45 protein-coding genes (2 of these 45 only partly in view) are annotated in these 57671 nt (G+C 32.0%); 24 read left to right on the forward strand and 21 right to left on the reverse strand.

The genetic code is table 11. From position 1 onward, the window contains the following. From BC748_RS05425 to lepA, 15 genes are all read left to right on the forward strand, one after another. Positions 1-249, forward strand: the 3' end of a protein-coding gene (locus BC748_RS05425) for a DUF5694 domain-containing protein (RefSeq protein WP_133532451.1). 600 nt of this gene lie to the left of the window's left edge; the window shows 249 of its 849 coding nt (coding positions 601-849); its start codon lies beyond the left edge, outside the window; the stop codon is at positions 247-249. Positions 250-251: 2 nt separating this feature from the next. Beyond that, the gene (locus BC748_RS05430; RefSeq protein WP_133532452.1) at positions 252-1406 is read left to right on the forward strand and encodes a hypothetical protein; all 1155 of its coding nucleotides are present in this window, start codon (positions 252-254) and stop codon (positions 1404-1406) included. A 2-nt stretch (positions 1407-1408) separates the two neighbouring features. After that, entirely contained in the window at positions 1409-2785 is a 1377-nt protein-coding gene (locus tag BC748_RS05435; protein ID WP_133532453.1) for a gluzincin family metallopeptidase, read from the forward strand. Positions 2786-2985: 200 nt separating this feature from the next. Continuing rightward, positions 2986-3693, forward strand: coding sequence for a DUF2306 domain-containing protein (locus BC748_RS05440; RefSeq protein WP_133532454.1), 708 nt, complete (start codon positions 2986-2988; stop codon positions 3691-3693). Positions 3694-3751: 58 nt separating this feature from the next. After that, the gene (locus BC748_RS05445; RefSeq protein WP_133532455.1) at positions 3752-4333 is read left to right on the forward strand and encodes a Crp/Fnr family transcriptional regulator; all 582 of its coding nucleotides are present in this window, start codon (positions 3752-3754) and stop codon (positions 4331-4333) included. Positions 4334-4415: 82 nt separating this feature from the next. Then, positions 4416-4763, forward strand: a complete 348-nt coding sequence (locus BC748_RS05450; protein WP_211338547.1) for a YciI family protein — start codon at positions 4416-4418, stop codon at positions 4761-4763. Positions 4764-4782: 19 nt separating this feature from the next. Beyond that, the gene (locus BC748_RS05455; RefSeq protein WP_246014005.1) at positions 4783-5322 is read left to right on the forward strand and encodes an SRPBCC family protein; all 540 of its coding nucleotides are present in this window, start codon (positions 4783-4785) and stop codon (positions 5320-5322) included. Positions 5323-5328: 6 nt separating this feature from the next. Next, positions 5329-5880: a DUF5655 domain-containing protein gene (locus BC748_RS05460; protein ID WP_133532456.1), complete on the forward strand. Its 552-nt coding sequence runs from the start codon at positions 5329-5331 to the stop codon at positions 5878-5880. Positions 5881-6000: 120 nt separating this feature from the next. Further along, positions 6001-7137, forward strand: coding sequence for a dienelactone hydrolase family protein (locus BC748_RS05465; protein WP_133532457.1), 1137 nt, complete (start codon positions 6001-6003; stop codon positions 7135-7137). Between the two features lie 399 nt (positions 7138-7536). Then, on the forward strand, positions 7537-8022 hold the full coding sequence (locus BC748_RS05470) for a hypothetical protein (protein WP_133532458.1): 486 nt from the start codon (positions 7537-7539) through the stop codon (positions 8020-8022). Positions 8023-8167: 145 nt separating this feature from the next. Continuing rightward, on the forward strand, positions 8168-8524 hold the full coding sequence (locus BC748_RS05475; RefSeq protein ID WP_133532459.1) for a hypothetical protein: 357 nt from the start codon (positions 8168-8170) through the stop codon (positions 8522-8524). A 57-nt stretch (positions 8525-8581) separates the two neighbouring features. Next, positions 8582-9256, forward strand: a complete 675-nt coding sequence (locus tag BC748_RS05480) for a GIN domain-containing protein (RefSeq protein WP_133532460.1) — start codon at positions 8582-8584, stop codon at positions 9254-9256. Beyond that, a complete protein-coding gene (locus tag BC748_RS05485) occupies positions 9253-9732 on the forward strand; it encodes a DoxX family protein (protein WP_133532461.1) in 480 nt (159 codons plus the stop codon). The genes BC748_RS05480 and BC748_RS05485 overlap by 4 nt, the downstream gene beginning before the upstream one ends. Before the next feature lie 4 nt (positions 9733-9736). Beyond that, entirely contained in the window at positions 9737-10096 is a 360-nt protein-coding gene (locus BC748_RS05490) for a hypothetical protein (protein WP_133532462.1), read from the forward strand. 125 nt (positions 10097-10221) lie between these two features. Beyond that, positions 10222-12018 (forward strand): translation elongation factor 4, encoded by a 1797-nt coding sequence (lepA, locus tag BC748_RS05495; protein ID WP_133532463.1) that lies wholly within the window; start codon positions 10222-10224, stop codon positions 12016-12018. Positions 12019-12152: 134 nt separating this feature from the next. On the opposite strand, the gene BC748_RS05500 is transcribed toward lepA, so the two are convergent. Further along, positions 12153-15800 carry an ABC transporter permease/M1 family aminopeptidase gene (locus tag BC748_RS05500; protein ID WP_133532464.1) on the reverse strand — a complete coding sequence of 1216 codons (3648 nt, stop codon included), beginning with the start codon at positions 15798-15800 and terminating at the stop codon, positions 12153-12155. 1 nt (position 15801) lies between these two features. Next, positions 15802-16677, reverse strand: a complete 876-nt coding sequence (locus tag BC748_RS05505; RefSeq protein ID WP_133532465.1) for an ABC transporter ATP-binding protein — start codon at positions 16675-16677, stop codon at positions 15802-15804. A 160-nt stretch (positions 16678-16837) separates the two neighbouring features. On the opposite strand from BC748_RS05505, the gene thiL reads away from it, so the two are divergent. Further along, positions 16838-17884, forward strand: a complete 1047-nt coding sequence (thiL, locus tag BC748_RS05510; protein ID WP_133532466.1) for a thiamine-phosphate kinase — start codon at positions 16838-16840, stop codon at positions 17882-17884. Positions 17885-17925: 41 nt separating this feature from the next. Here thiL and BC748_RS05515 read toward each other — a convergent pair whose 3' ends face one another. The 5 genes from BC748_RS05515 to BC748_RS05535 form a co-directional block, all read right to left on the reverse strand. Then, positions 17926-18591, reverse strand: a complete 666-nt coding sequence (locus tag BC748_RS05515) for a response regulator (RefSeq protein WP_133532467.1) — start codon at positions 18589-18591, stop codon at positions 17926-17928. After that, the gene (locus BC748_RS05520; protein WP_133532468.1) at positions 18591-20636 is read right to left on the reverse strand and encodes a tetratricopeptide repeat-containing sensor histidine kinase; all 2046 of its coding nucleotides are present in this window, start codon (positions 20634-20636) and stop codon (positions 18591-18593) included. The genes BC748_RS05515 and BC748_RS05520 overlap by 1 nt, the downstream gene beginning before the upstream one ends. A 93-nt stretch (positions 20637-20729) precedes the next feature. Next, positions 20730-20981: a hypothetical protein gene (locus BC748_RS05525; RefSeq protein WP_133532469.1), complete on the reverse strand. Its 252-nt coding sequence runs from the start codon at positions 20979-20981 to the stop codon at positions 20730-20732. Positions 20982-21377: 396 nt separating this feature from the next. After that, a complete protein-coding gene (locus BC748_RS14295; protein WP_246014006.1) occupies positions 21378-22481 on the reverse strand; it encodes a LytR/AlgR family response regulator transcription factor in 1104 nt (367 codons plus the stop codon). 245 nt (positions 22482-22726) lie between these two features. Then, the gene (locus BC748_RS05535; protein ID WP_133532470.1) at positions 22727-24271 is read right to left on the reverse strand and encodes a glycine--tRNA ligase; all 1545 of its coding nucleotides are present in this window, start codon (positions 24269-24271) and stop codon (positions 22727-22729) included. A gap of 97 nt (positions 24272-24368) precedes the next feature. On the opposite strand from BC748_RS05535, the gene BC748_RS05540 reads away from it, so the two are divergent. Then, positions 24369-25052: a ComF family protein gene (locus tag BC748_RS05540; protein ID WP_133532471.1), complete on the forward strand. Its 684-nt coding sequence runs from the start codon at positions 24369-24371 to the stop codon at positions 25050-25052. A gap of 341 nt (positions 25053-25393) precedes the next feature. After that, a complete protein-coding gene (locus BC748_RS05545; RefSeq protein ID WP_342772703.1) occupies positions 25394-26998 on the forward strand; it encodes an Ig-like domain-containing domain in 1605 nt (534 codons plus the stop codon). A gap of 10 nt (positions 26999-27008) precedes the next feature. On the opposite strand, the gene BC748_RS05550 is transcribed toward BC748_RS05545, so the two are convergent. From BC748_RS05550 to BC748_RS05565, 4 genes are all read right to left on the reverse strand, one after another. Next, positions 27009-27776 (reverse strand): nitrilase family protein, encoded by a 768-nt coding sequence (locus tag BC748_RS05550; RefSeq protein WP_133532472.1) that lies wholly within the window; start codon positions 27774-27776, stop codon positions 27009-27011. Positions 27777-27828: 52 nt separating this feature from the next. After that, positions 27829-30657, reverse strand: coding sequence for a GH92 family glycosyl hydrolase (locus tag BC748_RS05555; protein ID WP_133532473.1), 2829 nt, complete (start codon positions 30655-30657; stop codon positions 27829-27831). 36 nt (positions 30658-30693) lie between these two features. After that, the gene (locus BC748_RS05560; RefSeq protein WP_133532474.1) at positions 30694-32757 is read right to left on the reverse strand and encodes a tail fiber domain-containing protein; all 2064 of its coding nucleotides are present in this window, start codon (positions 32755-32757) and stop codon (positions 30694-30696) included. 210 nt (positions 32758-32967) lie between these two features. Continuing rightward, a complete protein-coding gene (locus BC748_RS05565; RefSeq protein WP_133532475.1) occupies positions 32968-33813 on the reverse strand; it encodes an endonuclease/exonuclease/phosphatase family protein in 846 nt (281 codons plus the stop codon). Positions 33814-33890: 77 nt separating this feature from the next. Between BC748_RS05565 and BC748_RS05570 the strand changes: the two genes are divergently transcribed. Then, on the forward strand, positions 33891-35102 hold the full coding sequence (locus BC748_RS05570; protein ID WP_162846415.1) for an outer membrane beta-barrel protein: 1212 nt from the start codon (positions 33891-33893) through the stop codon (positions 35100-35102). A gap of 61 nt (positions 35103-35163) precedes the next feature. Here the strand turns inward: BC748_RS05570 and BC748_RS05575 are convergent, their stop codons facing one another. Genes BC748_RS05575 through BC748_RS05585 form a run of 3 tightly spaced genes read right to left on the reverse strand, consistent with a single transcriptional unit; the run spans position 35164 to position 38847 of the window. Then, positions 35164-35925 carry a succinate dehydrogenase/fumarate reductase iron-sulfur subunit gene (locus tag BC748_RS05575; RefSeq protein WP_133532477.1) on the reverse strand — a complete coding sequence of 254 codons (762 nt, stop codon included), beginning with the start codon at positions 35923-35925 and terminating at the stop codon, positions 35164-35166. 8 nt (positions 35926-35933) lie between these two features. After that, positions 35934-37943: a fumarate reductase/succinate dehydrogenase flavoprotein subunit gene (locus BC748_RS05580; protein ID WP_133532478.1), complete on the reverse strand. Its 2010-nt coding sequence runs from the start codon at positions 37941-37943 to the stop codon at positions 35934-35936. A 19-nt stretch (positions 37944-37962) separates the two neighbouring features. Further along, positions 37963-38847: a succinate dehydrogenase cytochrome b subunit gene (locus BC748_RS05585; protein WP_133532479.1), complete on the reverse strand. Its 885-nt coding sequence runs from the start codon at positions 38845-38847 to the stop codon at positions 37963-37965. Between the two features lie 194 nt (positions 38848-39041). Between BC748_RS05585 and BC748_RS05590 the strand changes: the two genes are divergently transcribed. Both BC748_RS05590 and BC748_RS05595 read left to right on the forward strand, forming a co-directional pair. Next, a complete protein-coding gene (locus BC748_RS05590; protein WP_133532480.1) occupies positions 39042-39629 on the forward strand; it encodes a Crp/Fnr family transcriptional regulator in 588 nt (195 codons plus the stop codon). Between the two features lie 169 nt (positions 39630-39798). Continuing rightward, the gene (locus BC748_RS05595; RefSeq protein ID WP_133532481.1) at positions 39799-41091 is read left to right on the forward strand and encodes an aminopeptidase P family protein; all 1293 of its coding nucleotides are present in this window, start codon (positions 39799-39801) and stop codon (positions 41089-41091) included. Between the two features lie 145 nt (positions 41092-41236). On the opposite strand, the gene BC748_RS05600 is transcribed toward BC748_RS05595, so the two are convergent. After that, on the reverse strand, positions 41237-42493 hold the full coding sequence (locus BC748_RS05600) for an AbiH family protein (RefSeq protein WP_133532482.1): 1257 nt from the start codon (positions 42491-42493) through the stop codon (positions 41237-41239). 138 nt (positions 42494-42631) lie between these two features. Here BC748_RS05600 and BC748_RS05605 point away from each other — a divergent pair, with 138 nt between their 5' ends. After that, positions 42632-43414, forward strand: coding sequence for an alpha/beta fold hydrolase (locus BC748_RS05605; protein ID WP_133532483.1), 783 nt, complete (start codon positions 42632-42634; stop codon positions 43412-43414). Positions 43415-43497: 83 nt separating this feature from the next. Here BC748_RS05605 and BC748_RS05610 read toward each other — a convergent pair whose 3' ends face one another. From BC748_RS05610 to BC748_RS05630, 5 genes are all read right to left on the reverse strand, one after another. Continuing rightward, positions 43498-46263 carry a PD-(D/E)XK nuclease family protein gene (locus BC748_RS05610; protein WP_133532484.1) on the reverse strand — a complete coding sequence of 922 codons (2766 nt, stop codon included), beginning with the start codon at positions 46261-46263 and terminating at the stop codon, positions 43498-43500. A gap of 64 nt (positions 46264-46327) precedes the next feature. Further along, positions 46328-47728 (reverse strand): OmpA family protein, encoded by a 1401-nt coding sequence (locus tag BC748_RS05615; RefSeq protein WP_133532485.1) that lies wholly within the window; start codon positions 47726-47728, stop codon positions 46328-46330. A 91-nt stretch (positions 47729-47819) separates the two neighbouring features. Continuing rightward, a complete protein-coding gene (gene kbl, locus BC748_RS05620; RefSeq protein WP_133532486.1) occupies positions 47820-49010 on the reverse strand; it encodes a glycine C-acetyltransferase in 1191 nt (396 codons plus the stop codon). A 114-nt stretch (positions 49011-49124) separates the two neighbouring features. Next, positions 49125-52286 (reverse strand): UvrD-helicase domain-containing protein, encoded by a 3162-nt coding sequence (locus BC748_RS05625; protein WP_133532487.1) that lies wholly within the window; start codon positions 52284-52286, stop codon positions 49125-49127. Positions 52287-52294: 8 nt separating this feature from the next. Further along, entirely contained in the window at positions 52295-52816 is a 522-nt protein-coding gene (locus BC748_RS05630; RefSeq protein ID WP_133532488.1) for a GNAT family N-acetyltransferase, read from the reverse strand. 104 nt (positions 52817-52920) lie between these two features. Here BC748_RS05630 and BC748_RS05635 point away from each other — a divergent pair, with 104 nt between their 5' ends. Further along, positions 52921-54126, forward strand: a complete 1206-nt coding sequence (locus tag BC748_RS05635; RefSeq protein WP_162846416.1) for an MFS transporter — start codon at positions 52921-52923, stop codon at positions 54124-54126. A gap of 4 nt (positions 54127-54130) precedes the next feature. Here the strand turns inward: BC748_RS05635 and BC748_RS05640 are convergent, their stop codons facing one another. Further along, positions 54131-56182, reverse strand: a complete 2052-nt coding sequence (locus tag BC748_RS05640) for a T9SS type B sorting domain-containing protein (protein ID WP_425459548.1) — start codon at positions 56180-56182, stop codon at positions 54131-54133. 940 nt (positions 56183-57122) lie between these two features. On the opposite strand from BC748_RS05640, the gene BC748_RS05645 reads away from it, so the two are divergent. After that, on the forward strand, positions 57123-57671 hold the 5' portion of the coding sequence (locus BC748_RS05645) for a tail fiber domain-containing protein (protein ID WP_133532491.1). The gene runs 990 nt beyond the window's last position; the window shows 549 of its 1539 coding nt (coding positions 1-549); it begins with the start codon at positions 57123-57125; its stop codon lies off the right edge, out of view.

Consider the following 57671-nt stretch of genomic DNA (forward strand, 5'->3'; position numbering starts at 1 on the left):
CCTTGGTACGTTGCGAAAATTAACGACTCAGATAAATTAGGTACATATATTGGTGCCTATTTAGCTTCCGAATGGTACAGAAGAAATTTGTACATGTTAGCTAATATACAAAAACAAACCGAAAGTTCAGACAATAGAATTATGGTTTTGGCTGGAGCAAGTCATATTGCAATGTTTTTAGATTTATTAAAACACGATTCTAATTATAAAATTGTGGAATTGAAAGAAGTTATGGAAAAATATAAATAACTATGAAAAAAATCATCTTTCTCTTACTATGTTTTACATCAATAGTAAACGCTCAAGAAATCAATAAAATTGATATTCAAAAATCGGCAAAAACATTCAAATTAGATACATTAAAGCTAAAATTTTCTGGAGAAGGGTTCAGTTTTTTAAAATCAGAAATAAATGCCAATCATTTTTTTTTATTGGGCGAATATCACAATTCTAATTTAGTTTCAAAGTTTACACAAAGTCTTTTTCCTGAACTGAAACAGTCAGGTTTCAAAGTTTGGGTAACTGAAATTAGCCCTACATCTGTAAACAAACTTAATTCGTTTTTAAACTCAAAAAATTATTTAAAAGAAATTACAGCTTTCAATACAAAATACGGAAAAAATAACAATCCAATTCCTTTTTTTAGTTCTAAAGCCGATTTTGAGATGTTGCAAGAATCAAAAAATCAAGATTTTCAACTGTGGGGAATCGATCAACATTTTTTTGGTGGATTTCAATTTGTTATGGATGATATTTTTAACGGATATGATGCCAAAACCAAAGAGGAAAACAAAACGATAATTGCTGATGCCAATAAACCAAATGGTGATGCGGCTTTCAATAAAATATTTGACCTTTCTAAAAACAAATTAGCACCAACAATAAAACAAGAAATGCTAGCTTCTATTGCTATTTATACAGATTATTCTAAAGGAAATTATTTTTTAAATAACACAGTTCGTTCAAAATTAATGAAAACAAATTTTTATAAATATCACTCAGATTTTTTAAAAATTAATAAAACCGATCCTAAAGTATTTGTGAAATTGGGTAGTAATCATGTTGCAAAAGGATTATCTCCACTTGGTATTGCCGACTTCGGGAATGCAATACAACAACAAGCTGAACTCAAAAACAAAAAATCATTACATATACAGTTGTGTTACCGATATGAATATGACAATAAAAACAACTTAATTGATGGGCTAGAAGCTGGCGATTACCCAATTGAATTATTAGAATTGTATAATGAAAACGAATGGATAATTATAGATCTGCGACCATTTCAATCGAAACTATATGATTTACAATTAAAAAAAGATGCCAAAATAAACCTTTCCAAAAAAATGATAGATTGTATTAACCAATTCGATGTTTTGATTTTATCACCAGAAAAATATAAATAACTATGAAAAAAATAATCATTTTATTGCTAATATTTCAATTTACATTTGCTCAAATTCCGCATTTATCAGGCGAAATTTCTATTTCTATTAAAAACGGAACTATCGAAAGTAATCTAGAATATTCAAACGTTCCTAAAATTAAAAATTATAGTCTTTGGTTGAATTCAGGGCTAAATTTAAGATATTTAAGAGACGCTGAAGACAAATTTAATTATCCAAATATTAAGTATTATGATGATGAAAAATCAGCAGAAGCTTTTCAATATTATATACCTGACGGCGATATAAAAATTCGATTATTACCCGAAAAATTTAAAATAAACTATGTCGGCAAATTTCCTGTAATAAGTGATACACTAAAAGCAAATAACCGAGGCGACTGGAAAGGTAATATTGCGTTTAACGGAAAATCCATTCGTGCAACCGAACAATCTGCATGGTATCCAATAATTTATGATATTGATAATGATGTTGTAGCAAGTAAAGTTACTTACGATTTAACAGTAAACTGTACGGATTGCAGTACCATATATTTGAATGGTTCTGCACCAAAAAAAGGCGATTCAGTTAATTTTAAATCCAATCAACCCATTTCATTATTGCTCTTTGCAGGAATATTTGACTTCACTAAAAATAAAAATACTTTTTTTATCAATACTAATTTAAAACCCGAACAAGAAACAGTTTTATCAAATTGGACAGATAAAATAATTAAATTTTATGAAAATAACTTAAGAATACCCTACGGTAATCATGTAACTTACTTATATACAACACCAATTTCTAAAAAAAATGCTTGGATGTTTGTTACCTATCCAACAGTTGCCATAATTGGTCCAGAAAAATATAATGTGAAAAGTTATTTTTCTGACAAAACGAACGAATTAAACGACGCAGCCAATATTGAATATTTTGCACATGAACTCGGGCATTATTATTTTGGAACAGTTATAGAACCTAATTCTGAATTAAGGTGGATTTTTCTAGAAGGAATTACAGAATATTTAGCATTGCAAACAATTAAAGAAGTTTTGGGAGAAAATAATTATAAAAGAAAAATAGCCGAATATTTGGTTGAAGTAAAAGAATTAAATCCAAAACCATTATCGATAATAAAAAACAATGAAATTAGTGAAAGCTATCGTTATTATTATGTACCACTTTTATTAACGGCTTTAGAAAAAGAAATAGGCAAAGAAAAAGTTTGGAATTGGTTACAAACCATTTTAAAATCTGATAAAACTACAAAAACTGATTATGCTTTTTTTAAAAGTTCGATCATTAAAAGTGGTATTTCTGAAAATGATTTTTTAAAATTTGAAACCAAATATATCTTGACTGAAAATGCTAAAGAAAATGTAATTAAAGTTGTAAAATAAGTTAAAATGAAAAAACTAGATTTAACAAAATTAACCACACAAGAACTATTTGAAGAAGAGAAAAAAAAGAAATAATCAAGAAATATGCAATAAATAAATTAATTGTATAAAATAAAAAAACTAGGCTTCATAAAATTATCCAATGAAAGAATTACAACTTGAATTAAATAAACGAATATTAATCCAATAAACCATTAAATATGAATATTTTAGAAAATTTGAAGTATGTGCACATCTTAGCAGGAAGTCTAACATTAATTTGTGGAACAATTGCTATGTTTTCAAAAAAAGGACAAAAAAACCACCGCCTAGCGGGTAAAATATTTTTTTGGGCAATGGCAGTTACAACTGCTTTGGGACTCAATGCAGGAATTTTTAAACCAGGATATGAAATCTTTATTCCAATTGCAATAATAAGTTTTTATCAAGTGGCTTCCGGCTACAGAATTTTGTATATAAAAACATTGCATAAAGGTCAAAAAGCGCAAATAGTAGATTGGATTTTGGCTATCGGAATGTTCGTTACCTCAAATGTTTTTATTTATATGGGCATTGTAAATATAAGTATTGATATTTTTTATTCGATTGTGCTTTTTTCATTTGCTACAATAGGACTTTACTGTTCCATAGTTGATATTTATCACTTTACAAAAAAACCAACAAATAAATCGTATTGGCTTTTTATTCATATTTTTAGAATGTCGCATGCGTTTATTGCAGCGCTAACAGCTTTTCTGGTTAATAATTCTAAGTTATTTCCGTTTTTACCTCAAGTATTACTATTAATAATTCCGATTGCTATTGGGCAACCAATTATAACTTATACTATTTGGAGTTATCGCAAAAAAATGGCAAAAGTTGCTTTGATTAATAAAACTGTAAAACTTGATCAATCATTTACAGATTAATAATTTACCAAAAATAATTTTATCAAATTAGATAAAAGCTATATTTAAACCAATTATAATGAAAGAACCACATTTCCTAAACAAAGTTTTCGCTTCAAGCGGAATAACGCAAGAAGAACTAAAAATCATTCTTCCAAAGTATAAGAAAGTTATTATTTCAAAAAATGATTATCTGCTTAATCAAGGAACCATCGAAAAAAAATATTGGTTTGTTGAAAGTGGTTTTATTCGCTCTTATATAATTGATACTGAAGGAAACGACATCACTTTTAACTTATATGCCTCTGGTGATGTAGTTATTGATTATCCTTCGTTTTTCTTTCTTTTTCCAACAAGAGAAAACATTCAAGCATTAACTGATTGTGTTTGTTGGGAAATTGATTTTGCCTCCTTTCAAGAATTATTCAACTCCATATCAAATTATAGAGAACAACAACGAGGATTACTTGTTGGAAGTTACTTTGCCCTTAAAGAACATAGCATTTCACTAATTGCAGACCAAGCAAAAGAACGTTATTTAAAACTTTTAAAATCAAAACCACACATTGTTCAAAATGTATCATTAAAACATATTGCCACATTTTTAGGTATTACTGACACATCATTAAGTAGAATTAGAAAAGAAATTGCAACTGAATAGCACTTCTTGTCATATGGCAAGATTTAATCAATTACATAAGTAGAAATTTGCATCAGTATTAATCAATTAAATAAATCAAAAAATGGAAAATTTACAAGAATTTATGTTGCTTTTTAGAATGGAACCAAGCAACGAAGAACCAACTGCAGAGCAACTTCAAGAAATGGGTCAACAGTGGGGAACTTTTATTGGCACCATTGCTATGCAAGGAAAATTAGTAAGTACACATCAATTAGGTTTTGAAGGAGTTCAAGTTAATCACGACCATCAAACTCATGATGGATTTGTAATGGCCAATCAACAAATGATTGCAGGAAATATGGTTTTGAAAGCAGAATCTATTGAAGTTGCAACCGAATGGGCAAAAAAATGTCCTATTCTTTTTATGGGCGGAACTGTAGAGGTTCGCAATGTAATACCAATGAACTAACAAATTAATAATTTAAAAAATGAAAAAAATGATAACTTATATACTTATTGCTCTTGTAATATTTATTGGATTTGGATTATATAAAGCTAGCGGTTTACAATCTATAGAAATAGTTACATCAACTACAATAAAAGGATCTAAACAAGATGTTTTTAATATGGTGAAAAACTTAAATGATTTTCCAAAATGGTCACCTTTTTTAGTGCAAGATCCATCTCAAAAATATGAAATCAAAGGAACAAATGGAACTGTCGGTTCGCAATTTCATTGGGTTGGCAATGGCGGAAAAGATGTAGGTTACCAAGAAATAACCAAAATTGAAGAAGGCACGTTTATTGGAAAAAAGTGCGATATTAAAAAACCTTTTGTGGCTAAACCAACCTTTGAATATAATTTTACTGAAACTCCTCAAGGCATAACCGTAAAAGAAACTTTTAAGTTGCAATCAGGATTAATAGACGCATTGTTTTTATGGATTTTTGGTGCCAAAGCCGAAATGATTAAAACCAATCAACAAGGATTGGATTTGTTGAAAAAAGCGGTAGAAACTAAAAACTAAATAGACATGGACAAAACAGTACAAAAAATGATTGAAAACCTGAAAGAAAAAACAGGTCATTCGCTTGACGAATGGAAAAATATAATTGCAAAACAAAATATTGTAAAACATGGCGAAATTGTGAAATTTTTAAAAGAAAGTCATAATGTAACACATGGATATGCTAGTGAAATTGCCTTAAAAGTATTAGGTTCAGATGCCGATTCTTCGAACGATGCAACAGCTTTTATCGAAGCTCAATACAAAGGAAAAGAACATTTAAAACCTTTTTACGACAAGATACTAGCAGAAATTGAGCAATTTGAAGGCGATTTCAAAATTGACCCAAAGAAAACTTATGTAAGTTTGAAAAGAAAAAAACAATTTATTATTTTAAATCCAGCCTCAAAAACGCGTTTCGAAATTGGTTTTAACTTAAAAGGAGTTGACCAAAAAGGCAAACTAGAAGCCGAAAAACCGAACGGAATTTGCTCACATAAAGTTAATTTGAGTGATTTGTCTGAAATTGACCAAGAGGTAATTAACTGGATAAAAATGGCTTTTGAAAATGCTGGATAAAACTGAAATACTAATCCAACTTAAGAAAAATAGGTTGGATTAGTTTTACCATAATCAATTGTAAAGTAACAATCTGACTTTTAAATCGTCAGTATAAATACATCACTTAATCAAAAAAACATGAAAACTATTTTAAATTTATTTGGGTTGTTTCTAGCAATTTCTTCTTATTCCCAAACGTATGAAGAGCAACTAAATAAAGCTGGAGAGGCTTTAGGAAAAAAAGAGTATTGTACTGCATTACCTTTTTTTAAAGATGCTTTCAAAGACGAAACAAAAATTGGAACTTATGATTATGCCTATGGTTCGGTTGCAGCAGCCAATTGTAATGAAGAACAACTTGCTTTAGTTTGGTTAAAAAAAGCATCCGAAAAAGGTTTTGGACAAAATAATGGCGAAATTGATTTTATTGCATCAGATCCAAGTTTTGAAAAGTTACATAATTATAAAGAATGGAATGAAATAATTTCTTCCATTAGAAGTGCTTTGGCGGAAAAAAATGCGATTCAAAAAAAGAAAGATGACAATTGGCTTGCTGAAATAAATAACAATAAAATTAATTTCAAAACAAAAAAAGCCAAAGCAGGTTTTGCTTTATACTTTACAAAAGTAGATACTATAAATGTTCCGTTTTTGGTATATGTTCCTAAAAATTATAATCCTAAAATTGCTACAAAAGCTATTGTTTATCTGCATGGTGGTGTTGTAAATACTGATAATTTTAATTATCAAAACTCTGATTTAGCAACAGGCGAACCCATTTTTGCAGTTGGCGAAAAATTTAATGCTATCATCATTTATCCATTCGGAAAGAAAACTTTTGGTTGGGTAAACCAATTGAAAGCCTTTGAGAATGTTAATTCAATCGTAAAACAAGTTCAAAAAACTTATAACATTGATGCTAAAAAAATCTATTTAGGCGGAATGTCAAATGGTGGTTCAGCTACTTTTTGGTTTGCCTCACAAAAAAACAATATATACAAAGCATTTTACACATTTTCAGCGTTACCAAAATTAGAAATCGATGAAATCAATTTTTCAAATATCACAAAACCTATTTTTTCAGTACATGCCAATGATGACGATTTGTATAAAACAGATGAGATAAAAAAACTATATGAAACTCAAAAATTAAATGCTAAAAACTGGAATTTTGAAACAATAGAAAATGGTGGGCATGGATTTATTTACCAACCAAATAGTAAAGAAATTATAGAAACTACTTTTAACAAGATGCTTGAAAAAAGAAAAAATTAAGATTCTTATTTATATAAGATCTTTAATTAAAAATGAACAATATTAGCAATAAACTTAAACTAAGCATCACTCTTTTCATCATCAGATTGTTGGTTGTTTTGTTAATGCCAAATATAACACTTCGTTTAAACAAAGTATCAAAAGAATTTATATAAACTATTTCGACTTCAATACTTAAATTAACTACCTTAATAAATTTAACTCTTTTTATGTTTATTAGTATTCATAGTGTTTTATTATAGCTCAATTGTTTGGCTTAACGGAATAGCTGCAGGTATGCAAGTTTTTTAGAAATAACAACTAGAACACAATCATGGAAAAACAATTAATTACAATTTTATTATTTTCAAGTTATTTAAATTTATAAAATCAAAGTTTCAATCATCAATCATCAATCAAATGAAATTCATTTTCAAAATACTTTTACTCATTTTGTTCTCCAATAAAATGCAATCTCAATCAAAGGTTTTTTCTATTGAAGAAGCTCAAAAAAAAGGAATTAGTATCGAAAAATTAGATTTAGAATACAAATCGGCTGTTCACTCTGACAGCACAAAAGCTGTTTTCAAAACTGAAGCACAACAACAAAAATTACAAGAATCTTACACTAAATTACTTCAAGATCTCGGATCATTTTTGAACAAAAACAACTTCAAATGGGAAAGTAAAACCAAATGTTTTCAAAGAATTTATTTTGCTCCAAATGGTAAAATCGATTATTTTATTTATAATTTCAAATTAAAAAATGTACTTCCAGAAAATCTAATTTCTGAAGAAAAGCAAAAAGAATTTCAAAGATTATTAGAGCTTTTTGTTAAAGAATATACTTTTTCATCAACTGCTTCTGAGCCATTTGCTCAATGTAGCCCAACTTCCTATCAGTAAAAGTATCAAATCATAATCTTTTGTTTTTCAAACAGTATCAAATTACTTTATTTTAAAAACTTAAGTCTCAAATCATAATTTGAAGCGATTGACAATGATTAATGGCGCAATTTTGCCTTATTATTAATCATTAAAAATTCAAATTATGAAAACAGCTATTACATTATTCGCTACTTTATTACTTACTACTTCTTGTGGAGTTTTTGGCTCTTTAAACTCAAATACTTCTATTAAACCAAAAGAAAGTTTTGTTCTCGGAAACAACGAACACGGTTCTTTTAAAACGCATTTAAAAAACGAAGGTGTTACTTTACTAAAAGTGTATCAAGCACCAATTTCTGGCGGAATGCATTCACCAATTTTAATTAAACCGCAAGAAACTGCATTTGTAAAAACAGAAAAAAACACCGCTTTGGTTATTCAAAATACAGGTAATGAATACGCATCGGTTACCTTAAAAGTAAAAGGTGATTTAAATTTAGGTATGACTTACAATAATTAAAAGAGTTTCAATCATCATTCAACTTCAATCACAAAAATCAACTTAAAAAACAATAAAATGACAAAATTAATCATCGCATTAGTGTTGGCTTTAACGTCAACTTTCGCAAACGCACAATTAAAAGGTTCGGGAAAAACTATAACCAAACAGTTCGAGTATAAAAACTTTGACAAATTATCTTTTGAAGGTTTCAATGATAACATTCAAATTGAAATTGGAACTTCTTTTAAAGTAGAAATTACAATGAAAGAAACCAATGAGAAATACATTCAATTTTTTTATGACGAAAAAGAAATGGAATTATCCATGAAAGTAGAGGCAAAAACAGGAAAAGAATTATATGATGAAAGAGAAACATATCAAATTAAAATCACGCTACCTGAAATTTCAGTTATCAAAAATTTCAGTAACAGTGATATCTCTGTAAAAGGTATTGTTGGAAGGTATTTTAGAGTAGAAACAAATGGCAACGGAAGCGTTATTTGCCAAGGATTAATCGACCAACTTGATATTGAAAAAGTGGGAAATGGCGATATTAATGCTAAAAAATTAGTAGCTAAAAATGCTATAATCCAAAACACTGGAAATGGAAATGTGATAGTAAATGTATCTGAAAATTTGCAAGGAAATCTCTCTGGCAACGGTGATATTCAAAACATTGGAAAAGCTAATTTTAATACAAAGTCAACTAAAAAAGGAAACGGAAATTTAATCGTTAATCAAAAATCATGAAACTACTAACTAAAATCACAAAACCCATTTTGTTGCCTCATTGGTCGCAAGATTTATTTTTAATTATTCCACGAATTGTATGTGGTTATTTGCTTGCCTTTAATTTTGGTGCAGCTAAATTTGGAATGCCTTGGTCACCAGCTGATAATAATTTAGGATTTTTTGAAGTTGCATTTTGGTTTCCAAACGATGTGGCAGAATATGGTGGGATTTTTGCCCTTGCTCCGGCATTTTTTGCTTGGATGGGTGCTTTTGCAGAAGCCGTTGGTGGATTGCTATTGTTATTTGGTTTTCAAACACGCATTGCTTCTTTTCTTGTTATGGCAACGATGCTTGTAGCCATGTTTATGCAACAATACAAAGAAGGTTTGTGGATGATGTTGCCAGCCATGGGATTTCTTTGGGCATCAATGATTACTTTAATTCTAGGTTCAGGACGATTTGGAATTGATTATTTACTAACCAAAAACAAATAATAAAATGAATAATACTGTAAAATTAATCGTTGTTGTTTTACTATTTGCATGTACAAGTTGTGTGCAAAAAACCTATAAAAAAACAGTCGTTTTTACTTTAGATGTATCTGAAATTAAAAACGTGAAAAAAGTTGGAATTCGAGGAAACGACAAACCGTTGTCTTGGGATTATGATACCGAAATGAAAGAAATTAAAAAAGATACTTTGTATCAAGTCACTATTACTGGCGAAACGGGTTTTAAATTTACCGAAGTGAAATTTGTTGTAAACGATACTTTCGAATTGCAAAATGAAGACAACAGACGAGTGATTTTTTCTAAAAAAGACACTACTTTTTTCAAAGCAAAATTCAATAAAAGATAAATTTTTTATTCTTCGTTCACATTAATTATTGTTCAATCTACAATCAAAAACTTTTAGTCTATATTTGCAGTACAATTGCTATTGCCCCGAAGTTTCGGGATTGAACTTGATATTGAAATTGAAGCATGAAACACATTAGAAATTTTTGCATTATTGCACATATTGACCACGGAAAAAGTACGCTTGCCGATCGACTTCTTGGTGCAACACAAACCGTTACCGCTCGTGAAGAAAAAGCGCAATTACTTGACAACATGGACTTGGAGCGCGAACGTGGTATTACTATAAAAAGTCACGCCATTCAAATGGAATATAAATACAAAGGTGAAGATTATATCCTAAACCTTATTGATACTCCTGGACACGTTGACTTTTCGTATGAAGTTTCTCGTTCTATTGCAGCTTGCGAAGGTGCGTTACTAATTGTTGATGCAGCACAAAGTATTCAAGCACAAACGATTTCCAATTTGTATTTGGCTCTCGAAAACGACTTGGAAATTATTCCAGTTTTGAATAAAGTAGATTTGCCAAGTGCTAATCCAGAAGAAGTTAGTGACGATATTATTGACTTATTAGGTTGTAAGTTAGAAGATATTATTCACGCTTCTGGAAAAACTGGTTTTGGGGTTGAAAATATTTTAGCTGCCATTATTGAAAAAATTCCAGCTCCAAAAGGCAATAAAGACGAACCATTACAGGCATTGATTTTCGACTCACATTACAATCCATTTCGTGGAATTGAAGTTATCTTCAGAGTTGTAAATGGCGAAATTAAAAAAGGTCAGAAAATTAAATTCATGGCTACAGGCAATGAATATTTTGCTGATGAAGTAGGAACATTGAAACTAAATCAAGTTCCGAAAAACGTCATTTCTACTGGCGATGTAGGGTATTTAATATCTGGAATTAAAGAAGCAAAAGAAGTAAAAGTAGGTGATACGCTAACGGATGCCAAAACACCTACAACCAATATGATTACAGGATTTGAAGATGTAAAACCAATGGTTTTCGCTGGAATTTATCCTGTTGATACCGAAGATTACGAAGATTTGCGCGCTTCGATGGAGAAATTACAACTGAACGATGCTTCGTTGGTATTTACCCCAGAAAGTTCGGCTGCTTTAGGATTTGGTTTCCGATGCGGATTCTTAGGAATGCTACACTTGGAAATTATTCAAGAGCGATTGGAACGTGAATACGATATGACAGTAATCACTACAGTTCCTAACGTTTCGTATTTGGCTTATACCAAAAAAGATCCTGATGCTGCTTTTGTTGTAAACAATCCATCAGATTTACCAGAACCTTCTCGTTTGGACAGAGTAGAAGAACCTTATATAAAAGCTACAATCATTACCAAAGCTGATTATGTTGGAAACGTAATGAGTTTGTGTATCGAAAAACGTGGTGTTATTACCAATCAAACGTATTTGACTACCGAACGTGTAGAATTGAATTTTGATATGCCATTGGCAGAAATTGTATTCGATTTTTACGATCGATTGAAAACGGTTTCTAAAGGTTATGCCTCATTTGATTATTCTCCAATTGGAATGCGTACGTCTAAATTAGTAAAATTAGACGTTTTATTAAACGGACAGAATGTTGACGCACTTTCAGCTCTAATTCACGAAGATAACGCTTATAATATTGGTAAAAAAATGACCGAAAAGCTACGTGAGTTAATACCAAGACAACAATTTGATATTCCAATTCAAGCGGCAATTGGTGCAAAAATCATTGCTCGTGAAACCATAAAAGCCTTACGTAAAGACGTTACCGCAAAATGTTATGGTGGAGATATTTCTCGTAAACGTAAATTACTTGAAAAACAGAAAAAAGGTAAAAAACGTATGCGTCAAGTAGGAAATGTAGAAATTCCTCAAGAAGCATTTATGGCGGTTTTGAAGTTGAATGATTAATTTTTTAGATAAAAAGATAATAGACGAATAGATAATAGACAAAACCCAATGACGAAAGTTGTTGGGTTTTATTACATAAAAAAACAGCTGAGAATTTATTCTCAGCTGTTTATAAATATATATTAATTGAAAATCTATATTTTTCGTCTATTATCATCTGATTGTGTGTCAATCAGTTTGTTGTAAGGATCAACGCCAACTTCAATTGGGTTTTCGTTTACGATGATGGTAACAGAATTGTCTATTTTATTGACTTTTACTTTTTTCAAATACAATTCTTTTTCTGTTTTTTTGTCTTTGATGGTTTGTTCGCCAAATATTCCAATTTCTACATAATCATTCAAAGGATACGACTCAATAGCATACTTTTCACCTTTTTTCTTGTAAGTTAATGTTTTGCCATTTTTGTCTTTAAAAACGCGTTTTCCATCGTCATTTGCTTTGTATTTCGCTACTTCAAAATTGATTTTCACTTCATATTTTCCGTTTGGTAATTTCTTTGAAGTTACATCTTCAATTCTGTTATCATATAGTGTAATTGTTTCAAACATATCGTTGATTACATACTGCAAACTATCTGGAGTTGCAGCTCTTAACTCGTTTACTAATTCAATAGAATTGGTATATGGTGCTTCTTGGTAAGCTACTTTACTAATGTAATTTTTCAAGGCATCATTCATTTTTTTCTCACCAATAAAATCGCTCAATGCATACAATACTAATGAACCTTTATTGTAATGAATATACTGTTGGTTTTCATTATACATCAAGGGTTGTTCTTTTTTCTCTTCAAAAGTTCTTCCTTGTAAATAACTGTCCAAAGCGTCTTTTAAAAATTTACGCATCTGAGATTTGCCATAGGTATGTTCCAAAACTTTCAACGAACTGTATTCAGATAAACTTTCAGAAAGCAATGTTGCACCCTGAACATTAGCTCCAATCACTTGATGTGCCCACCATTGATGCGCTACTTCATGCGAAGTTACTGAGAAAGGAAAATCCACGGCGTCTTTATCTTCATCATCTACAGCAGCAATAAATCCGATGGCTTCAGAGAACGGAATTGTATTAGCAAAGGATTGCGCAAACCCACCGCCAGTTCTAGGAAATTCAATAATACGAACTTGCTTGTGTTGGTATGGACTGAAATTTTTGGTGTAGTAATCTAATGATTTTTTCACACCAGAAATCATTCTGTCCACATTATAATCATGTCCTTTGTGGTAATAAATTTCAATGTTTACATCGTTCCATTTGTCTTTTTTCACTTCGTATTTACCCGAGTTAAAGGCGTAGAAATTAAGCATTGGTCTATCCATTTTATAATGAAAATAATTTCTGCCGTCTTTGGTCCATTTTTTAGTTAAATAACCAGGAGCGATTGCTGTTTGATCGCCAGCTGTGCTAACTGTGGTTTCAAAAGTAACCCAATCCGAATCGTTGCTGATATAGGTGTTTTTTCTAGCAATAGAATCGGTTGGTGATGGCATTCTGTCTTTTGGTTTTAAACCATATTTTTTTCTAACATCATCATCGGTTAATTCGCCTTGATCAGAATAGCCAATACTTGGAAACATCGAGTTGTTTATAAATGTTCCGTTGTAAATTACAGGTGAATTATCAGTAAAAAGTGTGTTTGGTTTGTTCTTTTTTATAAATTTCATTTCAATAGAATCGCCAGGTAGTAATGGTTTTTCTAATTTATAAATGTCGAAATTATAAATAGTATCTTTAGAAATTACTTTGTTTTTTACATTAAAACTAACTTCTGTTTCGCCACTATGATTAATATATAGATTAGTAATGGCAACTTTAGTTTTATTTTTTAAGGTGTACGTTCCTTTGGCAACAAAATTTCGCTCTTCAGGAAATAAATCCATATCTACTTTTATATCAGTAATTCTTGGTTGAGGTAGGTTTTGGTACTTTTTATATTTTTTTTCCCATTCTACCATTTCTTTTTCAACTTCATTTCCTGATTTATTTTCGTTGACAATATTGTCTTGATAATAAATTGTACTGCCAATTGCTAAAAACCCAATTAAAGCGAATAAAGCCGGAATGGCAATTTTAGAAGTTAATCTTCTTTTGGCATCATTAAATCTTGCTTTGGCCGATTGACCAATTCCGCGTGTCCAGAATAGAAGTGTCAAACAGAATAAAACAATTCCTAAGAGCAACCAATAGGTTTTATATAAAAGGTAGTTATTCAAACCATGACCATAACCATTCATGTCGGAATATTCAAAACCTGAATCACTGTTATAGATGAAGATGTCTTGTTCTATTCCAATGGCAGGAAGGAATGATAATCCGATAGAAAGTAGTAATAAAACAAAGAAACCTAACAGATAATTTTTGAAAAGCGTTTGAATAAAAACCGCTAAAAGTGCCCAAATCACATAATGAATTAGTTTAAGTCCGAATAATTCTTTGAGATAATGACCAATTTCAAAATCGTAAAAACCAGAATACATTTGGAATAAAATTCCTGCTATCATGATTACTAAAAGTAATACGATTTGCATTTTGATAATGGCAATAAATTTTGAACCTAGTAAAACCCAGTTTGGAATTGGTGTAGCGTCAATCAAATGGCTCATTCTAGCGGTTGCGCCACGATGAATTAACATTCCTGCAAAAAGGAACGTAACTAAATTTATAAATAATCCAAAAGTTCCACCAGGAATTAAGAGCATTTGCCAAGTTACAGGATAGGTTTCTGTTCCAAAAATAGCTCCAGCTGTTGTTGCTGCAATAAGGATAAACATTAATCCAACGACTAGAATACTGATGAAAACCCAGTTTTTTACAATGAATTTAAAGTCTAAGTTGGATAAACTCCAAGTAGTTTTTAGATTTTGCAAAAACGAATAGTCAAAGTCAACTTTTGGCAAGTTTATTTTTGTAATTCCTCCAAAATTATTTTTTACAATTCGTTCTTCATTTTTACTTTTCCCGATGGTTAAAGCACTTTGTGTAAAAGAAAAATAACGATACATCAATCCTAAAATCAAAAGCGAAACACCAAACCAAAGTAAACGGTTGTAAAGAACAACACCTTCAAAAGGTAGAAGATTGTTGTTTTTTTCATACATCGTCCAATATTGTGTGTAATAATTTAATGCATCAGAGCCAAAAGGTTCAAAAAGTGCAACCATATAGCGATTTTCAGCATCATTTGTAAAACTACCTACAATACTTTGAACAAAAAGAAGTAAAATTACAGTGATGAATCCAACCGAAATGTTTCGAGTAATCGTAACTACTGAAAAAATGATTACACCATAGAAAAACAAATTTGGAATAATGAATATTAAATAACTCTGAACATAAGCTATAAAACGATGTGGACCAAGTAAATCTTCATTTACATAGGGCAAAAAAGACGCTAAAAAAGCTGCTAAACCTACAAAAAGAGTAATAATAACAACTACTAAAAACGAACTAAAGAATTTCCCAAGAAGATAATCTCGTTTTGTAAACGGATAGGAAAATAATATAGAATGCATGTTGTATTTAAAATCTCTATAGACAGATGCTCCAATAATGGATGGCAACAAGAAATAAATAAATACAGTTAATCCATTCAGAATTCCATTTAATGCAATGGGTGAATTGGATATTGCTCTAGAGGATGTTGTAGTTTTAAAACTATCAAAAACACCCAAACTACTTGCCATAATAAGTAATGTTAGCAAGAAGAAAATTCCAGAATATATATAAAAAGCAGGGTTTTTAAACCATCTTTTTAATTCGAAAGTAAATATAGTTCCAAACATATTATTGGTCGTTTTTAAGTGCTACAAAATATACATCTTCTAGTTGAGGTGTGCTTTTTGAGAAACTATCATTTGGTTTTTCGGTGCTGTGAACTCGAATGTTTAATGTATTGTCTTGGTTGTAGTTTGACGAAATCACATTAACTTCTTTTTCATATTTTTCTAATTCTTCACGTTCGATTATTTTGGTCCAAATTTGACCTTCTAATGCTTCAGTTGCAGCTTTTGGGGTGTTTTGAGTTAGTATTTTTCCTCCGTTAAGAATAGCAACTTCTGTACATAATTCTTTTACATCATCTACAATATGAGTAGAAAAAATAACGGTATGATTGGTTCCAATTTCTCTTAAAACATTTAGAAAACGATGTCTTTCCGCTGGATCTAATCCTGCTGTTGGTTCGTCAACAATGATAAGTTTTGGATTATTTAAAAGCAATTGTGCAATTCCAAAACGCTGTTTCATTCCACCAGAATAACCACTTACGTTTTTCATTCGAACATCCCAAAGATTAGTTACTTCTAGTACTTCTTTTACAATTGCTTTTCTATCGCTAGCTGAAGCAATTCCTTTTAATCTGGCAAAATAATCCAATAAATTTTCGGCAGACATGCTAGGATAAACGCCAAATTCTTGAGGCAAATAACCTAGAACTTTTCGCAATGCAATTTGATCATCAAGAACATTGATTCCATCAAAAGTTATACTTCCAGAGTCTGGTTTTTGTAGCGTAGCAATAGTTCGCATTAAGGATGATTTTCCTGCGCCATTTGGACCAAGAAGGCCAAACATTCCTGTACCAATTTCAAGGTTAAGATTATCAAGCGCTTTTACGCCATTAGAATAGGTCTTACTTAAATTATTTATTTGAAGTTTCATAAAATGGATTTTTGTTTTCTAATTGGTGTCAATTTAAGCTTATTGTTACACTTCTTCAAATTAATTTTAACATTTTAGTAAAAAATAAAAAGGAATAAGGTCGTTTTTACTCAAAAACCTATACAACTTTGTAACTTTGCCAACTTGAAAACACAAAATTATGCTAGAAGATAAAACGCCACAACGAACTTCACTTTCTCAATTGGGTGAGTTTGGTTTGATTGAACATTTAACGAAAAATTTCGATGTAAAAAACAACTCAACACTAAAAAGCATTGGTGATGATGCTGCTGTTTTAGATTTTGCAGACAAAAAAGTAGTTGTTTCCACTGATTTGTTGATTGAAGGTGTTCATTTTGATTTATCATACATGCCGTTGCGTCATTTGGGTTATAAAGCGGTTGTAGTGAATGTTTCTGATATTTGCGCAATGAATGCTAGAGCTACACAAATTACTGTTTCAGTGGCAGTTTCTAATCGTTTTCCACTAGAAGCTTTGGAAGAGTTGTTTGATGGCATTGCATTAGCTGCAAAATTCTATAATGTCGATGTTATCGGTGGTGATACAACGTCATCTCAAAAAGGATTAATTATTTCAATTACAGCAATTGGCGAAGCAAATGAAGACGAAATTGTGTATCGAAATGGTGCAAAAGAAGGAGATTTATTAGTGGTTTCTGGCGATTTAGGTTCGGCATATATGGGATTGCAGGTTTTAGAACGCGAAAAGCAAGTGTTTCAAGTAAATCCTAACAATCAGCCCGATTTAGATGCTTATACATATTTGATAGAAAGACAATTACGTCCAGAAGCGCGACATGATATTAAAGAATTATTGTCAAAATTGGAAGTAAAACCAACGTCAATGATTGATATTTCGGATGGATTATCGTCTGAAATCATTCATATTTGTAAACAAAGTAAAGTCGGCTGCAATTTATACGAAGAAAAAATCCCTGTTGATCCTCAGTTTATTAATGTATGTGAGGAATTCAATATCGATTCAACAACTGTTGCTATAAATGGAGGTGAAGATTATGAATTGTTATTCACCATTGCTATGGATGATTTTGATAAGATTAAAGCCAACCCAAATTTTACAGTTATTGGGCACATGGTTGGAGAAAGTGAAGGAATACACCTAATCACTAGAGCAAACACTAAAATTCCGCTAAAAGCTCGTGGATGGAATGCGATGGAAGAATAAAAAAAGCGTCTTATTTTAAAAATGAGACGCTTTTTTTGGTTTTATATAATTCCTTTTTCTTTGGCGGCTTCAACAAGTTCTTCATCAGAGCAATATTCTACGCCGAGAGTAATTTTAATCTTTGCTTTTCTGTTTTCGATACTGTTTGGCGAAAGCGGAATGTATTTGATTAATTCGTTTCCTGGAACACCTTTTGATAATTGGTAAATAATTTGCGTATCAATAGTATCTAAATTATGATCGAAATTTTGTTTGTGACCAATTAGTTTTATAACGGTTTGACTGTAATAGTTTTCGTCGTGCAAGATTCTATCCATCGCAAAGATCAATTCATCAAAAGTAATATCGTTTTTAATGATTAATCCGCTTGGGTTTATGTTTCTTACGATATTGTTTACTTTCTCTGTTTCTGAGTGCATCGTTAGCAAGATAACCTTGCATTCTGGCATTGTTTCGTGCATTAACATGGCTAAATCTTCACCAGATCGTATGCCTTTTTCAGCATATTCTGGCATACTGATGTCAAACATCGCCATTTGAAAATCATTTTTTGGATCGGTAATAGCTTCATATCCAGCTTTGCAATCACCAGCTTGAGTAACGGTGAATTCATAACCTTGTTCGCTATACTTATTTAGTGCATTTCTATATGCTTGAATGATGAAAGGATGATCATCTACAATTAAAACGTTGATTGGGCTTTTCATTAAGTTTCAATTATTTCTTTTTTAGTTTCTATTGGTATTGTTATTATTATGGATGTTCCAGTTCCTTTTATTGAACTAATATCTATTATTCCGTTGCATTCGTGTGTTCTTGAAATCATGTTTTGAACACCTATTCCTTTATTTTTTTTGTTTACATCAAAACCTTCACCGTTGTCTAGTATTGTTAAAACTAAATTTTCCTCTATTTTTTTAAATTCAACGTTAATTTGAGTTGCTTTTGCATACTTATTTATGTTTTGCAAACTTTCTTGAAGCATGCGATACATGTTGATTTTTGTGGTGTTATTTATTTTATCCCATTGTATAGTGTTGTCGATATAATGAACTAATTCTGCTTCGTGTGATGCATTTTGTTCTTCTAGCAAATTTGAAACGATGGAGACAAAGTTATTAATTAAAACTTGTTTTTCTCTATTAAGGTCGTGTGAAATTTCACGAATGTCTTGTTCGATGTTTTTCAACTCTTCTAGATAACCTAATCTTTTCTTTATAGATTCTTCGTCAGTCTTACCATTTAAGCTGTCTAAGTTAAGGCGAGCGCCAAACATTCTACCTAAAACACCATCGTGAAGGTCTCGAGCTATTTTCTTCTTTTCTTCAGTTCTACTTTCGTCGATAATGTTTTGTTGAGAAATTAATAGGTTATAAATATCTTCATTGGCTTTTTGTTGTGCTTGTTTATAAACCAATTCGCGCGTTCTTGCTCGTTGTGCTCTAACAATAAATAACAAGGATACAACAACCATAACACCTAAAAAAACATAAAGTAAGGTTCTGTTTTTTTCTTCTAGTTTACCTTTTTCTTCGATTATTTCATCTGTTTCGAGTTGGATACGAGCGAATTTTTCTTGGGATAAGATTTCTATATTTCTAATGCTATCACTCAATCGGATGTATTCTTTTGAATATGAGGAAGCATTTTTTGTATCAATTAAAGATGCTTGCTTAAGCGCAGGAAGATAATCCCTGAGTGTTTTTTCTTTTTTTGCCAAAGATAAAGCTTCTGTAATAAATCTTTTAGAAGAAGATGTATCTTTTATTTGTCGATAATATTCTGATAAATGAACTTTACTTAAAACAATTAAATTGGGATAGTTTAACTCTTCTCTTATTTTTAATGCTTCTAAAATAAGTTTGTATGCCTTGTCTAAATCACCAACTTTAAGGTAAGAAAAGCCTAAATTATCTAGTAATAAACTGTAAAGTTCAGGATCATCATTTTTTATTGATTTATTTTTTAAACCTGATGAAAAATATTCAATAGATTTAGAATAATTTCCTTTTCTTTGATAAGACAGTCCAATATTGTTCAAACAAGTTTCTCTGTTGAATTGTCCTAAAAGACTATTAGTCTTGCTGATAATGTTTAAACCGTTGTTGAAGTATTGTATTGCTTTATCATAATCTTTGGTTTCTAATGAAGTTAAACCCATCATAACAGAAGTAGCATAAAGATTGTCAATCTCGTTGTTTTTTTTGGAAATTAAATATGCATTATTCAACGTTCTGTCTGCGCCAGTGTAATCACCAGCATCAAATTGAATTATACTTTTATTAATTAAAATAAATGAAAGGCCTTCTTTGTTTTTGAGTTTTTTTAAAATTTTCTCAGATTCTGTATAGTAAATGAAGGCACTATCTGGATTTATTAAATTTTTATAGTAATTTCCCTTAATTCTGTATGCTTGTGCTAAATGAAAACTGTCTTTTGATTTTAAAGAAAGTTTAGCTAATAAATTAGCGGAATTTAAAAAATCATTTTCAAAGTTATTTTTGTATAAATCTTTTGTTAATTCAAACAATTTACCTCGGGTAATTGAATCGTTTTGTTGATTTTTTAAAACATTAAGTGATTTTTTAAAATATTTTAGTTTTTCAGATGACTTTGCACCTTTTCTTTGAGCTTTGATTAAATAGAGTGAAGAACTATCGTTTATGGTTTTTTCAATAGCTTTATTTCCATTAGTGTCATTACATCCAAATGGTAAAAACAACAACAATAAAAAAGAGAAATAATTTTTCAAGACAAAAAATATTTCTCAAATGTACTAAAGACTATTTAAAAAAAAAAACCATCCTCAATTTAGGATGGTTTTTGTTGTATCTATTAAAGTAAATTATTCACCTACTACTGGTTTTTTTCCTCCAGAAGTAAATTCACCTACTACTGGTTTTTTTCCTCCAGAAGTAAATTCACCTACTACTGGTTTTTTTCCTCCAGAAGTGTATTCACCTACTACTGGTTTTTTTCCTCCAGAAGTATATTCACCTACTACTGGTTTCTTACCACCACTTTCAGTTGGAGTTGTAAAAGATGTTATCAACAGCATAAGTGTTAATAATCCGAATGTTTGAGCTAATTTTTTCATAATTTGAGACTTTATATTATTAGTATTTGACTTTGTTGTTTCGGTGTGCGCCTTTTACGATTTGAGGCATTAAGACACTTTCACGATGTAAAACTAGAAAGGATATGCTTTTCAATCGCAATGAAATCAATGGTTTATGGTAGAATGCATCCGTTTGATAGTGAATGACACTCAAATCGTGGTGGATGATTTTTGAATATTTTGCTATTTAGTTCAAAATTTGACTCCTACAGCTATTTAGTTTCGATCTAGCGAGTCTTTTTTTTGGTTTTGTGAACGTTGATTCAAAAAAATAAAGTGGTCTTAAATCGATTCTAAATCGTTTTGTTTTTAGAAATAAAAAAAAGCAACTGGAGTTTTCAGTTGCTTTTGAGTATAAAATATTTTATGGAATTTTTATATTTCTAAATAATTTCCACCAGCAATTCGAGTGATAATTAAATCAACATTTTCTTTATACGATTTTGAAAAAGGAAGTTTGACATTAGAATTTTTTATAAAACACAACGCATTTCCTGTGTGAATTCTTGATACTTGATTCACATTAATAATGTAACTATTGTGAATTCGTAAAAAGTCTTTTGGAGGTAAAACGCTTTCAAAATGTTTTAAAGTTTTGAATGCCGTAATCATTTCTCCGTTGTTTAAATGAATGTCGGTTGAATTATTATCAGCTTCAAAATATAAAATATCTGTTGAATCAATATAGCGATAATCACCATATGATTTAACACAAATAATTAAAGGTTGTTCTTTTTGAACGGTTATGATTTCTTCTGCTTTTGGAGAAGGATTTACAACTTCAACTTCAGTTTCTGTATTTTCTTCTACAATTTCTTCTGTAGTTTCAACCTCTTCATCTGCTGTTTCTAGTAATTTTGCTTCTTCTTCAGCAATACTTTCTTGTGAAGTGATAATTTTTTCTTCGGCTAGTTCTTCTTCGATGATTTCTTCTTCAGGATAAAGAGTTTCTTCTTCTTCTAAAATTTCATTAATAGGTTCTTCTATTTCTTCTTCTTCTGAGAAATCATCTGAAACAGCAACTAATTGGTTTACAACTATATTTTCAACTGCTTTTGGCTGCATAGATACAGTCGTTGGTTGAACTACTGAATAATTAACTTCTATATCGCGAACTAATTTGAAGATTGCTTTTCTAAACTCATTAATGTGTAACGGTTTTAGCATATAATCAATGACTTCATATTTTAGTGCGTCAAAAGCGTATTCTTTTGTGTTTGTTGTAATAATAATCTTTGGCACCACTTTTAGATAACGATACAATTCGCTGATTAAAGAGAAGGAAAGATTACTTTCTTTGTTTGAAGGATTTATTTCTAGGAAAACCAATTTTGGTTGATGCTCAAGAATTAAGTTAATTCCATCATCAAAAGTAGAAGCAACAGCCAAACAAGTTAAATTTTGAAAACTTTCAGCTAACGCTTTTGTCTTCAAAACACTGTTTTGATCATCGTCAATAATGATGTAAGTATAATTCATCTAAGCTTTTCCTGTTTGGTTTAATAGGGAAAGCACAGTAGTTTTTGGTTTGAAAGTAGTTTTGGGGACTATTCTTGGGCGAAGTTTGTCATTATATTTTAACATAAAAAAAAAATTCGATTAAACGCTTGTATTTTCGTTAAACGAATGACCTGAATTCTTTTAAGAACGTATTAAATTACGAAACCCAAATTCGCAGTTGAATTTGGGTTTTGTTTTGTGTTTCGTAAATTATATTTTTACTTCTAAACGGTTTTCATTAACCAATTTCTCATCGAAACTTCTTCGTTGATTATTGCTCTTAGTTCTGCAATAGCCACTCTGTCTTGTTTCATTGAATCTCTATGACGAATGGTTACTGTTTTATCTTCCAAAGTTTGGTGATCTACTGTAATACAAAATGGAGTTCCAAGCGCATCTTGACGACGGTAACGTCTTCCAACAGCGTCTTTTTCGTCATAAGCTACATTGAAATCCCATTTTAAATCGTCAATGATGCTTTGAGCCACTTCTGGCAAACCGTCTTTTTTAACTAATGGTAAAACGGCTGCTTTGGTTGGTGCTAAAACCGATGGCAAAGCCAGAACTGTTCTTGTTGAACCATCTTCTAATGTTTCTTCTTTTAATGAAGTTGCAAAGACCGCTAAAAACATTCTGTCTAATCCAACCGATGTTTCAACTACGTAAGGAACGTAATTTGAATTGGTTTCGTTGTCGAAATATTGTAGTTTTTTGCCTGAATATTGTTCGTGTGCTTTCAAATCGAAATCGGTTCTAGAATGAATTCCTTCTAATTCTTTGAAACCAAAAGGGAAATTGAATTCGATATCGGCTGCAGCGTTAGCATAGTGGGCTAATTTTTCGTGGTCGTGGAAACGGTAGTTTTGTTTGCCTAAACCTAATGATAGGTGCCAGTTTAAACGGGTTGTTTTCCAGTATTCGTACCATTTCATTTCTTCGCCTGGTTTTACAAAAAATTGCATTTCCATTTGTTCGAATTCACGCATGCGGAAGATGAATTGTCTTGCAACAATCTCGTTTCGGAATGCTTTACCTGTTTGTGCAATTCCAAACGGGATTTTCATTCTACCTGTTTTTTGAACGTTTAAGAAGTTTACGAAAATTCCTTGTGCGGTTTCTGGACGAAGGTATAAATCCATTGCATTTTCGGCAGAAGCTCCGAGTTTTGTACCAAACATTAGGTTGAATTGCTTTACGTCTGTCCAATTTCTTGAACCGCTTTCTGGACAAGCAATTTCTAGTTCTTCGATTAGTGCTTTTACATCATCTAAATCGCCGTTGCCTAATGATTTACCCATTCGTTCAAGAATTTCTCTTTCTTTTGAAAGGTATTCCATCACACGTGGATTGGTAGTTTTATATTGTTCTTCGTCGAACGATTCGCCAAAACGTTCGCGCGCTTTTTCGATTTCTTTTTTGGCTTTTAGGTTTAATTTTTCGGCATAATCCTCAATTAAAACGTCGGCTCTGTATCTTTTTTTGCTGTCTTTGTTGTCTATTAACGGATCGTTGAACGCATCAACGTGACCAGATGCTTTCCAAGTAGTTGGATGCATAAGGATTGCGGCATCTAGCCCAACAATGTTTTCGTGCATTTGCACCATTGCTTTCCACCAGTATTCGCGGATGTTTTTCTTTAGTTCGACACCGTTTTGTGCGTAGTCGTAAACTGCGCTTAAACCATCGTAAATTTCGCTTGACGGAAATATGAATCCGTATTCTTTTGCGTGCGAAACTACATTCTTAAATAAATCTTCTTGTTTTGCCATAATGGTGCAAAAATATAAAAAGTAGGGTTAAAAAACTGATGTAAAATGTATTTCATTAAAATTATTTTATATTTTTATGTAAGAAAAAATCTTTTTTATGCTAAATCATATCCTAAATCTATTTTTCCCAAAGTCTTGTGCGGGTTGTTCTTCGTTTTTGTTGGCTGATGAATTAGTGATTTGTACGCAATGTCGGTTTGATATTCCGTTGACAAATCATCATAAAATTGAGGAAAATGAAGTGATGAAAAAGTTTTATGGTCGTGTTCCGCTGGAGTTTGCTGGTGCGTTGTTTTATTTTCACAAAAAAGGAATTGTTCAGGAAATGATTCACAAGTTAAAATATAAAGGTCAGGAAGAAATTGGCGAAGCGATTGGTTATTGGTATGCTGAGGATTTGAAAAAAAATGATATTATCCAATCGGCGGATTATATTATTCCAGTTCCGTTGCATAAAAAACGGAGGAAAGAACGTGGTTATAATCAAGTGGATCGTTTTGGGAAAGCGTTATCGGAAAGTCTTGAAATTCCGTTTGATGAAACGATTCTTAGACGCAATGTGTATGCTAAAACGCAAACGAAGAAGAATTTATTAGATAGAACAGAAGTGAAAGATGCGACTTTTGAAGCTGTTTTTGATGAAAATCATCATGGAAAACATTTTATTTTGATTGATGATGTGATTACAACGGGTTCAACTTTAGAAATTTGTAGCCGAGCTTTGCTTAAAATTCCGAATGTGAAGATTAGTATTGTTTGTATGGCGATGTCTCATAGTTGATTTTTTTAACCATATAAGGAATTTAAGGTCATTTAAGTGTTTCTAAATAATGGATAATCAACTTTGACAAAGTTCTCAAATGCTAAGTGTTTAGAAAAGTTTACAAGGATTCAAATGGTTTACTTTTTAGCCCTGATCTTGTCATTGTTGAAGCTCTTGTCTCTTCGATAGAAAGAGACAAAGCGACTGACAAGAGCAGGAAAATGGTCTATTGATATTTCCCGAAAGATTCGCTCCAAATGGATTTTAATTTTTGTTGGGTGAATTTGGTGTTAAGTTTACTTAAAAACATTTCGTTACCACTAAATATAATTGTTATTTTGTGTTTTGAAATAAAACGCATGATGTTAAAAAATAGTCTTCGATTTCTTTTGTTTTTTTCTTTACTGCTAACGGTTGGTTGTGCAAAACGCGGCAATATTACTGGTGGCGATAAAGATACCATTGCGCCAGTTTTGACGGCTAGTTTTCCTAAAAATCTTTCTACAAATTTTACGGCTAAAGAGATTGTGTTGAATTTTGACGAATATGTGAAACTGAAAAACATCAATAAGCAGTTGATTGTTTCGCCACCGTTGAAGTATCAGCCAGAGATTTTGCCAACGAATGCTTCTAAAAAAATCACAATAAAAATTAAAGATACACTGCAACCCAATACTACTTATAGTTTGAACTTTGGGCAAAGTATAGAAGACAATAATGAAGGAAATCCGTATTCGCAGTTTAAGTATGTTTTTTCGACCGGAAGTCATATCGATTCGCTTAAATTGAATGTTAAAGTGAAAGATGCTTTGGAGAAAAAAACGGATAACTTTGTTTCGGTAATGCTTTATGAAATCAATGAAAAATATAACGATTCGACCATTTATAAAGAAACGCCACGATACATAACCAACACTTTGGATAGTTTACAAATTGTGACGATAGATAATATCAAAGCTGGAAAATATCTTTTAGTGGCTTTGAAAGACAATGGAAATAACAAATACAATCCGAAATCGGACAAAATTGGTTTTCAAAAACAGTACATCACGATTCCGAATGATACTATTTTTGAGGTAGAAATGTTCAAGGAAGTTTTGCCTTTTAAGGCATTGAAACCTTCGCAAGCCTCGGGAAATAGAATTCTTGTAGGTTATGAAGGAAAACCAAAAGGAGCAAAGGTTTCGGTAAAAAATGGAGAAACTGAAATTCCGTCGATAGTAACACAATTTCCAAAAAAAGACTCTATACAAGTCTGGTTCAAACCGATGAAGGCTGACTCATTATTGGTTTCGGTAGAAAAAGAGAATTTTAAAAAGGAATTTTGGACTAAAATTAAAAATCAAAAGAACGACTCATTAAAGATTTCCGCTGTTTTTAAAGCAGGAATGCCATTGCGAGAACGCTATGTTTTAGATAGTTCAACGCCATTAGTAAGCTTTGATAAAACTAAAATTTCCATAATCAATAAAGACTCGGTTGCAGTAAATTTCACAACAGAATATGACGAATTTGAACAAAAATTATTTTTAGATTTTAAGTTGGAACCTTCAGAAAAGTACATAATTAATGCACTTCCTGGTGCGATGACTGATTTTTTTGATAATGTCAATGATACGTTGAGTTATAAATTGTCTACTAGAAATGTTACTGATTATGGAAATTTGAGAGTTACATTGAAAAATGTCAATCGATATCCAGTTATCCTTCAATTAACCGATAAAGACGGAAAGATAAAAGCTACTGCCATAACCGAAAACAATCCGATTGTCGAGTTTTTTGCATTGGAACCTAGCAAGTTTACTCTTAGAGCTATTTATGATGATAATAAAAATAGTGTTTGGGATACAGGTAACTTCTTGGAAAAACGACAATCAGAAGAGGTAATCTATTTACAAGAAGAGTTTCCAATTAACGCCAACTGGGATTGGGAGCAGGATTTTGATTTAGGAATTAAAAATTAGCCCTTCAATTTTATTTTAACAATTTGAAATCATCTTTATCATCAAGGAAGGCTAACTTTTCTCTAGTTTGAAGCAGTTTTTCTTTATCCAAATCGATGATGAATACCGAATCCGTTTCTTGTGGTTCGAGTATGTAATTTCCAAGAAAATCAACTACTTGTGAATGACCAATATAATCATGGTTGTTGTTATCGGTTCCAATTCGGTTTACACCAATAGTATAACACATGTTTTCTACAGCACGTGCTTTGATCAAAATATCCCAAGCGTTGGTTCGGATTTTTGGCCAATTAGCAACATAAAGCAACACATCGTAGTTTTCTACATTTCGAGAAAAAACTGGAAAGCGCAAATCATAACAAATCAACGGACAAATTTTGAAACCTTTGTATTCTACAATTAGTTTATTTTTTCCTGCAGTATACACTTTGTCTTCGCCAGCTAAAGTGAATAAATGGCGTTTGTCATAGTGTTGTATATCACCGTTGGGAAAAACAAAAGCCAATCGGTTGTAAAACTTTCCTTTTTCTTCAATGACTAAACTGCCGGTAATAGCGCAATTTTTAGCTTTCGCCAAATGTTGAAGCCAAGCAACGGTTTCGCTATTCATGGTTTCGGCAACGGCTTTTGGGTTCATCGTAAAACCAGACGAAAACATTTCGGGCAAGACAATCAAATCGACGTCTTCCATAAAACCGGTGATTTTTTGTGCCAAATGACTACGGTTTTCGGTTGGGTTTTCCCAAATTAGGGAAGTTTGGATTAGAGCTGTTTTCATGGTTTTTGTATCACAGAGTTTCACAAAGTATTTCACGAAGTTTCACAAAGATTTATTTAATAGTGATTTCGTCAATAAAGATGAAAGCATCGCCATCAAAAGGAAAACCTAAATGCCATTCTGGAAGTTTTCCAAGATTATACGCTTTCACTTTTATATATCTTGTATTTATGGGTTTTGAAGAAGTGAAATTGAAATCTTTAATAGTGTTTTCATCTTTTTTCGGATCAATATCATTGGCGATTGATGTGATTAAAGTAAAATTGACATTGTCAGACGAACTGTAATATTCCACTTTTGTTGGCATTAAAATCCATGAACGTTGGTCTTGAAGAAAGGTTGCGCTAAAATTGGATAGTTCTTTTGCGTTTTGTAAATCAACAACAGCCTCAAAATCCTGACTTTGATAACCTTGCCAATCGCCTTTTCTCCAGTTGGTTGTTCCGTTAATTCCGTCTAATAAACCGTCATTTCCACCAGCATGATATTGCGGATTGTATTTTGATTTTATGTCGATAGTGTAATTGTTTGGTTTTTTGAAGAAGGTTGCTGAGATTACGTTGCTTTGATTTTCTTTATTTTTAGAAAAAGCTATTATTTCCGAAGTCTTAGAAATTTCGATAGGTTGTTTATATATAAGAGAAACTTCAACCATTTTTGATTTATTTTCCTCTGTATATATAGCATAAAAGATTTCATCATTAGAGTTTCTAGATTTTATTTCAACCATCATTTTATCTTTAAAAGATTTACTTTCAGCTTGAATTACTGGAACTGGGATAATCTTTTTTATATCCGATTCTAACATTCCAACTATTGCAACTACTTCATCGTCTGAATCTTCATCAAAATAAACCAAATCTATTTCTTCTGAATTTTTTGTGATGATTTTGGTTTGTTTACTTTCAAAATTCACTTTTATTTTATCATAAAATGGAATTGATGTACTCCAAGAAACTTCTCCAGGCGTAACTGCATAAATTCCCATCGAACTCAACACATACCAAGCGCTCATTTGTCCGCAGTCTTCGTTTCCAATTAATCCGTCGGGAGAATTTTTGTAAAAATTGTTAAGAATGTAATGTACTTTTTCGGTAGTTTTTTCAGGTTTTCCAATGTAGTTGTACAAATACGCCATGTGATGACTTGGTTCGTTTCCGTGTGCATATTGACCGATTAATCCTGTTACGTCAACTTGTTCGCGTCCTGTAGTTTTACTTTCTGAATTGAACATTTCGTCGAGTTTGGCTTCAAATTTATCGTTTCCTCCGTATGCTTCAATCATTCCGGGAATATCTTGTGGTACAAAAAACGAATATTGCCATGAATTTCCTTCGGTATAATTATTATTAATTTCTCTTGGGTCGAACGGTTTATCCCAACCGCCGTTTTTCTTTGGTCGCATAAAACCCGTATTCCAATCGAAGATGTTTTTCCAGTTTTGAGAACGTTTCATGAAATACTCAAAATCTTCTTTTTTGTTCAAAAGCAACGCCATTTGTGCGATACACCAATCGTCATAAGCATATTCCAAAGTTTTCGAAACGCTTTCATGCTCATCATCCATCGAAATAAAACCTTGCTTTTTATAGGCATCCAATCCTAAATGATCTAACATCGCCGAATGTTTAGCTGCTGCAAATGCTTTTTCGTAGTCAAAACCGGTAATTCCTTTTGCCATAGCATCAGCCATAACCGAAACCGAATGATAACCAATCATGCAATCGGTTTCATTAGAAGCCAATTCCCAAACGGGCAATCTTCCGCCTTGTTCGTATTGTTTTAGAAACGTATTAATGAAATCGGCAGTGCGTTTTTTGTCAATTAAAGTATACAAAGGATGTGCTGCTCGAAATGTATCCCAAAGTGAGAAAACGGAATAGTAATCAAAACCTTCGGCAACATGAATTTTGTTGTCACGACCACGGTATTTTCCGTCGATGTCTTGAGCAATATTGGGTTGTACCATCGTATGATATAACGCGGTGTAGAAAATAGCTAACTTGTTTTTATCAGACTCTGTTACTTCAATTTTTGATAATTGTTTGTTCCAAAGTTGTTCGGCCTCTTTTTTGACTTTTTCAAAATCCCAATGTTTGATTTCTGAACTGTTATTTTCTGCACCTTCAAATCCCGTTGGTGATAAGGTTACTTTAATATTTATTTTTTCGCCTTTTTTAACTTGTTTTGAAAAACTAATAGCTAATTCTGTTCCAGTAAATCGTCTTCCTTTTTCACCATTTGATTTAACTTTTGAAATTTCTAATGGTTTGTCAAATTCAATTAATGCAAAAACATATTGGTCTTTCGCCCAAGCTTCACTTCGTCTTTTTACCCAAATTCTTTTTTGATCAATTATTCTAACTTCGCCTTCTAATAATTTATCACGATGATTTAAGTCTAAAATAATATTGGCTGAGCCGTTTTGATTAAAAGTATATTCATGAAATCCAACTCGAGTTGATGTAGTCAAACGAACGTCAATATTGTGTTTGTCCAGTTTTACGCTATAAAATCCAACGGAAGCTTTTTCATTTTGATGCGAAAATGTTGAAGAATAAATTTTATTATCAAATAATGGTTCGCCCATTGTCGGCATTAACATAATATCGCCATAATCAGAAACTCCAGTTCCGTTCAAATGCGTATGTGAAAATCCGTAAATCGTTTTATCGGAATAATGATAACCCGAACATCCATCCCAACTTCCATCAATTCGAGTATCTGGAGAAAGTTGCACCATTCCAAACGGAACAGTTGCGCCAGGATAAGTATGTCCATGACCATCAGTTCCAATGAACGGATTGACGTGTTTATGGAGGTTTTGACTTTGAATTAAATTTAAAAAGAATAAAAGAAATACTAGAAAGAAATTTTTCATTGGGTTTAAGTTTGCTTCCCAAAGATAAGCAACAATTTATTTCTTTTCTAACTCAATGAGTTTTTGAATAATGTTTTCGAGTGTTTGTTTTTGCTTTTCTTGTTCTCTTTTTAATTCAGCGTTTTCTTTTTGCAAATTCTCGATTTGATTTTTTTGAGTTTCAATAATGGTTTGTTGTTCTTGAATAGATTTTACAATTGGCATTATGAATTGGCTGTATGCAACAGAGTAGGTATCAGTTGAATTTCCAATTTCGGGAATGTGTAATCCATCAAAATCATACCCAATTTCTTTTGTTATTTTTTCAATATCTTGTGCTAAAAACCCAGAGCGAATAATAGCTGTTGATGTAGAGTAGTCGTTGTTTTTTAAATGAGTTTTTAGGCTATCGGCGACATTTTGGTATAAATAATCTGAAAATTTTTTGGTGTCAAAATTATAAGTTACTGGTTTTAATTTTAGAATAAAATCCAATCCTGGAACATTTTCTTTTATGTTTGATTTAAATCTTGCGTCAGACGGATTGGAGTAAGGAACTTGCCCTTCAACAACAGTAACTAGTGTATTTCCTAGTCTAACTTTGTTGGAAGCATTTGAAATGGCTTGATTTCCAACGGCTGTGCTATTGGATAAATTTGCTGCGGAAACGTTCGAATTGTTTCCTAAAGTTGTGTTATTACTACCAGTTATATTGGTTGACATTGAGCCATTACCTATGGCAGTATTACTGTTTCCTGTGGTGTTATTTAAAAGCGATGTTGTACCATAACTAGTATTAAAACTCCCAATTGTATTCAAATAAAGAGAAGAAGTTCCTGTTGCTACATTGTTATTTCCTGAAGTATTTGTTAGCATTGATGTAAAACCAATTGCAATATTAAAATTACCATCAATATTTGAAGATAAAGTGTTTGCACCATTTGCGGTATTATTATTTCCAATAGTATTTCCATTAAGAGAACCTCTTCCAGTAGCAGTATTTCCACTACCAGATAAGTTTGTTGTCAAGGCATAAATTCCAGTTGCGGTATTATTATTACCTGTCGTGTTTGAAAGTAATGAAGAAGCGCCAGTTGCCGTATTGTTGTTACCAATAGTATTATTGTAGAGAGATGATACACCAATTGCCGTATTATTACTTCCGATGGTATTAGATAATAATGCAGTATTTCCTATGGCGGTATTAAATATTCCTGATATATTATTTAATAGAGAAGATGATCCAACACCAGTATTTTGACTACCAGATGTATTTTTCTTTAGTGCTGAAAATCCAATTGCTGTGTTGCTTTCACCAAGGTTGTTTTCTTTTAATGATTCAACACCAACAGCAGTATTACTTGATCCAATTGTGTTTAATTCAAGTGCTTTTGAACCAATGGCTGTATTGCTAACTCCTAAAGTATTTGAAAAAAGAGAATGACTACCAACGGCTGTATTACTTGTTCCAGCAGTATTATTTAATAAAGATTGAAAACCTAAAGAGGAATTATTAAATCCATTTATATTAGAACGCATTGAAAAATAACCAACCGCTACATTGGAAAATCCATTAGTGTTAGTGAAACCACTTTCATGACCAATATATACATTTTGATTATTCGTTAAATCGTCATTCTCGCCGGCTTGGTTACCAATAAAGACAGAACTTCCATTATTAAAAAACTCTAATTGACTTTTTTGTGAAAGTCGCATTTTGAGTTGGTTATTCGTCCTAAAATCTACGTCTTGTGCGTTTGTTGTACCAATAAAGTTTGTTCCGCTAATGGTGTTTGAGTTTCCAGTTATTGACCAACCATTACCTGAACTTGAAATACCAATCCAACTTGATGTTGGGTTATTCCAATAATAAAAACCAGGTTGATTTAATCCAGAAACGGTTGTCAAGAAAACTAACATTCCATGTTGAAGTATTGTTGGATTTATTGCAGGGAAAGTTGTAACTCTAGGAATTAGTATTCCATCTAAATTTGATGGACTTACAGGGTTTGAAGCATTAATATCAAATTGCGCATTTGGTGAAGTTGTGTTTATACCAACTTGACCATAGGACACTATGAATTCCAATAAAAATAATATGGTAATAAATATTTTTTTCATTGAATTAACACAAATGAGAATAGATTTTATATATATATGTTAAATTTTTCATAACGAGCAAATATATATAAAATTGCATACTGTCAACTATTTGGAATATTAACTTTACTGCATATTCGATAAAAATATAAAATTGACGATAAATATGCTTGTATATTTTTTTTAACTACGTTTTAAAGTATAAAAACCTTACTTTTTTAAACTATTCTTCTAATTAAATTCAAATTCTGCGTAAACGGGTAAATGATCTGATGGATATTTCAAGTCTTTGGAATCGCTCAAAATGGCAAATTTTTTAACTTTTAGCTTACTATTTTTTGATATAAAGATATAGTCAATTCGTTTTGTAACGGCTTCATAGTGTTTAAAAGCATTGAAAGTTCCTAATGGTCCAAAAGGTTTTTCTACTGAAACATCATAGCTATCGAGCATTTCTTTTTTTAGATTCACAATTCGTTCTTCTGATGGTTCTGAATTGAAATCGCCCATAAAAAATACAGGATAATTTTTAGTGTTTAAAGTTTTAATCTTCGAAAGAATCAATTGAATAGAATTGGTTTTTGCCAATTCACCTATATGATCTAAATGTGTATTAAAAACCCAAATAAATTGTTTGCTTTTTTTGTCTTTTAATAAAGTGTATGTACAAATTCTGTTCAATGCAGCATCCCAACCTTTGGACATCACTACAGGAGTTTCTGATAACCAAAAAGTATTTTCTTTGATTAAATCAAATCTATCTTTTTTGTAAAAAATATTAGACGATTCGCCTTTTCCTATTCCGTCACGACCAATTCCAATGTAATTGTATTTTGGTAAAGCCGAAGCAATATCAGTTACCTGATGCGGCAATGCTTCTTGAATTCCGAAAATATCAGGTTCGTAAAAACCTAGTTGTGAACAGAAATACTCTTTTCTATTCGACCAAGAATTTTCACCATCGCTAGCTAGCTCTAGACGAATATTATACGTCACAATTTTGAGGGTTTGTGAGGAAATAGTTGAACCAAAAAATAAAAATAAAATTATAATTCTCATTAAAAGAAATTTATTCATTTCAAAAATAAAAATTTGTATTACAAATTCTGTATTTTTGAGAAGTTTAATTTAAACTAATCTTTATGAAAGCTAAGTTGTTAATTGTTTTATTATCCAGTTTTAATCTTTTTGCGCAGATAAAATTTGAAAAAGGTTATTTTATAGACAGTCAAAATAGAAAAGTTGAATGTTTAATTGAAAATCAAGATTGGATTAATCCACCTAAACAGATTGAATATAAACTTTCTGAAGAATCAATGACGGAAATTATCAACCTTAGTCAAATAAATTCATTTCAAATATATGGAACATCTCAGTATTATATCAAATCAATTGTAAATGTAGATAAGAGTTTAAGCGGAGATTATAATCCTAAACCAGAAACTATCATTTTAAAAGTTTTAGTCGATGGTATAGCTAAATTATATTATAATGATGATATTTTCTTTTATCAAATAAATAATGGTGAAATTAAACAGCTTGTCTACAAAAAAGAAAAAGATAACATATCCATAAAAGAAGATAATTTATTTAGGGTTGAGCTTTATAACAATTTAAAAACCACTGAAAATCAAATTGAAATTCGAAAACTTGAGTATAAGAAAAATGCTTTGGTAAATTTTTTTATCAATTATAACAAACACACCAATTCTGATTATACGATTTTTACTAGTAAGGAAACAACAATTAAATTTAACTTTAATGTTTTGGCAGGTTTAAATTTTACAAATGGTAGTTTTACAATGTCAGGCTTATATATTGCACCAGGTTCATCAGGTGGAGAAATTCAGTTAAAAGATGCAGATCTAGTGTCAAAAAATAAAATTAATATTGTTTTAGGTTTTGAGATAGAAGCTCTTTTACCATTTAACAAAAATAGATGGGCAATTTTTGTTTCTCCAAATTACCAACAATCAAAATATGAATTATCTAAGGGTAATGTAAATCCTATAGGACAATTTGGAACTGCATTTTTAAATAGTACTTATTCTTATATTGATATTCCATTAGGAGTTAGACGTTATTTTGATTTAAATGCTAATTCAAAATTGTTTTTGGATGGAGCATTAAATTTAACAATCTTAACAAGTATTGAGGAAAAAAGAAGTTTTATAAATAATTATGGGAATTTATCGAGTTTTAATGATGAATTGAAGTCAAAATCTTTTTCAGCAGCGGCTAGAATAGGATTAGGATATAATTATGAAAACAAATATTCACTGTCATTAAACTATTTTATAGTTAAAAAACTATCAAATATTGATGTAGGTTCCTTAACATTGCTTGCATCATATAAATTATTTTAGAATTTTAATAAATAAAAAAACACAACGAAAGTTGTGTTTTTTTATTTATTAAAATAGAAAACTATTTCAAACTAGCTTTCAAATATTCTCTGTTCATGCGAGCAATGTTTTCAAGAGAAATTCCTTTCGGACATTCTACTTCACATGCTCCAGTATTAGTACAGTTTCCGAAACCTTCTTCATCCATTTGACGAACCATATTTAAAACTCGTTGTGTAGCTTCTACTTTTCCTTGTGGTAATAAAGCATATTGCGATACTTTTGCTCCAACAAATAGCATTGCAGAACCGTTTTTACAACTTGCTACGCAAGCTCCACAACCAATGCAAGCTGCAGCCATAAATGCTTTATCTGCATCTTCTTTTGGAATTGGAATAGCGTTAGCATCTATTGTTCTTCCTGATGTGTTTACAGAAACAAAACCACCTGCTTGTTGAATTCTATCGAAAGCACTTCTGTCAACGACTAAATCTTTTACTACTGGAAATGCTTTGCTTCTCCATGGTTCGATAAAAATAGTATCTCCATCATTGAATTTACGCATGTGTAATTGACATGTTGTTGTACCAGTATCTGGTCCGTGAGCACGTCCGTTGATGTATAGCGAACACATTCCGCAAATTCCTTCACGACAATCGTGATCGAATGCTACTGGTTCTTTCTTTTCGTTTATTAATTGCTCGTTCAATTGATCAAGCATTTCTAGAAACGAACTTGCAGTAGAAACATTATTTAATTTATAAGTTTCCATGCTTCCTTTTGCCTTAGCGTTTTTTTGACGCCAAATTTTAAGGTTTATGTTTATATTTTTTGCTGAAGACATACCGTATATTATTTATAATTTCTAGCTGCAATTTTGATAAACTCGTATTTTAATTCTTCTTTGTGAAGCTCTTCTTTTGTGATATCATTGCCGTTATATTGCCAAGCACTTACAAAAGAGAAGTTTTCGTCATCACGAAGTGTTTCTCCTTCGGCATCTTGATATTCTTCACGGAAATGTCCACCACAAGATTCTTTTCTTTGTAATGCATCCATTGCCATTAATTGCCCTAAATCTATAAAATCGGCCACACGAAGTGCTTTTTCTAATTCAGGATTTAATTCATCAGAACTACCTGGAACTCGAACTTCTTTATAAAATTCTTCTTTTAAAGCTGCAATTTCTTCAATCGCTTGTTTTAATCCAGCTTCGTTTCTTCCCATACCAACTTTATTCCACATAATCAAACCAAGACGTTTGTGGAAATGATCAACCGATTTAGTTCCGTTGTTGTTTAAGAATCTATCAATAGTGTTTTTTACGTTGTTTTCAGCATCTATAAACTCTTGAGTTTCTGTTGATATTTTTCCTGTTCTGATTTCGTCTGCTAAATAATTTGAAACGGTGTAAGGAAGTACAAAATAACCATCAGCTAAACCTTGCATCAAAGCCGAAGCTCCAAGTCTATTAGCTCCGTGATCAGAGAAATTAGCTTCTCCAGCTACGAAACATCCTGGAATTGTTGATTGTAAATTATAATCAACCCAAACGCCACCCATTGTGTAGTGAACTGCTGGATAAATTTTCATTGGAGTTTCATACGGATTTTCATCTGTAATCTTTTGATACATTGCAAAAAGATTTCCGTATTTTTCTTCCAACCATTGTTTTCCTAATTTGGTGATTTCTTCTTGCGTAGGGTTGTGATTTCCTTTCGCGTAAGCAGATTGTTTTCCTTTATTTTGAATTTCTGACGAGAAATCAAGGTAAACACCTTCATTGGTATCGTTCGATTCGATTCCATGTCCAGCATCACAAACTTCTTTTGCAGCTCTTGATGATATATCTCTTGGTGCTAAATTCCCAAACGAAGGATATTTTCTTTCCAAGTAATAATCTCTATCTTCTTCTGCAATTTGAGTTGGTTTAAGTTTGCCTTCACGAATAGCGGCTGCATCTTCTTTCTTTTTAGGAACCCAAATACGACCTGAATTACGCAATGATTCTGACATTAAAGTCAATTTAGCTTGATTTGTTCCATGAACCGGAATACAAGTAGGGTGAATTTGGACAAAACATGGATTGGCAAATAAAGCGCCTTGCTTATGAATTTTCCAACCTGCCGTTACGTTACTTCCCATTGCATTTGTAGAGAGAAAATAAACATTTCCATAACCACCAGTTGCAATAATAACAGCATGAGCTGAATGTCTTTCCAACTCACCTGTAATTAAATTACGAGCTATTATTCCACGGGCTTTTCCATCAACTTTTACTAAATCTAGCATTTCGTGACGGTTGAACATTTTTACCCTTCCTAAACCAATTTGTCTAGAAAGTGCCGAATATGCACCTAATAATAGTTGTTGACCTGTTTGTCCAGCAGCATAAAAAGTACGTTGTACTTGTGTTCCACCAAACGAGCGGTTATCTAATAATCCACCATATTCACGAGCAAAAGGTACACCTTGAGCCACACATTGGTCAATAATATTTGAAGAAACTTCTGCTAAACGGTGAACATTCGCTTCTCTAGCTCTATAATCGCCACCTTTAATAGTGTCATAGAATAATCTAAATACACTATCACCATCATTTTGATAGTTTTTGGCAGCATTAATTCCTCCTTGAGCTGCAATAGAATGTGCTCTTCTAGGTGAGTCTTGATAGCAAAATGCTTTAACATTATAACCCATTTCTCCAAGCGAAGCTGCTGCAGATGCACCAGCCAAACCAGTTCCAACCACAATAATATCAATTTTCGGTCTATTGTTTGGAGCAACTAATTTTAAATGATCTTTATAATCGGTCCATTTTTTAGAAATATGACCTTCTGGTATTTTTGAATCTAACTTCATAATGTATATCTGATGTTGATTATTTTAAGAAAAAATGAATATAAACTGGAATGATTGCAAACAATATTGGAACTACAATAGCAAATAGTTTCCCAAACAACTTAATTTTTGGTGTCCAGCTTGAATTATTCAAACCAATAGATTGAAAAGCACTTTGAAAACCATGTAAGAGGTGAAATCCTAAAACTGCCATTGATAAAACATATAAAATGGTAAAAACTAATCCTTCATTTGGAATAACATTGAATAGTTTTCCTTTACTTTTAAAGAAATCAATAGTCAATTTGTACAAGTCTTTATAGCCTTCACCCATTTTAACTTTAGCTTGCGTATTGAAAAATTCTGTTCTGTTTTCAATGTACATCTGTGCGCCACTTTTGGTTGCTTCTTCATAACTTTTTGCTACTTGAGAAACTGGCATATATCCTTCATTTGTAGTAAGATATAAATCTTGCTTTTGTCCCATGACTTCAATAGTAATAGTTTGCAAAGGCATGTTTTTGTCAAAATGCATCTTTGCCCAAAAATTAACCATGTGCGTTACAATAAAAACTAAAATCAATGTTCCCAAAACAGCCATATTTCTAGATGAAAAACTACTGTTTGCACTTGGATTAGATTTTGCATAACCAATTGGTCGCGCTTTGATGTTTTGATAGGTTAATAAAAACCCATCAATTGCATGAAATAAAATGGAAATGTAAGTTAGGTAAGAAAGTAGTTTTACCGCTGGATTTGATGTCATAAACAATGCGTATTTGTTAAAATTTAACGCATTATTTGGAACCAACAATTGAAGGTTTCCTGCTAAGTGACCTGCCAAAAACAAGCATAAAAATAAACCCGTAAGAGCCATCCAATATTTCTTTGCTAATGATGACTTTAAAAGTGCAGATTTTGCCATAATTATGTAATATGATAAAGTTTTTTATAAAAATCTGAACAAAAATAACGTTAATTGTTTTTAACTACAACCTTTTCGCCCTAATTTATAATCAATTTAAAATGTGTTTAACACTTGTTTATTTTTAATTATTTAAAGCGATTAGTTTTTATTTTAAAAGCAATAATTTTGTATAGCTAACTTTTCAAAAGAGAATGAGTCAAAAAGAAATCAATTTTAAAGAGTATTTAACTCAAGGAGTTTCGTTAAGCTCTGAAAATGAAGACTTAATCAATCAAGTTTTTCAATGTTTTACGGTTTTAAATCTTAAGAAAAATGATTTTTTGGTCAAAGAAAACCAAATATGTTCCTATTTCTGTTTTGTTGAAAGTGGTATTCTTCAACATGCTATTTTAATTAATGGCGAGGAAAAAACGACTTACTTAGCTTTACGAAATTCGTCAACGTCATCCTTAAATAGCTTTTTAAATAAAATTCCTTCGCGAAAAAGCATCAAAGCACTTGTTGATTGTAAACTTTGGATAATAGATTTAGAAACGTTCAACCGTTTATTAAAAATGAACAAAGCTTTTCATCAATTTTACAATAATTTAATTGAAAAGCAAATTATGCTTATTGACGATTATCGAATTGATTTATTGACACTTACTCCTGAAGAGCGATACAAAAAGTTATTAATAACTGAACCAAAATTACTTCAAGAAGTGCCGTTACATTATTTAGCTTCTTTCCTTGGAATTTCGTCGCGACATATGAGTCGTATTCGTAAAAATATTTTATAATTTTTTTAGAACACAGATTTAACAAATTATATTAATTTTTAAAATTTCTTAAATCTGTGTTTCTAACTTTTCTTTTGTTCCTATAGAATAAAAATAACGCCATTTGGCTATATCTTGAACTCAATTATTCCTTAATTTTGGTAAATAGAAATTATTAAATTTATTCAAAATGAAATACCATCAAATAGACCGTGATTTGTTTATAAAAAACAGAGCGAAATTCACGGCACAAATGAAACCTAATAGCGTTGCCGTTTTTAATTCAAACGATATTTACCCAGTTTCTGCCGATTCTACTTTGCCTTTCGCTCAACATCGCGATATTTTTTATTTGTCTGGCGTTGATCAAGAAGAAAGTATTTTGTTGCTTTTTCCTGATGCACCATACGAGTATTTAAAGGAAATTTTATTTCTAAAAGAAACCAACGAACACATCGCCATTTGGGAAGGCGAGAAGCTCACTAAAGAAAGAGCTTTTGAAGTTGCTGGAATTAAAACCGTGATTTGGCTACAAGATTTTCATAAAACGTTAAAAGAAATCATGGCGTATGCCGAAACGATTTACATCAACACTAACGAACATTATCGCGCATCGATTGAAACCGAAACTCGTGAAGCACGTTTTGTAAAATGGTGGAAAGAAAATTATCCAGCACATAAAGTAGAAAAGTCAAATCCTATATTGCAACGTCTTCGTTCGATAAAAGAAAGCGAAGAAATTGACTTAATTCAAAAAGCATGTGATATTACCGAGAAAGGTTATCGCAGAGCGCTAAATTTTGTAAAACCAAACGTAATGGAATACGAAATCGAAGCAGAATTTGCACATGAATTTTTAAGAAATCGTTCTAAAGGTTTTGCTTACACGCCAATTATTGCTTCGGGAAATAACGCTAACGTGTTGCATTATATCGAAAACAACCAACAATGCAAAGCAGGCGATTTAATTTTGCTTGACGTTGGTGCAGAATATGCCAATTATTCTAGTGATATGACCAGAATGGTTCCGGTTTCTGGACGATTTTCAGACAGACAAAAAGAAGTTTACAATGCCGTTCTACGTGTGAAAAATGAAGCTACAAAAATGCTTGTTCCAGGAACTTTGTGGAAACAATATCATGTAGAAGTTGGTAAAATCATGACTTCAGAACTTTTAGGTTTGGGATTGATTGACAAAGCCGATGTTCAAAACGAAAATCCAGATTGGCCAGCGTATAAAAAATATTTCATGCACGGCACGTCGCATCATTTAGGTTTGGACACACACGATTATGGTTTGCTTCACGAACCTATGCAAGCCAATATGGTGTTTACGGTTGAACCGGGAATTTACATTCCAGCGGAAGGTTTCGGAATTCGAATTGAAGACGATATGGTCATTCAAGAAAAAGGCGAAGCGTTCAACTTAATGCGCAATATTCCTATTGAAGTAGAGGAAATTGAGAGTTTGATGAATTCGTAATTTAGAAAATAGATACAAGAAGAAAGAGAAAAGACGGTTTGCGAAAGTGAGCCGTTTTTTTATGTTTAAAGTTGTCATTCCGTGGCACGAGGAATCTCATATCGCAAACAACTAGTGTGATTTCTCCTTCGTCGAAATGACAAAATCACTCTATTTTTGGTAGTTGTAATTGTGGTAATGGTTGACAAAATGTTTTATTAACGATTTTTTCTCTCATCAAGGTTTTATCATTGAAGTGACGAGAAATATTCTGAACTATCTCAGTATAATTATCTTTTTCGTTATTTTTTTTATGATAAAAGACTTTTATAGAGCGACAATTTTCGTTTTCAAATATTGTGTTTAACAAAACTCTATCAGACAGTCCACACGAATGACCTAATATAAAAACTTGAAATTTCCCAAATTGTTTAATAAAATCTAATAGTCTTTTGTAATTGCTTTTGTTGAGATATTGAAATGATTTTATATTTTCTAATAATCTATTATCATTAAAATTCTCAATTACTTTATAATCTTCATCCATTTCATCCCCATAACCAAATACTATTGGATGTTCGCTATTTTCAACTTCGCCATGAATGTTTATAATTTCAGATTGTTTCCATCTTTTTTTTATTTCATCAATATATAATTTTGATGTTGGAGTATAATTAAAATTTAAAAAAATTACTTTATACATCACGCTTGTTTGAAAATTATCTGAATAATTTTGAATTTCATTAGTTAACATAAACATATTACTTTTTGCTTCTGTTTCGTCTTCAACAGGAAATTCATCTAAATAATTAGTCATTTTTCCCTCTTCGATTTTATCAGGGAAAAAAATTTTTAAAACTGAATTATTTTCATCGATTTTAAAATGATATCTATTTATGACTTTTTCAAACAAATAAACTTCAAGAAGCTTTTTTATCTCATCAAATTCATTATTGAGTTTTTCAACTTTTTCTAATTGATGTTTTTTCCAGAATTCTTCGGTTATTTTTTCCTTCAAAAATAAATCAGATTTAATTATTTTTTTTAACTCTGAATAGTATAGATTTTCAATATCAACCCAATTGTAAATACTTTCATCGTTAATTTTAAGAAATAAATCATTTTTAACTCTAAAAATATCAGTTGCCCCTATTTGTGCAACACAATTTTTGTCGTAGAAGTTATATTTGTAGTCTTTACAATATTCTATTAAATTTTTTTTGAAATCTTTAAAATCACGAATCTCACTGTAATTTTTGTAGTAACCGTCATATGCATCATTTGTTAATACAATTTTTTTATATAAATCGTTTTTACAATTAGCATTGAAGCTTTTCCAAAAATCATCAATAAAATGTCCATAACTCGTAGGCAAACCATGTGCCAAATCAAATCCATTTCCTATAATAACTAATCTATTCATAAACAAAACCTTTTCTCAAAGATAGAAAATTAGACTCAAACTTGTCATTCCGTAGGAATCTAAAAAGAGACTCACAGCACATCAAAGTTTGTGAAAAAATAATTCGTGATTTTACAGTTAAAATCTACTTTTGCAACTATGAAAACCACAATCTACAAAAACACCAAAATTGCTTTTACTGACCAAGGAAAAGGAACAACAATTGTGCTGTTGCATGGTTTTTTGGAAAATCAAACCATGTGGAAAGCCTTTGTTCCTGAACTTTCAAAAAAACATCGCGTTATAACCATTGATTTATTAGGTCATGGCGAAACGGAATGCTTGGGCTATGTGCATTCTATGGAAGATCAAGCCGATATGGTTCAGCACGTTTTACACGAATTAAAAATCAGAAAAGCGATTTTGGCTGGTCATTCAATGGGCGGTTATATTGCTTTGGCTTTCGCCGAATTGTATCCCGATACTATTAAAGGATTGTTTTTGTTGAACTCGACTTCACTTGCCGATAGCGACGAGCGTAAAATAAATCGCGACCGAGCAATTATTGCCGTAAAACAGAATTACACCAATTTTGTTCGAATGAGTATTGCCAATTTATTTAGCGAAAGCAATCGGGAAAGATTAGCCGAACAAATAGAGCAAGTTAAAAATGAGGCACTAAAAACTCCTTTGCAAGGAATAGTTGCCGCTTTAGAAGGCATGAAAATCCGAAAAGACCGTGAAGTGATTTTGCATTTTGCGCCTTATCCGATGCAATTGGTTTTAGGCAAAAATGATGGTGTTTTAAATTACGATGATAATCTTGGTCAAATTGAAAATACCAAAGTAGAACTTACCACTTTTCCAGATGGACACATGTCGCATATTGAAAACCAAGAGGAATTATTGAAGGTTTTTTTGAGTTTTTTGAAAAGGGTTTAACCACTAAGGTCACTAAGAATGCGCAAAGTTCTCAAAACTTTGTGTTCATAGTGAAATAACTTTGTGTTCTTTGTGGTTAAGCATTAAATTTTCTCCTCAAAAGCTACATCAACATTCAAAATCTCTTGTAGCAAAATCACTATTTCCTCCAAATAATTTTCCATAATTTCTGGTGAAATAACGTCAAAGCTTTCTTTTTCGGGTTTAAAATTAAAGGGTAAAAATCCAGATTTTAAATTCTTAAACGAAATAATTCCTGCTTCAATATCTAATCCTTTTGCTTCTTCTTCATACATGAATGCATATGCCAAAATTTGAATGATTTTGTCGTTTTTGATGTCTTCCGTTAAACCATTCCAGTCTTTTAGCGTAACGTTTTTTTGTTCCACTTTACCCGTTTTGTAATCGATAATTCGAATTCTTCCGTTTCGGTTTTCAATTCGATCAACATTTCCTGCAATGGTTACAGCAAAAGGCAATTTTGGATGTTCAAGCGTTCGTGACAATGGTTTTTCTAAAGCAATTAACTGAATTTCATCTCCGTTTTGAATAGCCTCTAACTCCATTTTTAAGAAATTCAACACATTTCGTTTGGCAACTTCAAAGGCGAGAAGATTTCTTCCTTTTTTGATTTCACCTTCTTTGTAAACCAATTTGAATTGCTTCAACACTTCATCATCAATGTTTTTGATGCAAATTTTTATATCATTTTCAATTAAAATTTTTCCAATAAATGGTTTGTACAATTCTTCTAAAGTGCCGTGAATAATAGTTCCAAGCGTATTGACCGCAATGTTTTCTTCTACTTCGTCCGTTTCAGAAATTCGCAAAATTCTCTGAAAATAAAACTGTATTGGATTTCGAATATAGGTTGTCAATGCTGATGGTGAAAAACCTTTTTCGGCAATTTCTCTCAGTCGATTGATGATGCTTTCCGTTTTTTCGATGACAATCGGTTCATAAGCAATATTGGGAACATTTGGATTGTAAAAATCAAAAGTTAAGTTGTGTTTTGGTCGTTTTTCAACTTCTAATTGTGTTATGAAACGGCTTTTTTCGCCGGCATCAAATCCTTCGCTATCTGAATTATAAATCAAATAAACATTTTTTGCTCGTTGTAACAAATGATAAAAATGATACGTATAAATGGCATCTTTTTCTTTGAAAGTAGGCAAACCATATTCACGTTTCACATCATATGGAATGAAGGAATTGGTACTTTTTCCTGCTGGAAATTTACCTTCATTAACCGATGTGATGATTACGGTTTCAAAATCGAGCACACGACTTTCCAAAACTCCCATAATTTGTAAACCATTCAAAGGTTCGCCTTCAAATGACACTTCTGCCAAATCGATAATTTGCTTGTAAATCGCATGTAGCGTTTTGATATTATCAATTTTTTGATGTTCACTAAAATAGGAAATCATTTTATTGATGATTTTGAAAATGGAAAAAACAAATGCGTTGGCAATTTTTTCTTCTGAAACTTCGGGGTTTTGGTCTTTACTTAAATTGGCTTTTACTTTTAGCAAAATTTGAGACAAATTCTCTAAAACTGTAACCGAATTTGTATCCCATTTTTGAAATAATAAGCTGAAAAGTTCGTTCTCAAACGGATGTAATTCTTTCAGTTTTTTATGGGAAATAAACGTAAAATTATTGCGATTGATAGTACTTACTACGACATCAGCTTTGCAATATGGTTCAATCAGCGGATGTGTCAAAACATCCAGCACGTCTTTGTAATACATCACATAATTGGTTGCATTTCGCTCAAAAGCATTTACATGTAGCTTAAAAAGTTTGGCAATCAACAACTGTGCAGGATTATTTTTGCTGGTAAAACCCATCGTAATGTTCAACGCATCAATTTCAGCAGGAAGCGAATGCAAAACAGGCAATAAAAGGTTTTCTTCACCAAGAACTAGGGCAACATTTTGAAGATTGGAATTGTTGTTGTCAATGTGTTTTTTTATAATATCGCCAGCAATCTTCGCTTGACCGATCGATTTTGAAGTTCCTATGACTTGGATATTTTTTTCTGCTGAATACTCATTAGAAATCCATTCATAAGGATTGGTTTTATAGTAACTCCAACTTGATTTAAAACGTCTTTGAAATAAACCAGCATCATGAAAGGTGTCGTGAAGTAGTGTTTCGTCAATATCCCAATAAATTTTGGCTTTTCCCAAAGCGAGCAAATGCTGAATAATTTTTTCTTCGGCTTGATTGAGTGCATTAAAACCAGCAAAAATAAAATGGTTAGAATTCTTTTCTGAAAAATGATTGAGATTTTCAACTGCTTCGCGATAAATTAATCCTTGGTAACCAATTCCTTTATTTGACAAATAGTTGTAAAGTGAATGATAATATTCGGGTAGTTTTTTCCAAAAGGCAAGATAATTGTCAATCAGTTCGGTTTTTTTGTTGATGTCAACTGACCAATGCTCGATTTCTTTGATGTTTTCAAGATATTTCAAAATTTTATCAGGTTCGAGTAAATACCTATCGATTTCATTAAAATCTTGTAAAAGTGTTTTCGCCCAATTGGCAAAAGTTTCAAAAGTCTCTTGATTTTTTTCGGTAATAGAAACGTAAACTTCATAAAATTCAAAAAGCAATTCTACCGAATCTATACTTCGAATTCCGGCAATGTCTTGAACAAATTCTTCTACACTTATTATTTCTGGCGCAAAAACATTTGTTGAAACTAGTTTTTTTAATTCATCAAGTAAAAACACTTTGGCCCTTTTGTTGGGTAAAACAATAACGAGTTCTGATAAATTATCAAAATTATTTTTTAGAATTTCTTTTGCTAGTTGATGAAGAAAGGTTGGATTTGACATGTTATAAAAATAAAAAAAACGCTCCGAATTTAGGAGCGTTTTTTATAAAATATTTTGGAAGAAATTATTTTACTAATTTCACTTCAACTCTTCTGTTGTTAGCCTTACCAGCTTTAGTTTTGTTTGTATCAATTGGTTTAGATTCACCGAAACCAGCTGAAGACAATCTTGAAGAAGCAATTCCTTTTTCGATTAAGTAATTTTTAACTGCAGCAGCTCTGTTTTCAGACAAAGTTTGGTTAGCAGCATCTTTACCATCGCTATCTGTGTGTCCTTCGATAGAGAAATTAGAATTTGGATATTCTTTTAAAATAGCTGTAATAGCTTCTAAAACTGGGTAAGTTTGTTGTTGGAAAGAAGCTTTACCAGAGTCAAACAAGATAGTTTTAGCATAATCATTTAATCTTTTAACAACTTCGTCAGATACCTCTGGACAACCATTGTTTGCAACTGTACCAGCAACATCTGGACATTTGTCATCTTTGTCTAAAACTTTATCACCATCTTTGTCTGGCCAAGGACAACCATTGTTTTCTTTTGGACCTTTAACATCTGGACATTTATCGTTTTTGTCAGCAATTCCGTCACCGTCAGCATCTGGACAACCACCTAAAGTTTTTAAACCAGCAACATCTGGACAAGCATCATCTTTATCAGCAATTCCGTCACCGTCAGTATCAGGACAACCATTAAATTCAGCTGAACCAGCGATTTCTGGACAAGCATCACTAGCATCAGTGATTCCGTCAGCATCAGTATCAGGACAACCGTTAAATTGTTTTAAACCAGCAACTTCTGGACAAGTATCATCTTTGTCATAAATTCCGTCTCCGTCTGTATCTTTACCACCAAATTTGAAAGTAAGACCTGCAAAATGTTGCATATGTGTTGGTACTGAACTTGCTTCTTCTCTAGAGTCAAAAGAATGTTTGTATGTGGCGCGATATGATACACCAACATTTTCTGTAATCCAATAAGCTAAGCCTAAACCAGCATTAACAGTTCCACCTCTTGCATCATCTCCTAACCAAGTATAACCACCACCAACATGAGCCGAAGGGTCAATAGATTTTGATTTGATTAAGTTCATTAGGCTATAATTGATAACTCCATCAATTCCATAATAGCTTAAATCACCTGGGTTTGAAACTGTATAATCTTGATTGTTAACTCTTGGTCCAACAAATTTGTCTATCTTATTAATAGATCCTGTTAAACCAAAAGAGAAATTACTACCTACGTATTTAGATACGTTAATGTAAGATACAGATGGAAGGATGTTCCAGTGATCTTTAGCGTTAAAGAATTCAGAAAATTGATCTTCTAAACTTGATGCAGCACTTACTCTTGTATCTACTGCGTTAACCCCAAATGAGATTGCCCATGGGTTGTTGCTATCTTGAGCTTGTGAACTGATTCCAGCTAACATTAATACAGCAACTAATAATTTGTTAAGATGTTTCATACTTAATTTGATTAGATTATAATAATTATAATAGGGCAAAAGTAATACGTATTAATATAATATCAAAATGATATTGTTAAAATATGCTTAATTAAATGATATTTAACGCTTTTCCAACTTCAATAAAAGCATTAATTGCCTTGTCAAGATGTTCTTTTGAATGAGCAGCTGATAACTGAACTCTAATTCTAGCTTTCTCTTTCGGAACAACTGGAAAGAAGAAACCTATAACATAAATTCCTTTTTTCAACAATTCATCTGCCATTATTTGGGATAACTTGGCATCGTATAACATAACAGGAACGATTGCAGAATCACCATCAATAATGTCAAAACCAGCTTTTTTCATGCCGTTTTTAAAATAATTAGTATTCCATTCTAGTTTATCTCTGAGCGAAGTGTCTTTTTTCAATAATTCAAAAACTTTGATTGAAGCACCAACAATAGCTGGAGCTAACGAATTAGAAAATAAATAAGGTCGTGAACGTTGACGTAAAATTTCAACAATTTCTTTTTTGGCTGTAGTATATCCACCCATTGCGCCGCCAAGTGCTTTTCCTAATGTTCCTGTAATGATGTCAACTCTTCCCATTACGTTTTTGGCTTCCAAAGTTCCTTTGCCTGTGGCACCAATAAATCCAGCAGCGTGACATTCGTCAACCATTACTAAAGCATCATACTTATCGGCTAAATCACAAATTTTGTCCAATGGCGCAACTAATCCATCCATTGAAAAAACACCATCGGTTACGATAAGCTTGAAGCGATGTCCAGCTTCAACGGCTTTCTTTAATTGGTTTTCCAAATCGTCCATATTGTTATTTTCATAACGATAACGTGCTGCTTTACACAAACGAACGCCGTCAATAATGGAAGCGTGATTTAAACTATCTGAAATAATGCAATCTTCTTCGCCTAATAATGGTTCAAAAACACCACCATTGGCATCAAATGCTGCTGCGTAAAGAATAGTATCTTCGGTTCCATAGAAATCTGCGATTTTTTGTTCCAAAGTTTTATGAATATCTTGCGTTCCACAAATGAATCGTACTGACGACATCCCGAAACCGTGGGAATCCAAAGCGTCTTTTGCGGCTTGAACCACTTCGGGATGTGATGATAATCCTAAATAATTATTGGCACAAAAGTTTAAAACCGTTTCGCCATTAACTGTTATTTCTGCACCTTGAGGCGAAGTGATCACGCGTTCTTTTTTGAAAATACCATTGTCTTCAATGGTTTTTAATTCGTTTTGTAGGTGTTGTTGAATTTTTCCGTACATGTTTTTATTTTTAAATTTAAAAGATTTAAAAAATCAAAAAGATCAAAAAAACTATACTGGACAGTTTTACAAATACTTTCGATTTTTTTGCTTTTTATATTGTTTTTGATTAATTTACAAATTTACCACTTCCAACGTTTCGCCAATATAAACCAACGCTTTTTTCGTTACACGATAGTTCATTTTTTCGATAGCATTTTGATAATTCTCCAATTGTTTGGTATATTTCGCTTGATGTGAACCGGTTTTATAATCTAATAAATAAATTTCTTTGGTTGAAGTCAGAACCATTCTGTCGGGTTTTATCAAATTGCCTTCTTTTTGAATGATGGTTTTTTCGTTGAGAATGGAATGTTCATCAGCAAAAAAATCTCCCAAATCAGGATGATTTACAATTTCGAAGATGGTTTTTTCCACAATTTCTCGTTGCGAAGCGATAATCAATCCGTTTTCAATGGCTTTGGTCAATGCCAAATTCACATCGTTTTTGGTTTTTACAAACGACAGTATTTCGTGCAAAATAGTTCCATATTCAATGGCTTTTTGTTGGGTTGTATTCCACATTAAGCTTTCGCGTTGGGCAATTTTGATATTTTTTGGATTTAAAATCTCGGTTAATTGCGGAATTGTTTTTGGTGTTTCTGTACTTGCTTTTTTAGAAGATAATTTTGTACTGTTTCCAAATTCGTAGTCCAGTTTATTTTCGTCAAATAGATTTTGGCAACTCAAAAAAGTAATAAAAAACGACGCCATATTTTTTGGATATTCACCAGTCGATTTACTGATGTTTTGCATTTGCGAAATCACATGCAATTGCTCCTCAGCTCTAGTTAGCGCAACATATAAAATATTAATATCGTCTAGTAAATCTTCTTGTTTTTTTTGATTGTAAACCTCTGATGCGTCTTTTCCAAAACCTTCAACTTTGCTACTTTTATCGACCAAAACTTTTGGCAAACCAATGGTTTCTTCATCGGCGTTTATCCAAATTTTTTCTTTTGGACCTTTGCTGTAATCTTCTTCGGCAAAGGGAAAAATAACCACCGGAAATTCCAATCCTTTTGATTTGTGAATAGTCATAATTCGGATAGCATCGTTGCCTTCGGGCGATGGAATGCTGAGTTTTTCTTTTTGGGTTTCCCAATAATTCAGAAAATCCGAAATTCCGGCTTGATTTTTTAAATCGCGTTCCAAAACAACATCCAAGAAATATTGAACATAAGCGTTTCTTTTTTCGATAGAAATGGCTTTGGAAATAATCAATTCTACGGATTCATAAAGCGATTTTTTTCGAATAGTGGTAAACGAAATTTCGAAATCATAATCAAAAAGCCATTTTTGAAAATCGGCTTCTTCTTTTTGCTCCATTCCGCTCGAAATAAAGTCGTGAATGGCAATTTTATCTTTGTTTTTTTGTGCCAAATAATACAAAAAATGGGCTTTTGCTTCTAAATCATTTTTGTTTTTCAAGTAATTCAGAAAATGAACGATAAACTGAACTTCTGACGATGAACCAAGCAACAAACTCTCGGACGATAAAATCGGAATATCATTTTCGGTTAAAAAATTAGCAATTGCTGTTCCTTGATTTTTCTTTCGGGTAAGAATGACAATGTCTTTATTGGCAAAACCGTTGGATTTTACTTTTTCAATAGTTTTTAAAGTGGCTTCGAGGAATAAATCTTCTTTTTCGGTGGTTTCTTCTCCATAATTTTCGGTGTTTCTTTCATTTTTCGGCAAAAAAGAAATCGAAACATAACCGCCATTTTTATCATTCGTTTTTTGATGACTGTGATTGGCATACAAATCTTTGTAATCTTCGTTTTCAAATTCATTAGACAAAAATTTAAAAAAAGCGTTGTTGAATTCAATGATTTGCGAATAACTTCGGTAGTTTCGTTCCAGAGAAAATAGCTTTTTATCTGGATTTGCAAACGGATTTTTGTCTTTGCTGAGTTCGATAAACTGTTCTGCTTTTCCGCCACGCCAACGATAAATGGACTGTTTTGGATCGCCAACCAGCAGTAACGAACCTCGTTCACCGTTTAAATCTTCGCTTGAAAGTGCATTGTCAATTAACGGAATAAGATTTTGCCATTGCATTTCCGACGTATCTTGAAATTCGTCAATGAAAAAATGACGGTATTTTTCACCCAAACGTTCATAAATAAATGGCGCAGGCTGATTTTGAATTTGTTCGTTGATTAATTTATTGAATTCTGAAATTGAAAGTATGTTTTGTTCTTTTTGAATTTTGGTCAATTCGTTGCTCAACGTGTTCAACAACGAAAGTGGCGTGATGTTTTTAAGAAAAGCATCGTAAAAATTCTTCTTTTCAAATTTCGAATAAATTGTTGCCAAAATCGCTAACAAATTAGGAACTATGCTTTCAATTTGAGCACTATCTTTTGCCGTTTTGTTGATTTTGATGTCTTCGGCTTCGTGATAAGTTTTGTTATTTGGATTGAATTTTTTCTCTTGAATGCTGATCAAATGTTTTGGAAAATAACCACCAGAAAACGATTTTAAATCAATGCCATTGCTTTCAATTAAAGTTAAGGCTTCGATGGCTAAATTGACACATTCATTTTCAATTTCATCAGATAATGCGCTTAATTTGTTTTTGATAATTGTAAAATCTTCAATTTTTTTATTTTGAAAATGGGTGATTTCCTCGCGATTGTTTTCGTTTAAAATCAACTTTCCGGTTTCCATAATTTCACGAGAAACATCCCAAGACTTATCATCATCGGTTTTTTCCATCGTGAAATCTACTAGTAAATTGGTCAGTGTTTCATCGTTTCCAGCTTCGGCAATTATGGCATCAACAGCTTCATTTAGAAGGTTTTCGGTGTCGAGAGAAACATCAAAAGTTATCGGTAAATTCAAATCGTGTGCAAATGCGCGAATAACTTTATGCGTAAATTTATCAATGGTCGAAATATCAAACGAGGCGTAATTATGTATCAGATTTTTGATGATGTTTTTAGCTTTTTCAGTGATTGTTGCCAAACTTAAACCAGTTTCCAACTGAATATTTTGCATCAATTGAACTGCTTTCTCCGAAGGATTTTCTTTGGAAAACTCCGAAAGACTTTCTACCACGCGACTTTTCATTTCGTGAACCGCTTTGTTGGTAAACGTAATGGCGAGAATGTTTCGATAGGCATCGGGTTTTTTTGACAAGAGAATAATTTTGAGATATTCTTTTACCAAAGTATAGGTTTTTCCAGAACCTGCAGATGCGTCGTAGATGGAGAAAGCGGTTTTTTGCATTTATTGTTTCAATTATCTCGAGTTATTTCATAAACAAAATTCAACTTACTGTCTTCGCCGTAATATTCCACTTCAAATTCATCGATTTTGATGGCACCAATTTTTTCGATGGCTTTTTGGGAACGAATGTTGAAAGCGCCAATGTGAAAATAGGCTTTGTTTACGTGTTGAAAAGCGTAATCTAACATTAGTTTTTTCAACGATTTATTATAATCATTTCCCCAAAATTTTCGTCCGATGAACGTGTAACCAATCAATATTGAATTCTCTTTTTTATTGTAATCATAAAAACGACTGCTACCAACAACTTCATTAGTTTTACTATCACGAATGATAAAAGCGCCGGCAGAAAGCATCGCACCTTTAAAAAAATTCTGAAAAACAGCACGTTGATACCGCAGTTTGTTTGGATGTTGTTCCCAAAGTAGTTCGTCATTGGCAACGGCATATAATTCTTCAAAATCATTTTCCTGCAAAGGTGAAAGCGAAATTAAATTGTTTTTCAGATGATTGGGCTGCAAATCAAACATTCGTGCTATAGTTTTTATTTATGGTACTAATGTAATTAATTAATTCTTTATTAAGAAAAAGGAATTTTTCTATGCGTAATTTTGCATTAAATAAAAAATGCGTTTTGAAAAGAAATGAAATCATTTTAGTTGCGTTAATGGCGTTGCTGAACTTTACCCATATACTCGATTTTATGATTGTTATGCCATTGGGAAATATTTTGATGCCCAAATGGAATTTAACCACATCAGAGTTTGCTATTATTGTTTCGAGTTATTCGTTGTCGGCTTTTGTGAGTAGTTTTTGTGCCATTTTCTTTGCTGATAAATTTGATAGAAAAAAACTCTTATTGTTCGCTTACTCTGGATTTTTACTAGGAACTTTTGCCTGTGCTTTTGCTTTTGGAACCTATTCGATGATAGTAGCACGAATTGTAACTGGAATTTTTGGTGGATTGATTAGCGCTCAGATTTTGAGCATCATTGCCGATGTTATTCCATATGAACGTCGTGGTCGAGCAATGGGATTGTTGATGGGCGGATTTGCGTTGGCTTCGGTTATTGGTGTTCCGTTTGGATTGTATTTAGCCAATACGTATGATTGGCATTATCCGTTTTTGGTAGTTGCTATTTTTGGCGTATTGTTGTTGCCATTTTTATTCAAATTTGTTCCGAATGTTAATTCACATTTGGAAAACCCGATAAAATTAAAAGAACGCAATTCCAATTTCTATGACATTTTCAGTAATAAAGCTCAAGTTACAGCGTTGATTTTTAGCTTTTTATTGATAACGGGACATTTTATTATTGTTCCGTTGATTAATCCCTATTTAGTTTATAATGTTGGCGTACCTCAAGAATATACACCGTTAATTTATTTGGTTGGCGGAATTTGTTCGCTGATTTCGGCACAAATTATAGGCAAATTAGCAGATAGTTATGGCAAAAGAAATGTGTTTGTTTGGGCAGCTTTAATTTCTATCGTTTTTGTGGTTTTGATAACGAATATGCCACATTGGCAACTGTTTATTGTCTTGGGAATTTTTGGATTTTGGTTTAGTTCCTCAACTGGAAGAACTGTTCCAGGACAAGCCATGATCACCCAAGCGGTAACAAGTCAAACACGTGGAAGTTTTATGAGTTTGAATTCTTGCGTCCAATCGCTTGGAACAGGATTTGCTTCCTTGTTGAGTGGTTGGATTACGTATAGTGATGCCAAGTTTGCGATTCATAATTACAATTATTTGGGATATATCAGCGTTGTATTGATACTTTCCTGCGTAATGATTTCTTATCGGTTAGAGCGAAAATTGCAGCAAATTGAAATGTAATTTATTAACGTTTCAACGCAAAAGCAGCAGAAAACTTTTTTGAAGTAGAATTAAATTGATAGTCAACGGTAAACCAGTAACTGTCTGAGGGCATGTTTTGTCCATTGTAAGTTCCATCCCAACCGTTTCCGATGGTGGAAATTTGTTTCAATAATTTTCCGTATCGGTCAAAAATATAAATGGGTACATTGGGTTGCAAAAACAAATCAGAAATCGTCCAAGTATCGTTAAAACCATCGCCGTTTGGTGTAAAAAACAACGGATAATGTATAATCAAAATATCATTTTTAGTGATTGAAATAGCACAACCATCATTTTGATACACCGTAACACTATGAATTCCAGAGGTAACATTTTGAAAAATATTTGAACTTTGAATACTTCCATCATCCAATTGAAAACTATAATTTCCTATTGAATTGATAATTACAGTAATGGTTGCATTAGTGGAAAAAGGATGACTTACTTCTACCTCAAAATCTTGTAAAGTTATTGGATTGATAGTGATTTCGATGGTTTGATTATTTGCGCATTGACCACTATTTGGCGTAAAAGTATAAAATCCGGAAGTTGTGCTATCGACGATGGATGGCAACCAACTACCAACAATTCCATTGGGCGAAATGCTATTCAAACTAAATGAAGTATCATTTTCACACAGTGAAATAGCACTAAAATCAGGTTGCAAATTGGGTACAATTTCGATTGTCAACCTCGTCGAACTTGCGCATTGCCCAGTAGTTGGACCAAAAGTATATTCTGTAGTTTGTAAATTATTCAACGCTGGCGACCAAGATCCTGAAATTCCATTTGTGGAAATCGTTGGCAAAGCTGATAAAGTTTCCCCACTGCAAATTGGGTTTACAGCTGTGAATGTTGGAGTAACCAATGAATTTACAGTAATTGTAAACGTTGTCGAACTAGCGCATTGTCCAGCGTTTGGTGTAAAAGTATATACTGTAGTTTGTAAATTATTTAACGCTGGCGACCAAGTTCCCGAAATTCCATTGGTGGAAATAGTTGGCAAAGCTGATAAAGTTGCACCGCTACAAATTGGGTTTACGGCTGAAAAAGTTGTAGTCACCGAAGGATTTACAGTAATTGTCAAGCTATTCGAACTAGCACATTGCCCAGCGTTTGGTGTAAAAGTATATACAGTAGTTTGTAAATTATTCAACGCTGGCGACCAAGTTCCCGAAATTCCATTGGTGGAAATAGTTGGCAAAGCTGATAAAGTTGCACCGCTACAAATTGGGTTTACTCCTGCAAAGATCGGCGTAACTAAAGCTGTAGAAAGCGTAATATTTTGAGTATTACTAGTATTATTACCTTCATTACTCTCGGCAACACTCGAAGCTATAACTGCACTATTATCTACAAGAATTTGCAAAGTAAAATTGTTACCAAACGAGGCAGGAATACTGATAGTATTTTGCAAATTTAAACTACCACCAATAGCAATAGCCGAAGTGGTGTTTATGGTTTCAATAAGTGTATTGTTTACATAAAAAGAAACCGGCACATTGCTAGGCAAAGCCGCATTGCTATTAGTATTAAAAACAGTATAAGTAACCACTAAATTTCGATTGCCACACACTTCTTGACCCGTAACTTGATTGATAGAAACCGTAGCATCAGGAAGTTCAGAGCGGATAGAAGTAATTAAAGTAGGGATTGAGCGAAAAGAAAAAGAACTTAAAATAAGTTCAGCTTCCGTGTCGCCAATATTTATGGATGTTGAAACATCAAAAGTATCAATGTCCTGGTTCCAATTGGTATTGCTACCTGTAAAACTATTTGTTCCATTAAACGGATTATTAGATGGATTTAAACTATTGCTTAATATATTTCCGTTAAAAGTTATCGATTCATTAAAAAAAAGATTTGGGCTACCGTTATAAGCTATGTAAGTTATTTTAGCATCGTTTACCGCTACAACATTTAAATTGTTAATAGCAAAAGGGGTAATTCCATTATTAAATTGGTCAAAAGCGATGCTAAAACCATCATAAACATTCAATTGTTTGTTTTCAATATTGGTTTGATTATAAACCACAACCAAATGCCATCCCAAATATTGAACAAAAGCACCGCAATAATCTTCTATAATCGGATTAAGATTTAAATTATTAAAGTTATAAAGTCCGTTGCCGGTATTTATTACTTGGTTCGTGATATTTTTATATGCAGAATAATAATCAACAATATCATTTGGTTCAGGAAATCCAACAAAAATTTCATCTGCTTGATAATCTATCCCATTAAAAGTAATGGTTGTGTCAAATGTTCCATCTCCAATACCAGACCAATATAGATAGGCAGCAATGATATTTTGATTTGGTTGTAAATTTAAAGATGCAGAAGTTTGCGTTAACAGTTCGCATTCAGGAGTAGGAACTTGCCAATTATCAAACTCGTTGTGTGTATTTCCAATAACTACATAATCATAAGTTCCATTAAATTGAGCACGTAAAGATAAAGGCACATCACTTTGTGCAACTATTTGAGAAACTACCAAAAAAAAAATTATAGTATATTTCATTTCAAGCACTTTTTTAGCAGGAACTTAATGAGTTAGTTTATATTATACTAAGTTAAAAAACGTATTATTATTTTCTGATTTTAAAGTAAAATCAAATGTAAATATACCAAAAAAATAATCAAAAAAAAGCACAAAAACTGCCTACGCTTGGCACAAATTTCGCTCCATTTTTATTAATCAGCTTTTTAACTTTACCATAGTTTCAAATTAGTTTCTAGGTATTATTCCGTATATCCTTGAAGTGGAATTAAAAATGTCGAGGTTTTGTTAAATCTTATCAGCGATTGTAATCGCTATTGTTGTTAAAGTTTTTTTCTAATTGATTTTTTTCTATTTAATTGAATATGAAACACTGTTTTCGTGTTATTCAATTTTTATCAATAATCGATACGAATTTAAAATATTTTTAACTTTTTTGAAGCAATTAAATTTATTAATATTAAAATATTTATTTATGAAAACAAAACTATTATTTTTCATTTTGTTGAGTGGTTATTTAGTATTTGGACAGGCGACTATAAATCAATCTGCTGGAGCACCGCAGGCGTTTATCAATAATCCAGCGCCTTTAGGACCTCAATTTGGTGCCGAGATTTTCAGGTTTAGGTCTGGTTTTATATCACAGTTAGATTCAGGTAACAATTTTGGGTTTACTAATTCAAGATGGTTTGCTATGGGTAGAGTTCCTGCTGGCACACAAACTTTTTATGGACTTCGTTTTCAGTTAGAAAATCGTGGTTTAGTGATGGGTTATAATAACTTAACAGCAACAAATCCGTTAATTCAATGGATTGGTACAGGTGCTAATTTGGGTAATTTAGAATTTAGAGTAGCGAATGGTTTTGGTGCACCAGGAACACCAGCTTCTGATTTATTAGTTGCTACTATGACCAATACTGGCAATACTGTTTTTGGAGATCCGACAATAGTAGGTTCTGCTGCTAGAGTTAATGTTGAAAACAGAACTGGAAAAGGTGTAGAAATAAATTCAACTTTTTCTTTA

The organism is Flavobacterium dankookense, from assembly GCF_004362665.1.
Lineage (GTDB): Bacteria > Bacteroidota > Bacteroidia > Flavobacteriales > Flavobacteriaceae > Flavobacterium > Flavobacterium dankookense.

Excerpts from the sequence above, each read along its gene's own strand:
- BC748_RS05435 (WP_133532453.1), top strand. The coding sequence starts at position 1,409 with ATGAAAAAAATAATCATTTTATTGCTAATATTTCAATTTACATTTGCT.
- BC748_RS05470 (WP_133532458.1), top strand. The coding sequence starts at position 7,537 with ATGAAATTCATTTTCAAAATACTTTTACTCATTTTGTTCTCCAATAAA.
- BC748_RS05610 (WP_133532484.1), bottom strand. The coding sequence starts at position 46,263 with ATGTCAAATCCAACCTTTCTTCATCAACTAGCAAAAGAAATTCTAAAA.
- BC748_RS05515 (WP_133532467.1), bottom strand. The coding sequence starts at position 18,591 with ATGAAAAGCCCAATCAACGTTTTAATTGTAGATGATCATCCTTTCATC.
- BC748_RS05445 (WP_133532455.1), top strand. The coding sequence starts at position 3,752 with ATGAAAGAACCACATTTCCTAAACAAAGTTTTCGCTTCAAGCGGAATA.
- BC748_RS05580 (WP_133532478.1), bottom strand. The coding sequence starts at position 37,943 with ATGAAGTTAGATTCAAAAATACCAGAAGGTCATATTTCTAAAAAATGG.
- BC748_RS05430 (WP_133532452.1), top strand. The coding sequence starts at position 252 with ATGAAAAAAATCATCTTTCTCTTACTATGTTTTACATCAATAGTAAAC.
- thiL (WP_133532466.1), top strand. The coding sequence starts at position 16,838 with ATGCTAGAAGATAAAACGCCACAACGAACTTCACTTTCTCAATTGGGT.
- BC748_RS05485 (WP_133532461.1), top strand. The coding sequence starts at position 9,253 with ATGAAACTACTAACTAAAATCACAAAACCCATTTTGTTGCCTCATTGG.
- BC748_RS05630 (WP_133532488.1), bottom strand. The coding sequence starts at position 52,816 with ATGTTTGATTTGCAGCCCAATCATCTGAAAAACAATTTAATTTCGCTT.
- BC748_RS05475 (WP_133532459.1), top strand. The coding sequence starts at position 8,168 with ATGAAAACAGCTATTACATTATTCGCTACTTTATTACTTACTACTTCT.
- BC748_RS05450 (WP_211338547.1), top strand. The coding sequence starts at position 4,416 with ATGGAAAATTTACAAGAATTTATGTTGCTTTTTAGAATGGAACCAAGC.
- BC748_RS05480 (WP_133532460.1), top strand. The coding sequence starts at position 8,582 with ATGACAAAATTAATCATCGCATTAGTGTTGGCTTTAACGTCAACTTTC.
- BC748_RS05455 (WP_246014005.1), top strand. The coding sequence starts at position 4,783 with ATGAAAAAAATGATAACTTATATACTTATTGCTCTTGTAATATTTATT.
- BC748_RS05460 (WP_133532456.1), top strand. The coding sequence starts at position 5,329 with ATGGACAAAACAGTACAAAAAATGATTGAAAACCTGAAAGAAAAAACA.
- BC748_RS05525 (WP_133532469.1), bottom strand. The coding sequence starts at position 20,981 with ATGAAAAAATTAGCTCAAACATTCGGATTATTAACACTTATGCTGTTG.
- BC748_RS05505 (WP_133532465.1), bottom strand. The coding sequence starts at position 16,677 with ATGAAACTTCAAATAAATAATTTAAGTAAGACCTATTCTAATGGCGTA.
- BC748_RS05465 (WP_133532457.1), top strand. The coding sequence starts at position 6,001 with ATGAAAACTATTTTAAATTTATTTGGGTTGTTTCTAGCAATTTCTTCT.
- BC748_RS05605 (WP_133532483.1), top strand. The coding sequence starts at position 42,632 with ATGAAAACCACAATCTACAAAAACACCAAAATTGCTTTTACTGACCAA.
- BC748_RS05565 (WP_133532475.1), bottom strand. The coding sequence starts at position 33,813 with ATGAATAAATTTCTTTTAATGAGAATTATAATTTTATTTTTATTTTTT.
- kbl (WP_133532486.1), bottom strand. The coding sequence starts at position 49,010 with ATGTACGGAAAAATTCAACAACACCTACAAAACGAATTAAAAACCATT.
- BC748_RS05560 (WP_133532474.1), bottom strand. The coding sequence starts at position 32,757 with ATGAAAAAAATATTTATTACCATATTATTTTTATTGGAATTCATAGTG.
- BC748_RS05625 (WP_133532487.1), bottom strand. The coding sequence starts at position 52,286 with ATGCAAAAAACCGCTTTCTCCATCTACGACGCATCTGCAGGTTCTGGA.
- BC748_RS05555 (WP_133532473.1), bottom strand. The coding sequence starts at position 30,657 with ATGAAAAATTTCTTTCTAGTATTTCTTTTATTCTTTTTAAATTTAATT.
- BC748_RS05595 (WP_133532481.1), top strand. The coding sequence starts at position 39,799 with ATGAAATACCATCAAATAGACCGTGATTTGTTTATAAAAAACAGAGCG.
- BC748_RS05500 (WP_133532464.1), bottom strand. The coding sequence starts at position 15,800 with ATGTTTGGAACTATATTTACTTTCGAATTAAAAAGATGGTTTAAAAAC.
- BC748_RS05600 (WP_133532482.1), bottom strand. The coding sequence starts at position 42,493 with ATGAATAGATTAGTTATTATAGGAAATGGATTTGATTTGGCACATGGT.
- BC748_RS05550 (WP_133532472.1), bottom strand. The coding sequence starts at position 27,776 with ATGAAAACAGCTCTAATCCAAACTTCCCTAATTTGGGAAAACCCAACC.
- BC748_RS05585 (WP_133532479.1), bottom strand. The coding sequence starts at position 38,847 with ATGGCAAAATCTGCACTTTTAAAGTCATCATTAGCAAAGAAATATTGG.
- BC748_RS05540 (WP_133532471.1), top strand. The coding sequence starts at position 24,369 with ATGCTAAATCATATCCTAAATCTATTTTTCCCAAAGTCTTGTGCGGGT.
- BC748_RS05535 (WP_133532470.1), bottom strand. The coding sequence starts at position 24,271 with ATGGCAAAACAAGAAGATTTATTTAAGAATGTAGTTTCGCACGCAAAA.
- lepA (WP_133532463.1), top strand. The coding sequence starts at position 10,222 with ATGAAACACATTAGAAATTTTTGCATTATTGCACATATTGACCACGGA.
- BC748_RS05590 (WP_133532480.1), top strand. The coding sequence starts at position 39,042 with ATGAGTCAAAAAGAAATCAATTTTAAAGAGTATTTAACTCAAGGAGTT.
- BC748_RS05545 (WP_342772703.1), top strand. The coding sequence starts at position 25,394 with ATGATGTTAAAAAATAGTCTTCGATTTCTTTTGTTTTTTTCTTTACTG.
- BC748_RS05490 (WP_133532462.1), top strand. The coding sequence starts at position 9,737 with ATGAATAATACTGTAAAATTAATCGTTGTTGTTTTACTATTTGCATGT.
- BC748_RS05440 (WP_133532454.1), top strand. The coding sequence starts at position 2,986 with ATGAATATTTTAGAAAATTTGAAGTATGTGCACATCTTAGCAGGAAGT.
- BC748_RS05575 (WP_133532477.1), bottom strand. The coding sequence starts at position 35,925 with ATGTCTTCAGCAAAAAATATAAACATAAACCTTAAAATTTGGCGTCAA.
- BC748_RS05615 (WP_133532485.1), bottom strand. The coding sequence starts at position 47,728 with ATGAAACATCTTAACAAATTATTAGTTGCTGTATTAATGTTAGCTGGA.
- BC748_RS14295 (WP_246014006.1), bottom strand. The coding sequence starts at position 22,481 with ATGAATTATACTTACATCATTATTGACGATGATCAAAACAGTGTTTTG.